The sequence below is a fragment of the Micromonospora humi genome, assembly GCF_900090105.1.
Classification (GTDB): Bacteria; Actinomycetota; Actinomycetes; order Mycobacteriales; family Micromonosporaceae; genus Micromonospora; species Micromonospora humi.
The window spans coordinates 54683-109865 of record NZ_FMDM01000015.1; the positions used below are offsets into that span (position 1 = coordinate 54683).

A 55183-nucleotide genomic window follows, 5' to 3' on the forward strand; every position below is an offset into this window, starting at 1 on the left:
CCGGCACAGCGCCGACCTCGCCGAGCAGCGACGGGTGCTCACCGCGTTCGTGGCCGCGGTGGAGTCCGGCGAGTTGGCGCAGCTCGTCCGGGTGCTCGCGCCGGACGCGGTGTCGATCGGAGACGCCGGCGGCCACTTCCCGGCGGCCCGCCGGCCGGTGGTCGGCGCCGAGGCCGCCGCGCGCCTGCTCCTCGGCCTGTTCGACCAGGCCCGCCGGCGCGGCGGCCTGCGGGCGCGGCCGGTGCTGGTCGACGGCACGCTGGGCTGGTACGCGGAGCTGCCCTGGAGTGAGGGACGGACGATGCGCATGGTCACCTCGTTCGCCGTGCACGAGGGACGGGTGACCGGCGTGTTCAACCAGCTCAACCCGGAGAAGGTGGCCGAGCTGCCGCCACTGGGCCCGGACGCCGCCTGGCCGCCGCGCTGGTGAGCGCGGCTCAGACCACCAGGGCCAACCACTTCCGGTACGAGGTGGCGAACGGCTCGCTGCCGTCGCCGAGCGCGCCGAGCAGCCAGCGGGCCGCCGCCTCGGCCTCGGCGACCAGGTCGTCCGGGTAGCTCCACCGGGCCCGGTGCTCGGCGAACTCGTCCTCGTCGCGCAGCTCGACGAGGCCGGTCTCGCGGCGGCGCACCACGTCCAGGTCGAGGTCGACCAGGTGGACCGTCTCGTCGCCGTCCCACCGGGCCGGGGTGGCGATGTCGCAGTAGACCTCGCTGGTGCGGGGCGGCGGGTTGAACATGCCCGTCCACCAGCCGTGCCGGGGCACCAGCAGGACGAACGGGATCTGCTCGACCGAGGGCCGGCCGTGGTAGACCGACTCGGTGCCGGCCGGCACGCCGAGCCAGACACCGAGGTCGTCCTCGGCGAGGCGGCGGGCCGGGTAGTCGCGGTGGGCGCTGCCGTCGTACTTGCGGTAGATCACGCGGACCACGTCGCTCGGCATGCCTGGCACCCTAACCGATTCCGGCCACGCCACGCGATCGGCAGGTAACCGGACGCGACCTGCCGTTCGCCACGCCGCCGGAGCGGCCGGACCGGCGTCGGTGCCGGCGGGTACGGTCGCACGGTGAGCCCGTCCCGCACCGCCACCGGCACCGCCGTCCCGAAGAAGCGCCGGAGCGGCCGCCCGAGCGGCGGGGAGCTGCTGGCGGCCGCGGTGGGCGCGGTCCCGGGCGGCGCGACCCGGCCCGGCCAGCAGCAGATGGCCGAGGCGATCGAGCGCAGCATCGCCTCCGGCGAGCACCTGCTGGTGCAGGCCGGCACCGGCACCGGCAAGTCCCTCGCCTACCTGGCCCCGGCGCTGACCGTGGACGGCCCGGTGGTGGTCTCCACCGCCACCCTGGCGCTGCAGTCCCAGCTCGTCGACCACGATCTGCCCCGGCTGGCCGACGCGGTCGAGCCGGTGCTGGGCCGCCGTCCCACCTTCGCCGTGCTCAAGGGCCGCCACCACTACCTGTGCCTGGCCCGGCTGGACAGCTCCGTGGAGGACGAGCCGGACGACACGCTCTTCGACACGCCCTCCGCCGGCGGCGGCACGAAGTGGCTCGGCGAGGCGGGCCGGCTGGGCAAGCAGGTGCAGCGGCTGCGTGACTGGGCCGAGGAGACCGCCACCGGTGACCGCGACGAGCTGGACCCGGGCGTCGACGACCAGGTCTGGCGGAGCGTCTCCATGCCGGCCCGGGAGTGCGTCGGCGCGTCCCGCTGCCCGTTCGGGCAGGAGTGCTTCGCGGAGGCGTCCCGCGCCCGGGCCCGGGAGGCCGACCTGGTGGTGACCAACCACAGCCTGCTCGCCGTGGACATGCTCGCCGGCCGGCACATCGTGCCGCCGCACCGGCTCCTGGTCGTGGACGAGGCGCACGAGCTGGCCGACCGGGTCTCCTCGGCGGCCCAGGCCGAGCTGGTGCCGGAGCTGATCGACAGGTCCACCCGGCGGGCCCGGCCGCTGCTCCGACCCGACCTGGCCGACCGGCTCACCGAGGCCGGTGACGCGCTGGCCGTGGGGTTGGCCGAGGCGCCGGCCGGGCGGCTCACCGCCGGCCTGCCGCCGCCGCTGCGCGAGGCGTGCACGCTGCTCGACTCGGCGACCCGGGCCGCGCTGGAGACGATCGGCGACGTCAAGGCCGACGACCCCGACCCGGTCCGCAAGCAGCAGGCCAAGGCCGTGCTGGACGAGCTCTCCACCACCGCCCAGCGCCTGCTGGAGGAGGGTGACCACGACGTGGCCTGGGTGGAGAAACCGGAGAACGGCACCCGCCGGGCGCTGGTGGTGGCGCCGTTGTCGGTGGCGGGCACGCTCGCCACCCACCTCTACGACGAGCGCACCGTGGTCGCCACCTCGGCCACGCTGGCGCTGGGCGGGCGCTTCGACACGGTGGCCCGGGCGCTCGGGTTGGAGGCGCCGCCACCCGCCCCGCCGACGCCGGCCGCCGCGGCGATGGCCGCCGCCGCGGCCTCCGGTCGCGGCACCGGTCCGGCCCCGGTGGCGAGCACCGAGGGCAGCCGGGCGGCGGTCGGCACGGTGCCGGCCACCGAGGGTCCCGGCTGGCGGTCGCTCGACGTCGGCTCGCCGTTCGACTACGCCCGGCAGGGCATCCTCTACGTCGCCGCGCACCTGCCCCGCCCCAGCGTCTCCGGGCTGCCCACGGCGGCCGGCGAGGAGCTGCTGGCCCTGGTCGGCGCGCTCGGTGGGCGTACCCTCGGGCTCTTCTCGTCGCGGCGGGCCGCGCAGCAGGCGGCGGAGCTGCTCCGCGCGCGGACCGACCTGCCCGTGCTGCTCCAGGGTGAGGAGGCGTTGCCGCTGCTGGTGCGCCGGTTCCGGCAGGAGCGGGAGAGCTGCCTGTTCGGGGTGATGTCGCTCTGGCAGGGGGTGGATGTGCCGGGCGACGCCTGCCAGCTCGTGGTGATCGACCGGCTGCCCTTCCCCCGGCCCGACGAGCCGCTCGCCGCGGCCCGGGCGGCGGCGGTGGACGCGGGCGGCGGGTCCGGTTTCGCGGCGGTGAGTGTGCCGATCGCCGCGGTCCGGCTGGCGCAGGGCGTCGGTCGGCTGATCCGGGCCACCGGCGACCGGGGTGTGGTGGCGGTGCTCGACTCACGGTTGGAGACGGCGCGTGGCTACGGCCCGTTCCTGCGCCGCTCGCTGCCCCCGTTCTGGTACACCACCCGCCCCGAGGTGGCCCGGGGCGCGCTGGAACGGCTGGCCAAGAGCTGACGCCCGCGCCTCCCCGGGCGGGGTGACGCGGGCGTCGGCGGGTCGGTCCGGATCAGGGCGCCTGGGAGGCGACCACCACCGCGTCCGGCGGGGTGTCCGGGACGGTACGCGCGGCGAGCCGCCGGACGGCCGTGTTGAGCACGGCGATCAGCGGCACCGCGACGAGCGCGCCGGCGATGCCGGCGAGCACCACGCCGGCGGCGATCCCGATGATCACGGCGAGCGGGTGGATGGCGACCGCGCGGCCCATGATCAGTGGCTGGAGCACGTGCCCCTCGACCTGCTGCACACCGATCACCGCGCCGAGGATGATCAGGGCGGTGACCGGGCCGCTGTCGACCAGCGCCACCAGCACGGCCACCACGCCGGACAGGAACGCTCCGACGATCGGGATGAACGCGCCCAGGAAGACCAGCGCGGCCAGCGGGAACGCGAACGGAATGTCGAAGATGACCAGGAAGATGCCGATGCCCAGGGCGTCGATGAACGCGACGAGCACGGTGGCGCGGACGTACGCGCCGAGCGTCGCCCAGGACGCGCGACCGGCGTCGTCGACCTTCCAGCGCGCGGCGACCGGCAGCAGCCGGACCAGGAACCGCCAGATGTTGTTGCCGTCACGGAGGAAGAAGAACGTCGCGAAGAGCACCAGGACGGTGCCGGTGAGCACCTCGGCGAGCGTGGCGGCGGTGCTGAGCGCGCCGCTGGTGAACCGCTCGGTGTTGCCGTTGATCCAGTTCTGGGCCTCGTCGATGTAGCGGGTGAGCTGGCTGTCGGAGAGGTGCAGCGGGCCGGTCTTGAGCCAGTCCTGGATCTGCCGGACGCCCTGGGAGGACTTCTCGCTCAGCTCGGGCACGCCCTGGATGAACTCGTTGACCACCAGCGTCAGCGTGCCGACCACCGCGGCCAGACCGCCGACCAGCACCACGCCGGTCGCCAGCGAGCGCGGGAAACGGGCCTTGAGCAGCCAGCCGACCGCCGGGGCGAGCAGCGCCGAGAGCAGCAACGCGACGGTCAGCGGGATGATCACGATGCTGATGGTGCCGACGATCTTGAGGAGGGCCCAGGTGACGATCCCGATCACGATCAGCCGCCAGCACCACGCGGCGGCGATGCGCAGCGCGTGCGGCACCTCGGTGTCGTCGCGGCTCACCGTCGAGTTGTGCATCGCGGCCGGCGGCTCGGCGCCCACCACGGTCGCCGCCGGCGACGCCGCCGGACCGGGTGAACCGGGGGAAGCCACACCGCCCGCCTCGCCGGGAGTGGGGTCCGCGTCGGACCGGCCGGCCGCAGCCGCCTCACGACCCGACTCGTACGCGCGGCGGAGCCGTCCGCGCATCCGCTCGAAGCGGCTCAAGCGCACCTCCCGCAAGAATGGTCCACCCACGTCACAGGTGGGACAGGATACGTCCGACCGGCCCACCGTAGGGCGGTCCCGCCACACATTGCCCCGTCGCGGCCACCGGCAACCACGACGGGACCGCCCGTGGGGCGCGCGGTAGCGTCTTCGCGTGACCGCCGACCAGAGTCTCGACGCCGGGCTGCCCATCCGCCTGCTGCACGATCGCGTGCTGGTGCGTACCGAGGGCGGTGAGGGGGAACGCCGCTCCACCGCCGGCATCGTGATCCCGGCGACCGCGGCGGTCGGCAAGCGGCTGGCCTGGGCCACCGCGGTGGGCGTCGGGCCGCACGTGCGCTCGATCGTCGCCGGGGACCGGGTGCTCTTCGACCCGGACGACCGCTCCGAGGTCGAGCTGCACGGCCGGGCGTACGTGCTGCTGCGCGAGCGTGACGTGCACGCGGTGGCGGCGGAGCGGGTGGAGAGCGCCGAGACCGGGTCGACCGGGCTCTACCTCTGACGGCCGCCCCGCACCAGCGCCGTTTGCGGCGCTGCCCGGCGGGAAGCCCAGGCACCTCAGCGCGCCCTGGGGAGGGACCATGCCGATCGTGATCAAAAGGATTCTCGCCTGGGGGTTCCTCGCGTTCCTGATCTACTTCATGGCGTTCCGACCGGACGGGGCGGCGCAGCTGTTCCGGGGCATCGGGGTCGCGCTGATGGCCATCGCCCAGGGGCTGGGCGACTTCCTCACCGGCCTGATGGCCTGAGCGCTCAGCCGCGCGGGTGCCACGGGTGCGGGCCGGGCCCGATCGGCGGCGGCGGGGCCAGCACCACCGGGATCGGCACCACCGGCTCGTCCGGCGCCTCCACCGCACGCTGGGAGCCGTCCGGGAACCGCAGGTGGTAGCGCTGACCGTCCCAGACCCCGACCGGCGCCTGTGGGTCGCGGCCGACGAAGAACGACCGGTACGCGGCGATCGAGTCCAGCAGCTCCCGTTCCTCCCGCGCCGTCCGGTCCCGCTCGGCGGGTTTGCGGTCCAGCCCTCGACGCATGCCGTCGCGCAGCAACGCCAACCGGGTCGCGGCGAACTGGTAGCCGCGCATCGCCTTCACCCCGCCGTCGCCGGCCACCCGCCGGGCCCAGGCGCGGGCGGCGTGCCGCCGGCCGAGGCTGCCCAGCGCCGCCACCTCGGGCGGGGTGAGCCAGCCGGCCCGGACGTAGTCGGGCAGGGTGCGCTCGGTGAGCCGCCCCTCCCAGGCGCGCAGGCCGACGGCCAGCCCCACCATGCCGAAGAAGATCGGCACCATCACGCCGATGTAGCCGTAGAGCACGATCACCGTCTGCCCGGTGGCCTGGGCCAGTGAGGGGATCAGGTTCCAGGTGCCGTGCAGCATCATGGCCAGCAGCAGGCCGGCGAGCGGGGCGAGGATCCGGACCCGCCGGTCGGCGGTACGCGCGGCCACGCCCAGCCCGACGCCGGTCATCGAGGTGAACAGCGGGTGGGCGAAGCCGAACAGCAGGATCCGCACGATGAAGATCGCGATGACCTGCTGGGCGCCGGTGGCCGGGCCGTATTCCTCGACGCCGGTGCGGTAGCCGTACCCGCCCAGGTAGAGGATGTTCTCCACCATGGCGAAGCCGACCGCGGAGAGCCCGCAGTAGACCAGGCCGTCGGTCACCCCGGAGAACTCCCGTCGCCGGAAGATCAGCAGCAGGATCGGGCCGGCCGCCTTGGTCAGCTCCTCGATGAACGGCGCGACCAGCACCGCGGTCAGCGCGGCGGGTAGCCCCCAGTCCTTGAACAGCCGCGCGCCCGTCTCGTTGACCAGCAGCGAGATGGCGGTGGAGACGAACGCGCCCCAGGCGAAGCAGAAGATCAGGTATTTCAGCGGCTCGGGTTCGTAGCGGTCGAGCCAGAGGAAGCAGGACACCAGCACCGGCACCGGCAGGATCGCCGCGATCACGCCGATCAGCAGCGCCTCGGCGCCCAGGCTCTCGCCCAGCGTGAACACCATGAACAGCGCGCCGGCCGCGATCAGCAGCACCACCCCGGCCAGCGCCAGGAAGCGGCGCCAGCCGAGCCGGCGCAGCGGCATCCGCGGCGTCGGCGCCCCGGGCGGCGGGACGGCGGGCGCGGACGGCGGCGGCAGTGCTCCGCCGGGCGGGGTGACGGCCATGCGGTCAGCGTAGTCACCCGCGCCCCACTGTTCCGGCCGCATCACGACGGCTATGCTCCGCAACAGGTCACGAGCGCCAGCGTCAAGCCCCGGCTTGCTGGCCGGCAACCCTCGTCAGTTCGCGGTGGGGTGCCCCGGGTGATGACCGGGCCCAGCGCCGACACGCGTGCTGGGCAAGCGCGGACCCCTTCGGCGACACCCGGGGGTCCCCGGTGGCCCGGGAGGCTCCGCCATGACCGTCACCCTCGTTCCCGCCCTGCCCACGTTGCCCGGGCCGGTCCGGCCGGACCCGCTCGGCGTGCTCGGCGTACCGGGAGAGATCAACCTGGACCACGCCGCCAGCGCGCCGTGCGCGCGGGCCGCGGCCGACGCGGTGGCCGAGCTGCTGCCCTGGTACGCGAGCGTGCACCGCGGCGCGGGCGCGCTGTCCCGGCGCTGCACGCTGGCCTACGAGCGGGCCCGGCAGACCGTGGCGGACTTCCTCGGCGCCCGCCCCACCGACCACGTGATCTTCACCCGGAACACCACCGACGCGGTGAACCTGCTGGCCCGGGCGCTGCCCGCCGGCACCACAGTGGTCACCTTCGGCGGCGAGCACCACGCCAACCTGCTTCCCTGGCCGCGCGGCTCGGTGCGGCTGCCGGTGCCGGACAGCCCGGCCGGCGCGGTCCGGTCCCTCGACGCGGCGCTGGGCGAGCTGGCCCGCGACGCCCGGCCCGGCCTGCCGGTGCTGGTCTCGGTCACCGGCGCGAGCAACGTGACCGGCGAGTGCTGGCCGGTCGCCGAGCTGGCCCGGGTGGCCCACCGGTACGGCGCGCGCATCCTGGTGGACGCCGCGCAGCTCGCCCCGCACGCCCCGGTCGACGTGACCGCGTCGGACCTGGACTACGTGGCGCTCTCCGGCCACAAGCTGTACGCCCCGTTCGGCGCGGGCGTGCTGGTCGGGCGCGCGGACTGGCTGGACGCCGCCCCGCCGTACCTGCCCGGCGGCGGGGCGACCAGCCACGTCGGCGCGGCCACCCACGACGTCCGGTGGACGACCGGCCCGGCGCGGCACGAGGGCGGCACCCCGAACCTGCTCGGCGCGGCGGCGCTGGCGGCGGTCTGCGCGGCGTTCACGGCGGCGGACCGGGCCGCGCTGCACGCCCGGGAGCAGGCCTTGCTGACCCGGCTGCGCGCCGGCCTGGCCGCGCTGCCGGACGTGGTGGAGCTGCGCACGTTCGGCCCGACGGCGCCCCGGGTGGGCATCGTCAGCTTCGTGGTCGCCGGCCGGGACTCCGCCGAGGTGGCCGCGCACCTGGCGGCCCGGCACCGGATCGGCGTCCGGGACGGCCTGTTCTGCGCCCATCCGCTGACCCGCCGCCTGCTGGCCGAGGCCGCCACCCGGTCCGGCCGCACCGACCTTCCCCCCACCGCCCTGCGCGCCAGCCTCGGCCTGGGCACCACGGCCCACGAGATCGACACCCTCCTGGGGGCCCTGGCCACCCTCTCCCGGTGACCGTCGACGGTCAGCCGACCGGCGGGGCGGTGGGAGGCCGGGGCGCCTCGTCGGCCTGCTGGTCGCTGCCGTGGAACGCCTCGCGGACCAGGCGGTTCGCCTCCTCCTGCTCGATGCCGGAGGCCACCATCAGGTCGCTGGCGGCGGTACGTATCTGCGCGATCACCACGCTGCCGGAGAAGCCCACCCCCACGCCGTAGGCCCGGCCGGCCTCGCTGACCGCGCGCAGCGTCCGCTCCCGGGCCTGCTGCGGCTCCTCCCCGACGGCGAACTCGTGCCGCAGCAGGCGTACCGACTCGGCGAGGTGGGCGATGGCGTCCGGCATCGGCTCGGGGATCGCCTCCTCGTCCTCGATCATGGTGACCGAGCGACGGATCAGCGTGCCGCTGTTGCGCATCGCCCGGTCGATCGGCTCGGCCGCCTCCGCGTAGTGGGTCAGCTCGCTGCGCCGGTGCCAGCGGGCCGGCGAGATGGTGATGGTCTCCTTGGCGCCCTCGATCGCCTCGCTGAGCGCGGCCAGCTCCTCCTTGTTCTCCCGGAGCCGGAACAGCGCCCGCTGGGCCGCGCCCCGGTCCCGGTTGCGCAGCGCCTCGGCGCACACGTCGAGCTGCTCGGCGAGCAGGTCCAGCGCCGGGCGCGCGGCCCGGTTGATCACCCGGAGCGGATTGAGCGGGAGTAGGACGGCGGTGACCACGAGCGCGATGGTGCCGCCGATGAACGCGTCGACGAAGCGCGGGAACTCGATGTTCTGGGTGGACGGGCTGAGCGTCACGATCAGCACCGCGGTCGCCGCTGCCTGGATCACGATGGCCACGCTCGCCCCGGCGAAGATGGTCAGCAGGATCGCCGACGTCACCACCAGCGCGAGCTGCCAGGCGCCGGTGCCGAGGAAGTAGATCAGCACGTCGCCGACGAGGACACCGACCGCCACCCCGATGATCAGCTCGACGGTGCGCCGGAACCGCTGGCCGACCGAGGCGGCCAGCGTGCCCACCGCGGAGATCGGCGCGAAGACCGGCTGCGGGTTGTGCAGCAGCCGGTGCGAGACGAGGTACGCCAACCCGGCCGCGAGCCCGGCCTGCAACGCCAGGCCGAACGCGGTGCGCACCCGGTGCAGCCGGTCGTGCAGGGTGGCCTTGCCCTTGTCGCGCAGCTCGTCCATGGCGGCGGAGATCCGCGGCCCGTCCAGGTCGGCCAGCCCCTCGCGCGACGTCATCCGCCGCAGCAGCGGCGGTCGTGGGTCCCGGGCCATGGCGGGTACTACCCGTCCCACCCCGGCTGAATCCTCGCCCCACGGCCCGGTCGGGCAGAACTCCACGGCCCCGATCGGGCAGAACCACACGGCCCCGATCGGGCAGACTGCACCGGATGGACGAGCTGACGGCACGGTGGCGGGAGACGGCGTGGGCGGCCGGGGCCACCGACCGGGCCGCCGTGGATCGGGCCGGGGCGCGGCTGCTGGCCGGCTGGCGGGAGCCGCACCGACACCACCACACGGTGGATCACCTGCGGACGGTGCTCGACGTCGTCGACGCGTACGACGGTCGGGCCCGCCGCCCGGACCTGGTCCGGCTCGCGGCGTGGTGCCACGACGCGGTCTACGACCCGCGCGCGGGCGGCGACGCCAACGAGCGGGCCAGCGCCGACCTGGCCGGGGGTCTGCTCACCGCCGCCGGGCTGCCGGCCGCGGCGGTCGACGAGGTACGCCGGCTGGTGCTGCTCACCACCGGCCACGTGGTCTCGCCGGACGATCCGGACGGCGCGCTGCTCTGCGACGCCGACCTGGCGGTGCTGGCGGCCGAGCCGGCCGACTACGACAGGTACGCCGAGGCGATCCGCCGTGAGTACGCCCACGTCCCGGAGCCGGACTTCCGCGCCGGCCGGGCCGCGGTGCTGCGGCAGCTGCTCGACCTGCCGGCGCTCTACCGGCTACCCGAGCCGCACGCCCGCTGGGCGGACCGGGCCCGCGCCAACCTGACCCGGGAGCTGGACGGCCTCGCCTGAGGCCCGGGCCGCCCGGTGCTTCGGGCGGCGCAGTCCGGCGGCGTGCAGCCGGCGGACGATCTCCCGGGACGGAACCACCGTGGCGCCCAGCCAGACCGCCACCGCGAACCGTTCGGCGGGCAGGTCGTAGTGGTCCCGGTCGAAGCCGCGCCGGGGCACGCCGAGCAGTTCGGCGAAGGCGTGCAGCTCCGCGTACGAGACGTCGCTGATCAGGTGCGACCAGAGCCGGCCGCGCCAGGGCACCGCGGGCGGGTCCAGGAGGAGCATGGCGACCGAGGCTACGCGTAGCCTTCCCGGCATGGCCGCCCATCCCCTCCTCGACGACCTGCGGGCCGAACTCGGCGACACCGCCGTGCTGACCGACCCGGACCTGCTGGCCGGCCACGAGCGGGACGAGGCGGACCTGTGCGCCTCGGGCACCCCGCTGGTGGTGGTCCGCCCCCGCGACACCGCCCAGGTGGTGGCGACCGTGCGCGCGGCCGGCCGGCACGGCGTACCGGTGGTGCCGCAGGGGGCGCGGACCGGGCTGGCCGGCGCGGCGAACGCGGTGGCCGGCGCGCTGGTGCTGAGCACCGTGGCGATGGACCGGATCGTGGAGGTCGACCCGGTCGGCCGGATCGCCGTGGTGCAGCCCGGCGTGGTCAACGCGGCGCTGGCTCAGGCGGTGCGGGCGCGCGGGCTCTGGTATCCGCCGGACCCCGGCTCCTGGGAGTCGTCCACCATCGGCGGCAACGTGGCCACCAACGCCGGCGGCATGTGCTGCGTGAAGTACGGCGTGACCAGCGAGTACGTGCTCGGCCTGGAGGTGGTGCTCGCCTCCGGCGAGGTGCTGCGCACCGGCCGGCGCACCGCCAAGGGCGTCGCCGGGTACGACCTGACCCGGCTCTTCGTCGGCTCGGAGGGCACCCTCGGGGTGATCACCGAGGTGACCGTGGCGCTGCGGCCGGCGCCCGAGGCGTCGCTGACCCTGGTCGCGGTCTTCCCGACCACTGCGGCGGCCGGCGGCGCGGTCGCCGGGATCGCCGAACGGGGGCTCACCCCGAGCCTGCTCGAACTGCTGGACCGGACGCACCTGCGGGCCATCGAGGCGTACCGGCCGATGGGGTTGCGGACCGACGCGGAGGCGCTGCTGCTGGCGGCGGTGGACACCGGCGACCGGGCGGCCGGCGACCTGGCCCGGATCGCCGAGGTGTGCACCGCGGCCGGCGCCGACGAGGTCTGGACCGCCACCGACGCGACCGAGGCCGCCGCGCTGCTCCAGGCCCGGCGGCTGGCCCACCCGGCGATGGAACGGTTCGCCGCGCAGACGTTCCCCGGCGGCAACGGCGGCCTGGTCATCGACGACGTGGCGGTGCCGCGCGGCCGGCTCGCGGAGCTGCTGGACGGGGTGGCCCGGATCGCCGAGTCGTGCGACGTGCCGATCGGCGTGGTCGGGCACGCCGGCGACGGCAACATGCACCCCAACATCGTCGTCGACCGGGCCGACCCGGCGAGTCTGGAGCGGGGCCGGCGGGCCTTCGACGAGATCATGCGGCTCGGTCTGGAACTCGGCGGCACCTGCACCGGCGAGCACGGCGTCGGGCTGCTCAAGCGGGACTGGCTGGCGCGGGAGATCGGCCCGGTGGGCGTCCGGGTGCACCGGGCGGTCAAGGCCGCGCTGGACCCGGCGGGGCTGCTCAACCCCGGCAAGGTGATCTGACTCAGCCCTTGTCCTCGGCCGGGGTGGCCTGGGTGAGCAGCAGCAGCACGTCGTACGCCACCGGGGGCGCCGGCTCGCCCGGGCAGTCCTGGATAGTGATGGTCAGCTCCGGCGGGATGAGCAGCGACGAGGTCAGCGCACCGATGCACAGCTGCCGGTAGCGCCGGGCCTCGTCGGTCTCCTTCGCCAGCGCCGGGTCGGCGAGCATCCGCTGCAACCGCTGGGTCTGCTCGGGGTTGAGCGCGCCTGTCGCGTCGACGCCGTCGCCGGCGCAGTCGCGGCACTGCCACCGCCCGGCCGGGTCGACGTCCAGCGTGCGGACCTTGCCGTCCGAACCGAGCCGTTGCAGCAGGGTGACCCGCTTCCCGACCGGCGTCGGGGTGGCCGAGAGCTGCTCACCGGGGGGTGTGGCGCTCTCGGCGCGGCCGAGGAGCGAGCAGCCGGTCAGGGCGGTTGCCAGCAGGACGGCGACGGACACTGCGGGGACGCGCGTCGAGGATGGACGAACCACGCGGGAAACCTACACTTCCGTAGGTTGCGTGCACTACCCACCGAGCGGCCGGTAAGGGTTCCGGTCTGCTCAGCGGGGCGAGCTCGGCAGCTCGGTGCCCCGGTCGGCGGCGAAGCCGCGCACGTCGGGGGCGCCGAGCCGCGCCGCGTCGGCCGCGATGTCGTCCGGCATGAGCTGTGACTCCCGCTCGGCCTCCACCCGCGCCCGGTAGTGGGCGACCTCGCGGGCCCGGGTCGCCGCGTCCCAGCCGAGCACCGCGCCCATCAGCTCCGCGACGTGCTCCGCCGACTCCAGGCCGCGGTGGCTGGTCTCGATGGAGATCCGGGTACGCCGGGTGAGCACGTCCTCCACGTGCAGCGCGCCCTCGGCCCGCGCCGCGTACGTCACCTCGGCGGCGAGGTATTCCGGCGCGCCGGCCAGCGGCGAGCCGAGCAGCGGGTCGGCGTCGACCAGGGCGAGCACGTCGAGGGTGAGGTTGCCGTAGCGCTCCAGCAGGTGCTCGACCACCCCGACCGGCACCCCGTGCCGGCGGGCCAGGTCGGCCCGGTCCCGCCACATCGCGGCGTACCCGTCGGCGCCCAGCAGCGGCAGGTCGGCGGTGCGCGACGGGCGGGCCCGACCCAGCCGGTGCGCCGCGTGGTCGACGACGTCGGCGGCCATCACCCGGTAGGTGGTGTATTTGCCGCCGGCCACCAGCAGCAGGCCGAGCATCGGCTCGACCACGGCGTGCTCCCGGGAGAGCTTGGAGGTGGAATCCGCCTCGCCGGAGAGCAGCGGGCGCAGCCCGGCGTAGACGCCCTCGATGTCGGCGGTGGTCAACGGCCGGTCCAGCACGGTGTTGACCTGTTCCAGCAGGTATGCGATGTCGCGCGCGGTGGCGGCCGGGTGGGAGCGGTCGAGCTGCCAGTCGGTGTCGGTGGTGCCGATGATCCAGTGCCCGCCCCAGGGGATGACGAAGAGGACGCTCGTCGCGGTGCGCAGGATCAGGCCGGTCTCGCCGACGATCGCCGACCGGGGCACCACGAGGTGCACGCCCTTCGAGGCCCGCACGCGCAGGCCGGGGCGCAGCCCGACGTCGTTGAGCATCCGCGACATGTCGTCGCTCCACACGCCGGTCGCCGCGATCACGGTGCGGGCGCGGACCTCGAACTCGGCGTCCGGCGAGCCGGCCGGCGCCTCCAGGTCACGCACCCGGACGCCGGTCACCTCGCGGGCCTGCCGGACCAGGCCGACCGCCCGGGCGCTGTTGACCACGGTCGCGCCGAGGCTGGCCGCGGTGCGGGCCAGCGTCACCACCAGCCGGGCGTCGTCGACCTGGCCGTCGTAGTAGCGGATCGCGCCGGCCAGCGTGTCGGGCCGCAGGCTCGGGAAGACCCGGCGGGCGCCCTCGCGGGTCAGGTGCCGGTGCAGCGGCATGCCGCGCCCGCCGCCGAACACCCCGGCGAACGCGTCGTAAGCGGCCACGCCGAGGCCGTAGTAGGAGCGGCGGAGGAACCGCCGGGGCAGGTCGCGCACGCCGCCCTCGGCCGGCAGCGGCACCAGGATCGGCACCGGGCGGACCAGGTGCGGGGCGAGTCGGGTGGCGAGCAGCCCGCGTTCGGTCAGCGCCTCGTGGACCAGGTGGAACTCCAACTGCTCCAGGTAGCGGAGGCCACCGTGGATCAGCTTGCTGGACCGGCTGGACGTGCCGGCGGCGTAGTCGCGCGCCTCCACCAGGGCGACCTTCAGCCCCCGGGACGCCGCGTCGAGCGCGGCGCCCGCGCCGGTCACCCCGCCACCGATGATCAGCACGTCGAACCGCTCGGCGCGCAGCCGGCGCAGGTCGTCGGCGCGGCGCTCGGCGGAGAGCTGACCGGCCGCGGATCGGGACACGTTGGGGTCGCGCACCCGTCCACGGTAGCCGTCCCCGCGCCACGGCGACACGCCCCGGCCGTACCGTGATGACCATGCTGACCGGCCCGCCCGCTGCTCCCGTACCCCTGCCGCCGCGCGAGACCGGGCCGTGGCCGGTCGTCGCGGCGGTGGCGACCGGCGTCTGGGCGGTGCTGGTCACCGTGCCCGGCCAGGTCACCGGCTGGCTGGTCGACCAGGTGGTGCTGGTCACCGGGCTGGACCGGGCGGTGGCGGTCTGGCCGGTGGTGGCGGTGGTCACCATGCTGCTGGTCGGCGGACCGGCGCTGGCGCTGGCGCTGCTGCCCCGGTCCCCGGCGGTGCGGGCGGCCGGGCGGGCGTGGACCGGCGGCGCGGTCGCGCTCGGCGCGGCGACGCTGCTCCGGGCGCTGCCGCCGGTGCACCACGAGGCCTACCTGGCCGCGCTGGCGCTGACCGCCGCACTGCTCGCGCTCGCCGTGGCCCGGTTGCCCGGCCGCCCCACCGTGACGGCGTCGTCCGGCCCTGCCGTTCCCCGGCCGCCGGACGCGGTGCCGGGACCGGGTGGGGGCGACGAAGCGCCCGCGGTTCCGGCGGGCGGCGGGCGACGGCCCGGCGCGGTGACGCTGCTGGCGGTCGCCGCCGGGCTGGCGGTCCTGCTGCCCTGGCTCTGGGTGGGCGCGCTGGGCGGGCTGCTGGAGACGGTGCTCGCCGGGCTGGCCGCCGCCGCGTTCGGCGTGCTGGCCGGGATCCTGCTCGGCCCCGCGTTCTGGGCCGGCCTCGCGCCCGGCACCGAGGTCCGGCCGGCCCGGCTGGTGCTGGTCGGCGGCCTGGTCGCCGGCGTCACGCTGACGCTGCTGGCCGCCGGCGCCGGCCAGTCGGGCGCCCAGTTGCCGGGCCTGGTCCTGCTGCCGCCGCTCGGTTTCGTGCTGGGCGCGCTGGAGGTGGCGGCCCGGCACGCCGGCCGGCCGGCCGGGCCGGCGCCGGTGCGCTGGCTGGTCGGCCTGGCGCTGGTCGGGCCGCTGGCCCTCACCGATCCGGAGGAGATCACGCTGCTGCTGGCCAGCACCCGCGACGTGCCGTTCTGGGTCGCGGTCGGCACCGGCGCCGCGTTCGCCGTCGCGGTCCTGCTCGCCGTCGGGTACGGCGTGCTGCTGGCCCGCCCGCGCGCCGGCGCGCCCCGCCGGGGCGTGGCCGGGCTGGTCGCCGGGGCGCTGCTGGCCGCCGTGACGGTGGTGTACGTGGTGCCCGGCCAGCCGGGCCTGTACGGCGAGCGGCTGCTGGTGGTGCTGCGCGAACAGGCCGACCTGAGCGGCCTGCCGGCCGGCGCGCCGGGCCGGGCCGGTCGGGACGCCCGGGCCGCCGAGGTGTATCGGCGACTGGTCGCCACCGCCGACCGCACCCAGGGCGACCTGCGCCGCACGCTGACCCGGCTGCGCCTCGACCCGACGCCCTACTACCTGGTCAACGCGATCTCCACGGACGGCGGCCCGGCGGTACGGGCCTGGCTGTCCGGCCGCCCCGAGGTGGCCCGGGTGCTCGTCGACCAGCGACCGCGCCCGCTGCCCGCCGCGGCGCCGCCGGCCCGGGGTGACACGCCGGCGCCGACCGGCCCGACCTGGAACGTGTCGCTGATCGGCGCGGACCGGGTCTGGTCGGAGCTGGGCGTCACCGGCGCCGGCGTGGTGGTGGGCAGCTCGGACTCCGGCGTGGACGGACAGCACCCGGCGCTGGCCGGCGGCTTCCGGGGCGGCGACGACTCCTGGTACGACCCGTGGGAGCACCGTCGCGCGCCGGCCGACCGGGGCGGCCACGGCACGCACACGCTCGGCAGCGCGGTGGGCCGGGACGGGATCGGCGTGGCGCCGGGCGCGAGCTGGGTCGGCTGCGTGAACCTGGACCGCAACCTGGGCAGCCCGGCCCGCTACCTCGACTGTCTCCAGTTCATGCTGGCGCCGTTCCCGCCGGGCGGGAACCCGCTGACCGACGGCCGGCCGCGACGCGCGCCGGACGTGCTGACCAACTCGTGGGGCTGCCCACCGCTGGAGGGGTGTGACCCGGGGGCGTTGCGCCCGGCGACCGCCGCGCTGGCCGCCGCCGGCATCCTGGTGGTGGCCGCCGCCGGCAACGAGGGCCCCCACTGCGGTTCCATCGCCGACCCGCCGGCGCCGTATCCGGACGTGCTCACGGTCGGCGCGGTCGACCGGTCCCGCCGGCTCACCGAGTTCTCCAGCCGGGGCCCGACCGGGACGGCCGCGAAGCCCGATCTGGTGGCTCCCGGCGCGGCCGTGCCGTCGGCGTTCCCCGGCGGCGGGTACGCCACCCTGGACGGCACCTCGATGGCCACCCCGCAGGTGGCGGGCGTGGTGGCGTTGATGTGGTCGGCGAACCCGGCGCTGGTGGGTGACCTGGACCGGACCCGGCGGATCCTCACCGAGACCGCCACCCCGGCCACCGTCCCGACCGGCTCGACCTGTGGCGGCACCCGGGACCTGGTCGGCGCCGGCCTGGTCGACGCGTACGCGGCGGTGCGGGCCGCCCGGGCCGGTTAACAAACCTGCCCGGATGGCCTAGCGTCGGCGTCCATGGACGTGGAGATCATCGAGCTGGGGCCGGATCGGCTGCCCGACGTCGTCGACCTGTGCCGGCGGGCGCTGGACCTGCCGGAGGACGCGGCCGAGGCGCCGGCCGTGGTGGCCACGCTCGCCGAGCGGGCGGCGGCCGACCGCCCGGTGCTGCGCCTCGGCGCGGTCCGCGACGGCACGCTGGTCGGGGTCCTGCTCGGGTCGTTGTCGGCGACCGCTCCGGAGCGCGGCCACGTCGACCTGGTCGCGGTGGCGCCGACGGAGCGCCGCCGGGGCGTCGGCACGGCGCTGCTGACCGGGGCGGAGGCGCGGCTGGCCGCGCTCGGCGCGTCCGAGCTGCTGCTCGCCGGCAACCCGCCGCACTACGCCTGGCCGGGCATCGACGTCCGGTACACCCCGGCGGTCTGTGCCGCGTCGCGGCTCGGCTTCCGGCAGGACCGGACGGCCTGGAACATGACCGCCGCGCTGACCGAGGGGTCGCCGGCGCTGCGCCCGACCGAGGCCGCCGAGCGACGGCTGGCCGAGCGGGGCGTGACGGTACGCCGGGCCGGGCCGGCGGACCTGCCGGCGCTGAGCGCCTTCGCCCACGCGGTCTTCGGCGGCACCTGGGACGGTGAGCTGGCCGGCTCGGTGGGCCGCCCGGACGCGGGCACGCACCTGGCCGAGCGGGACGGCGAGATCCTCGGCTTCGCCGCGTACGGTTCGGCGCGGCCGAGCTGGTTCGGGCCGATGGGCACCGCCCCGGCGGCCGAGGGCTCCGGGATCGGCGGGGTGCTGCTGCGCCGCTGCCTCCGGGACCAGGCGGCGGCCGGGATCGCCGCGGCGCAGATCGGCTGGGTGGGGCCGGTGCCGTTCTACTCCGGCGCGGCCGGCGCCCGGATCGAGCGCGTCTTCTTCCTCTATCGGAAAGCCATCAAAGGCGCATAACGCCGTTCGCCCTCCGCGATGATCGGCCGCCCCCTACGGTCGAGGCACGGAGGAGGCGGCGCATGCCCACGGATGACGAACGGACCCACGAGCCGGCCGGTGAACTGGCCGCCGATCGGCTCGACCTCGGCGACGCCGAGCAGGACGCCGCCGACCAGCCACCCACGGAGGAGCCACGCCAACCGGTCGACGAGCCGAGGCGGCTGGTCCCGCCGTACGACCGGGCGCACAAGCGGCGCAACCAACGCCCGCTGCCCACCTGAGGCGACACGCGGAAGGGGCGGACCGCTGAACGCGGCCCGCCCCTTGCGGCGTACTGGTGAAGCTGGACTCAGAAGTCCATCTCCCCGCCACCCGGGCCAGCCGGGGCGGCCGGGGTCTTCTCCGGCTTGTCCGCCACGACGGCCTCGGTGGTGAGGAACAGCGCGGCGATCGAGGCGGCGTTCTGCAGCGCGGAACGCGTCACCTTGGCCGGGTCGATGATGCCGGCGGCCAGCAGGTCCACGTACTCGCCGGTCGCGGCGTTGAGGCCGTGACCCGGGTCGAGGTTGCGCACCCGCTCGACGACGACGCCACCCTCGAGGCCGGCGTTGACGGCGATCTGCCGCAGCGGGGCGTCCAGCGCGATCTTGACGATCTGCGCGCCGGTCGCCTCGTCGCCGGCCAGGTCCAGCTTGTCGAAGGCGGTCTTGCCGGCCTGCACCAGCGCGACGCCACCACCCGGGACGATGCCCTCCTCGACGGCGGCCTTCGCGTTGCGGACGGCGTCCTCGATGCGGTGCTTGCGCTCCTTCAGCTCGACCTCGGTGGCCGCGCCGACCTTGATCACCGCAACACCGCCGGCCAGCTTGGCCAGACGCTCCTGCAGCTTCTCCCGGTCGTAGTCGGAGTCGCTCTTGTCGATCTCGGCCCGGATCTGGTTGACCCGGCCCTGGATCTGGTCGGCGTCGCCGGCGCCGTCGACGATGGTGGTCTCGTCCTTGGTCACCACGACCTTGCGGGCGCGGCCCAGCATGTCGAGGTTGACGGCGTCCAGCTTGAGGCCGACCTCCTCGCTGATGACCTGGCCACCCGCGAGGATGGCGATGTCGGTCAGCATGGCCTTGCGGCGGTCACCGAAGCCCGGCGCCTTGACGGCGACCGACTTGAAGGTGCCACGGACCTTGTTGACCACCAGGGTGGCCAGGGCCTCGCCCTCCAGGTCCTCGGCGATGATCAGCAGCGGCTTGCCCGACTGCATGACCTTCTCCAGGATCGGGAGCAGGTCCTTCACCGACGAGATCTTGCTGTTGACGATCAGGATGTAGGGGTCGTCGAAGACGGCCTCCATACGCTCCGGGTCGGTCATGAAGTAGGCGGAGATGTAGCCCTTGTCGAAGCGCATGCCCTCGGTGAGCTCGAGCTCGAGGCCGAAGGTGTTGCTCTCCTCGACGGTGATGACGCCTTCCTTGCCCACCTTGTCCATCGCCTCGGCGATGATCTCACCGACGGTGCTGTCACCGGCGGAGATGGAGGCGGTGGAGGCGATCTGCTCCTTGGTCTCCACGTCCTTGGCGAGCTTGAGCAGCTCCTCCGAGACGTTGGCGACGGCGGCCTCGATGCCCCGCTTCAGGGCCATCGGGTTGGCACCGGCGGCCACGTTGCGCAGGCCCTCGCGAACCAGGGCCTGGGCCAGGACGGTCGCCGTCGTCGTGCCGTCACCGGCGACGTCGTCGGTCTTCTTCGCGACCTCCTTGACCAGCTCGGCGCCGATCTTCTCGTACGGGTCCTCGAGCTCGATCTCCTTGGCGATGCTCACACCATCGTTGGTGATGGTGGGGGCACCCCACTTCTTCTCGAGCACGACGTTGCGGCCCCTCGGGCCGAGCGTCACCTTCACGGCGTCGGCGAGCTGGTTCATGCCCCGCTCGAGGCCGCGGCGCGCCTCTTCGTCGAACGCGATCATCTTGGCCATACGGCGTTGTCCTCCTGGACACTCACGGGCCACCCGGGATGCCCGGATGGGCCGTCTGGTGTACGCACCTTGGGGACGTCGCCACCTGGCGACGACGACGTCCTCCTCGGTCGGGCCGGACAGCCCGCGACGACCGGCCCCGTGCCACGCCGACGCCCTTGAAGGCACCTGCGCGGCCGTGGCCCTACCGCCCCGACCATTGGCACTCACCGTACGCGAGTGCCAATGACTTGTTTAGCACTCTCCCTAGCCGAGTGCAAGCACGACAGCGCCGCTCAGCCGAGTTCCGCGGCCAGTCGGGCCGCGTTCACCGGGCCTTCGTGGGCCCGCTGTTCGGCGTACGCGGCGACCAGCCCGACGAGCTGCGCGAGGTAGGCCGGCACGGCCAGGGCGGCGCCGATCACCGCCAGCGTCACCGCGCCGACAGTGGTGCCCGCCGCCGCCGTCGGGTCGGCGCCGAACAGCGCGCCGCTCACCGCGCTCACCACGACGTCCAGCACGCTCGCCGCGACCAGCGCGCACACCACCAGCGCCACCCGGCCCAGCATCATGCCGAAGCGCTGGTGGAACATCCGCCAGGCCCGCCCGATCGGATCCTGCCGCTCGAACAGGTACACCGGCCCGAACAGCGCGACCGCGAACCCGGCGTAGACGCCGGGCAGCAGGCAGAAGCAGGCGCCGACGGTGACCAGCAGCGAGACCACGATCGTCCAGCCCCACAGGCCGAGCGCCCGGCGCAGCCCGTACCGCAGCGCGGCGCCGACACCCACCGGCTCGCCGGCCGCCTGCCGGGCCACCACCCAGGTGCCCGCGGCCCAGCCCACGGCCTGGAGCGGACCCAGGAGCAGGGCGGCGAGCAGCACCGCGCCGTAGAACACGAAGAACCGTTCCAGGTAGCCGTCCGGCAGCACCGGCGCGCCGTCCGAGCCGGTCACCATCTGATCGGTGGGCACCAGGAAGAGCGAGAGGACGGAGATCACCGCCGCCGGGACGCCCTGGGTGAGCAGCATGATCGGCAGGAGCTGCCGCCACCCCCGCCGCACCGCGCCCACGCACCGGGCGAACCAGCCGCCGACGCCCGCGTGCGGCGGGGTGACAAGCGGATCGTTCGGGTCGAGACCCGGATACCAGCTGTGCGGACCGCCGGGCGCCGGCTGCGCGGGGAAGGCCGCGCCGGGCATCGGATGACCGGGGTACGCCGGGCCGCCGGGCCAGTTCCAGCCGGAGGCCGGTACGGCGTCCGGCGCGCTCCAGCCGGACGGCGCGCCGTGCTGCGCGGGCCAACCGGGCTGCGCCGGCCAGCCCGGCGGGTTGCCCTGCTGGGCCGGCCAGCCCGGCGGAGTGTCGTGCTGGGCCGGCCAGCCCGGCGGGGTGCCGTGCTGCTGCGCAGGCCCACCGGGTGGCGGCGGGCCGTCCGGAGTGGAGCCGCGCGGGGGGCCGTACCCGTGCGGGGTGGAGAGGCCCGGGTCGGAGCCGGACGGCCCGGCGGTGGCCGGGGCGGCCCACGGGTCGGCGGCCGGCGGACCGGAGGTGGGCGTCGGCGGATCGGACGGGCCCGCCTGCGCCGGCACCGGCCCGGCGGCCGGCGATGCGGGCCGGGTCGGGTCGGTCGGCGGCACCGGTTGGTCGGATCCCGACGGGGGCAGCTCGGACATGGGCCCTCCTCAGCGGCAACGGCTGGAACGGCTCATGATCTTCCATGGTGCGGTGGCGTGGCGCTGCACCGGTCGGGGTGGTCCGGCCGCGTGCGGCGGCCGCCGAGGGATCAGGCGATGACGCGGACGTGCTCGGCCTGCGGACCCTTCTGGCCCTGGGCGATCTCGAACTCGACCCGCTGGCCGTCGTCCAGTGCCTTGTATCCGTCCATCTCGATCGCGGAGAAGTGGACGAAGACGTCCTGCCCGCCGTCGACGGCGATGAAGCCGTAGCCCTTCTCGGCGTTGAACCACTTCACGGTGCCCTGTGCCACGGTGCACTTCCTCACTCTGCGCGGCGTTCCAAGACCCGGGAACCGGCGGACCGGCACCGGCGGCGCACCGGTTCGAGCCATCGGCGACGGCCGCTGAATTCGGTGACCGAAATCGCACGCTACACGAGGCGTGACGACCGCGCACGACCACAAATCGGGCATAATTCGGCCGTGCGGGGCCCCGCCGGAGCACGATTCCGGACCGATCCGGTATGCATGCGGCATGACCAGCGCGCCCACCCCGACCACGGTCCGCCGGATCCGGCCGGAGGACGCCGCCCGGATGCGGGCGCTCCGGCTGGAGATGCTGGCCGACGCCCCGCTGGCCTTCCTGGAGACCGTCGCCGAGGCCGCCGCCCGGCCGCACGCCGACTTCGCAGCCCGGGTGGCGGCCGTCTCCCGGGGCGACCACACCGCCCAGTTCGTCGCCGACCCGGGCGGTCGCCTGGTCGGCCACGCCGGGGGCACCGTCGCACCGGACGAGCCGGGCCTGACGCTGGTCTACGCGGTCTACGTGACGCCCGCCCGGCGGGGCAGCGGGTTGCTCGCCGCGCTGGTGGACGAGGTGGCGGCCTGGTCGCGCGCCTGCGGGCGGCCGGAACTGATGATGGAGGTGGTGGTCGGCAACGACCGGGCCTGCCGGGCCTACCGCAAGCTGGGCTTCACCGACACCGGCGTACGCGTCCGGCACCCGCGGATCCCCGCCCTGCGCGAACTCCAGATGCGCCGCCCGGCCTGACCCGGGTTGTTAAAAGGGGCCCCTCCTCTACCGAATGCGTTAAGAAGGGGCCCCGCCTTTCACGCGTGGCGGCGTGACTGGACGATGCGGAAGCGATTCGCGACGTACGCGCCGTCGGTCAGCGCGGAGTTCGCCGCCGGGTTCGCGCCCGAGCCGTGGAAGTCGGAGAACGCCGCCGACTGGTTGACGAACACGCCACCGGTCAGGTTGCAGGACAGGTGCACCCCGGCGTCGACCGCCGCCGCCTCGGCCGCGTCCAGCACCGCCTCGTCGGTGGAGTAGACGGCGGCGGTCAGCGCGCCCTTCTCCCCCACCGTCTCGCGGAGCACGCGCAGGCTGTGCGCGGTCGAGTCGGTCGCGATGGCGAACGAGATCGGCCCGAACCACTCCCGCGCGTAGGTCGCGGTGTCGCCGGCGTCCAGCTTCACCACCGTCGGCGTACGCACCACGGCGCCCGGGAAGGACGGGTGCTCGACGGTGCGGGACTCCAGCACCGGCTCACCGACCTTGGTCACCTCGTCGAGGCGCTCCAGCACGCCGTCGTTGACGATGGCGCCGGTCAGCTCCACGCCCCGGGCCGGGTCGGCGGTCAGCTTGGCGACCGCGCCGGCGATCCCGGCGGCCACCTCGTCGAAGGTCTTGTGCCCCTGGTCGGTCTCGATGCCGTCGCGCGGGATCAGCAGGTTCTGCGAGGTGGTGCACATCTGGCCGCTGTAGAGCGTGAGCGTGAAGCCCAGGTTGCGGCAGAGCCCGGCGAAGTCGTCGGTGGAGTCGATCACCACCGTGTTCAGGCCGGCCTTCTCGGTGTAGACGGCGGCCTGCCGGGCGTTGGACTCCAGCCAGTCGCCGTACTCGGTGGAGCCGGTGAAGTCGACGATCCTCACGGCCGGGTGCAGGGCCAGGGTCGAGGCGAGCTTCTCGCCCGCCGCCTCCGGGGCGAGCTGCACCAGGTTCGGGTCGAAGCCGGCCTCGGCGAGCACCTGGCGGGCGTACCTCACGGTGATCGCCAGCGGCAGCACCGCGCGCGGGTGCGGCTTCACCACCACCGGGTTGCCGGTGACCAGCGAGGCGAACAACCCGGGGTACGAGTTCCAGGTCGGGAACGTGTTGCAGCCGATGACCAGGGCCACCCCGCGCGGCACCACGTGGAACGTCTTGGTCATCCGCAGCGGGTCGCCCTTGCCGGCGGCCTTCTCCCAGCCGGCCGTCCCCGGGTGGCGGCTCATCTCCGCGTACGCGTAGGCGACCGCCTCCAGCGCCCGGTCCAGCGCGTGCGCGCCACCGGCCTGGAACGCCATCACGAACGCCTGGCCGCTGGTGAACTGCACCGCGTTGGCCAGCTCGAAGATGTTCCGGTGGAGGCGGTCGAGGATCTCCAGGCACACTCCGGCGCGGGCCTTCGGGCCGGCGTCACGCCAGGCCGGCAGCGCGGCGGTGGCGGCGTCCACGAGCTGGTCGGCGCCGGCGTGCGGATAGCGCACGTCGAGCGGCACGCCGAACGGGCTGGCCTCGGTGGTCACCGTGGTGCCGTCACCGGCCTGGTCGAGCGGGAAGTCGCCACCCAGGTACGCCTCGAAGGCGGCCTTGCCGTCGGCGGCGGCGGTCTCGCCGTACACCCGGGGGCTGGGCGACTCGGGATAGGCGGACCAGTACCCGCGCTCCGTGATCGCGGTCAGCGCCCGGTCGAGGGTCTCGGCGTGCCTGTCGTACAGGGGGTGCGGGGTCTCCGTCATGCCCGCCATCATGCAACAGGAAGGCACCAGATCAGTAGGGGCGTGTCACAACTCAGATCGCCAACTGCCAGTCGACCGAGCCGGCGGCCGGGCGGAAGCCGAGCTGCTCGTTGATCGCGATCATCGGGGCGTTGGCGGCGGCGTTCCAGGTGTCGACGGTCCGCAGCGCCGGTTCGTGTGCCAGCGCGTACCCCAGGTTGGCGGCCTTGCAGAGCAGGCCGAGCCGGTGGCCGCGGTGGCCGGGGTCGACGATGGTGATCTGCTGCCAGGCGTGGTCGGTGCTGCTCGCGGCGAGGCTGAGCTGGCTCCAGCCGACCAACCGGCCGGACGCCTCGTGCACCGCCCCGGTGTTGTAGCGGCGTACGCCCCGGGCGTCGAGCGCCCGCTCGACGGCCCGCTTCCGCCGCGCGTCCATCTTCTCCTGCTCCCACGCCAGCTCGCCGATGGGCGCGTCGAGCAACAGCCGGCCCTCCAGGTGGGCGACGTCCGAAACGTGGTCGTCGGGCACGCGGTCGCGCCAGCGCACGGTCCGGTAGCCGGTGGCCGCCGCGCGGGCGTCGGCGAGCAGCGCGGCCAGCCTGGTCCGGTCCAGCGCGGCCACGTCGAGCCGGCGGCGCACGTCGGCGTTGGCCGCCGTCGCGCCCATCGCGGCGGCGAACGCGGCGCCCGGGAACTCCCGGCCCTCCTCGCCGGGCAGCGCGACGGCCGTGGAACCGACCAGCCGCTTGCCGCCGTGCTCCCGGAGCAGCCGCAGGCCGTGCTCGTGCAGCGCCCGCCCGATCCCGCGCCGCCGGTGCGCCGGGTCCACCGCCAGCTCGACGGTGGCGTTCTCGGTGTTCTCCAGCGTGTGCAGGTGCAGCCGGAGCCAGCCGACCGGCGCCCCGTCGAGGCGGGCGACGACCATGCGTCCGTCGATGCCGGGCATCGGATGCCGCAGCAGCGCCTCGAACCGCCGCCGGCAGGTCGGGGGCAGGTCCGGTTCGTCCACCGCCTGGGCCGCGCAGGCGATCCGGTACGCCGCGTCGAGCGTCGGCAGGTCGGCGGGATCGAGCGGCGCGACGGTCAGGCCCATGACGGTGATCCTGGGCCGGGAACGGCGACAGGGCCAGCGGTTTTCCGCTGGCCCTGCGCGAGGTTGGTCGGGAGGGACGTCCGCACAACGCCTCCGGCGTTGGGTCGCAAAACTTAGAAAAGTCTCCGGCGGATGCCCTCCCGCACGGAGCATCTTGCGCCGTCCGGTTCCTGCCGTCAAGTCCTCGCCGGTGGTTTTCTGCCACTCCTCGCAGTCCCACCGTCACCCCCCGCGAGTTGATCAAGGAGTTTGCGTCGGGTGTCGGCCCGCCGGCCGACGCAAACTCCTTGATCGACGGGGCGGTCAGGAGAGGAGGCCGGCGTCTCGGGCGGCGCGGAGGTTGGGCTTGATGTGGTGGGTGGGGCCGGACTCGGCGGCCACCGCGTCGAGCGTCTTGAGGCCCTCGCCGGTGTTGAAGACCACCGTCTCCGCGGCGGGATCGAGCCGGCCGGACTCCACCAGCTTGCGCAGCACCGCCACCGTCACGCCGCCCGCGGTCTCGGCGAACACACCTGTGGTGCGGGCGAGCAGCCGGATGGCCGCGCGGATCTCGTCGTCGTCGGCGTACTCCATCCAGCCGCCGGTGCGGCGGACCGCCTCCAGCGCGTAGACGCCGGCCGCCGGGTCGCCGATGTTCAACGACTTGGCGATGCCGGTCGGCTTGACCGGGACGATGGTGTCGCGGTCGTCGTGCAGCGCGGTGGCGATCGGGTTGCAGCCGGCGGACTGCGCGCCGAACACCTTCCAGCCACCGGCCGGCGCCTCCACCAGCCCGATCTCGACCAGCTCGGTGAACGCCTTGTCGATCTTGGTGAGCAGCTCGCCGCTGGCCATCGGGATCACCACCTGGGCCGGGATCCGCCAGCCCAACTGCTCGGCCACCTCGTAGCCGAGCGTCTTGGAGCCCTCGGCGTAGAACGGACGGACGTTGACGTTGACGAACGCGGTGTCCTCGAACTCGTCGGTCTCCACCAGCTCGCCGCAGAGCCGGTTCACGTCGTCGTAGGAGCCGTCGATGGCGACCAGGTCGCCGCCGTAGACCGCGGTGGTGACGACCTTGCCCTGCTCCAGGTCACCGGGGATGAAGACCACCGACGGCACGCCCGCGCGAGCGGCGTGCGCGGCGACGGAGTTGGCCAGGTTGCCGGTGGACGCGCAGGCGTAGCGGGTGAACCCGAGCGCCCGGGCGGCGGTCAGCGCCACCGACACCACCCGGTCCTTGAACGAGTGGGTGGGGTTGGCGCTGTCGTCCTTGACCCAGAGCGGGCCGGTGAGGCCCAGCTCGGCGGCGAGGTTCCCGGCGGCGACCAGCGGGGTCAGCCCGGGGTCGAGGGTGACCCGGGTGGCCGGGTCCTGGCCGGCCGGCAGCAGGGCGGCGTAGCGCCAGATGCTGTTCGGGCCGGCCTCGATCTGTTCCCGGGTGACGGTGGCCAGCGCGGCGGTGTCGTAGTCGACCTCCAGCGGGCCGAAACACTCGTAACAGGCGTGCTGGGCGGCCAGCGGGTAGCGCGCGGAACAGGCACGACAGACCAGGGCGCGGGCCGGGCTGCGGGTGGTGTCGATGCCGGAGACGGCGGGAAGCGTCGACGTCATGTCGAGGGGTTCCTCTCATCTTTCCCCGCATCGCCGGGTGCGGCGGGGACGGAATTGGCACCTGCCCGCAGGGCGCTCGGCGTCGAGCGTGCGGGTGGTTGCCGGGGCGTCGTCGGGCCGTATCCCTCAGCCCCTCTGGATGAGGTATGCAGTTGTGCCGTCGAGTCTAGGCGCCGCTCACGACGTTGCCACCCGGGGTTCCCACGCAGTGGGCCGGCTCAACGGCCGACCACCGCGACCGGCTCCACCACCGCCGGGCGGTCGACGACCGCGTCGGGCGCCGGGGCGGTCACCGTCGCCGACCGGGCCCGGGTACGGGTGACCAGGTTCGCGGCCACCAGGGCGGCGATGGTCAGCGCGGCGCCGACCAGCTCCACCGCGCCGGGCCGGTAGCCGCGCACGGTCTGCACCGCGAACGTGGTCACCGGCACCAGGTTCATGAACAGCGCGGCGTCGGCCGGGCCGAGCCGGCGTACGCCGGTGTTCCAGGCCAGCACCGCCAGGACGGCGGCGACCAGCACCGCGTACGCCAATTGCGGGGCGACCGCGACGAGGTCGGCGGCGGCCGGCGCGTGCTGGAGCCCGGTGAGGTCGGCCACGGCGCTGGCGGCGAGCATGGCGAGCGTGCCGGCGACGGCGGTCAGCGTGGTGTAGCGCAGCGCGGACCACTCGGGGAACCGGCTCGCCCCGTGGGTGTAGAACGCCCAGCCGAGCACCGCGCCGATCATCAACAGCCCACCCACGCCGAACTGGCCGAGCCCGTCGAGCCGGCCGCGGGTGATGACCAGGCCCACGCCGACGAGGGCGACCAGGGAGAGGCCGAACAGCGCCGGGCGGGGGCGTACGCCGTCGCGCGCCCAGCGGACCAGCTGGGTGACCACCGGCACGGTGGACGCGAAGAGGGCGATCTGCTGCGGGGCGGCGTATCCGAGAGCGAGGTTCGTCAGCGTGTTGAAGCCGGCGAAGCCGAGCCCGCCGAGCAGCAGCACCTCGACGCCGCGTCGCCCGGTGCCGAGCGCGGCGACCCCCTCGCGGGCCAGCAGCAGGGCGAGCAGCACGGCGGTGGCGAGCACGTACCGGGCGGTGGTCAGGTTGAGCGCGTCGACCCGGGTGAGCGCGCTGGCCAGCACCGGGAACATGACGCCCCAGCCGAGCACCGCGAAGAGCGGGAAGGCGGTGTTTCGCGTACGCATCGCAGCTCCAATGTTCGAGTATTGTCGAACCAACGGAGCTGACTCTAGGAGCTTGTTCGATGAAAGTCGAACATGGGTTAGGCTGGTCACATGGAGCTGCACGAACCCGAACTGCGCGAGGTGCCGGTCACCGCCGTGCTGGCGGCACTCGCCGACGACGTCCGGCTGCAGATCGTGCGCGCGCTCGCCGAGGGCGGCGAGTACGCCTGCGGCACGTTCGAGTTCGGCGTCTCCAAGGCCACCCGCAGCCACCACCTCAAGGTGCTGCGCGAAGCCGGCCTCACCCGCACCCGGGTCGCCGGCACCAGTCGCTACGTGCGGTTGCGCCGCGACGAACTGGACCGGCTCTACCCGGGGCTGCTCCACGCGGTCCTCGCCGCGCCCGACCGGGTCGCCTGATCACCGCAGGCCCGGACCGGGCGGGCCTGCGGCGTGCCGGGCGGGCCATGGGGGTGACACCGCCGAACGCCCGGCCGCAGGCCCGAGCCGCCCACTGCGCGACGTGGCAGACGGGCGCACCCTCCTCCGAGACACCCACACCGTTCCACTCGCGTGCTGATCGAGGCGCGAGTGGAACCGTGTGGGTGTCTCCTGCTGCGGTAGACACCCATGGCGTTCCACTCGCGCCATCATCGGGCGATGAGTGGAACGGTAGGGGTGCGTCCGCTCGCCCGTCTGCCGGAACCGGCCGAGTGGCACGATCACCGAATGCGAAGCCTCTGAGGGGATCGCTTCCGGCTCGACGACCCACCCATCCCGGCTCGTGTCGCTGAAGACCTTGGTGCGGAACCGCCCTTCGGGGGACGGTTCCGCACCAAGATCGCGGGGTTCAGGCGGGGACGGACGCGCGGGGGGCCGACGGGGTGTCGGCGGGGGCTGCGGAGCGGCGGCGGGACAGCAGCGCGTCGAGCGCCCAGGTGCCGGGGCCGAGCACCGCGACCAGCAGGAACGACCAGCAGAACATCGCCGCCGCCTCGCCGCCGTTGCTGATCGGCAGCAGGCCGTGCGGCTGGTGCACCACGAAGTACGCGTACGCCATCGAGCCGGAGGCGAGCAGCGCGGCCGGCCGGGTGAACAGGCCGACGAGGACCAGCGCGCCGCAGACCAGCTGGATCAGCGCGGCCCACCACCCGGGCCAGGTGCCGACCGGGACCGCCTTGCCGGTGACCGGGTTGCCGCCGAGTATCCCGAAGATCGACGCTGCGCCGTGGAGCAGGAAGAGTAGGCCGACGACGATGCGGAACAGGGAGAGCACGGGGCCCTTCAACTGCGCGGGGACCATGGAAAACCTCCTGGGACGGTGGGGACGACGTCCAGGATGGTGGGCCAAGAGATTGAAGTTAATCAATTCCTTGTTGGCGGGACAATTACGTGGGAACGCTCCCATGATATGGGCGCGAGGTGTTAAGCGGGGCCCCTTCCTCTACCGGAGGCGTTAAGCGGGGCCCCCGCCTTAACTCGTGATGTCCTTGCGGGTGAAGCGCCAGAACGCCAGCGACCAGAAGAGCGTGGCGTAGACGACGGCCGAGATCGCGCCCTTGACCACGTCGTCGGTCTGCATCGGCGACGACAGCAGTCCCAGCCAGGCGCTGCTGTAGTGGGTCGGCAGCAGGTTGCGCAGCCCGCCCAGCGCGGTGATCTGGTCGAGGATGCTGGACAGGATCCAGAGCAGCACCGCCCCGCCGACCGCGCCCAGGGCGGCATCAGTGGTCACCGAGAGCAGGAACGCCAGCCCGGCCACCACCAGCAGCACCACCGCCAGGTAACCGAGCACCCCGAGCAGCCGGAGCAACCCGTCGCCCGGCGCCAGCTCGGCGGAGACCTGGCTGCTCAGCGGCTTCCAGCCGTAGCGCAGCGTGCCGGCGACCAGCGCGGTGCCGGCCAGCAGCAGCAACGCCAACCCGGAGTACGCCAGCGCGACCACCAGCTTCACCGCCAGCAGCCGGGCCCGGGGCACCGGCACGGCCAGCAGGTAGCGCAGGCTGCCCCAGCTCGCCTCGCTGGCCACCGTGTCACCGCAGAACAGCGCCACCACCACGACCAGCAGGAACGACGCCGACACCAGGATCGAGAACAGGGTGAAGTTGAGCCCGCCCGAGGTGGCCAGGTCGGCCAGGCTGGCGAACTCGCCCCGCCCGCCGCCGTCGTCGTCGCCGGAGTCGAACTGGAACGCCACCAGGATGATCAGCGGCAGCAGCACCATGAACCCCAGCGCCAACTGGGTACGCCGGCGCGACGCCTGCCGCCGGAACTCCGCGCCGAACGGCATCGTGGCCGACGGCCGGTAGCCGGCCGCCGCCCCGCCACTGCCCGTCGGCGCCACCTGAGAACCCACCATCACCGGTCACCGCTTCCCCGAGAGTTCTCGCCGACCAGGGCGAGGAACGCGTCCTCCAGACGGCGCCGGGGCACCACCCGGTCCACCCCGATGCCGGCCCGGACCAGTTCGGCCACCACCTCGCTGCGGGCGGTGCCGTTGGTGTCGACCACCAGCGCGCCGTCGTCGTCGGGCAGCACCCGCACACCGCCGAGCCGGTCGAGCACCGACCGCGCGGCGTCCGGGTCGCTCACCTCGAACAGCACGCTCGGCGACTCGCCGACGATCTCCTCGACCGGGCCGGACGCGACGATCCGTCCCTTGTTCACCACCACCGCGTGCGTGCAGGTCTGCTCCACCTCGGCGAGCAGGTGGCTGGAGACCAGCACCGCCCGACCGTCCGTGGCGTAGCGCTGGAGCACCCGGCGCATCTCGGCGATCTGCGGCGGGTCCAACCCGTCCGTCGGCTCGTCGAGCACCAGCAGCTCGGGCAGGCCGAGCATGGCCTGGGCGATGGCGAGCCGCTGCCGCATGCCGTGGCTGTACTTCTTCGTCCGCCGGTGCACCGAGTCACCGAGCCCGGCGATCTCCAGCGCCTCGTCGAAGTGCGCGTCCTCCCACGGCCGGCCGGTGGCCCGCCAGTACGCCTTCAGGTTGTCCAGCCCGGACAGGTGCGGCAGGAAGCCGGGCCCCTCGACCAGCGCGCCGATCCGGGAGAGCACCGGCGAGCCGGGCACCAGCCGGTGCCCGAACACGTAGATCTCGCCCGCGGTCGGCTGGGTCAACCCCATCAGCACGCGCAGCGTGGTGGTCTTGCCCGCGCCGTTCGGCCCGAGCAGGCCCACCACCTGGCCGGGGTGCACCTCGAAGTCGACGTCGGAGACGGCGACGAACCCGTCCGCGTACTCCTTGCGCAGGTTGCGCACGGCGAGCGGGACGCCCGCGTACTCCGGGTGGATCGAGCGGTCCTGGCGGCGGTGCCGGCGGCGGGTGAGCAGCACGACCACGACGAGCCCGACGACGATCGCGGCGAGCAGGCCGGCCAGCACCCAGCGCCAGACCGCGGCCGAGGTGGGGATCGGCGCGGCGTCCACGGTGGGCAGCACCAGCGGGCCGTCGCCGAGCGCCACGGTGTGCACCGCCGGTTCGGCCGGCGAGGCGTACGCCTGGTCCGACGTCGCCACCACGAGCCGCAGCCGGTGCCCGGCCTCGACCCGCCGCACGATCGCCGGCAGCGTCACCGTCACCGGCGTCGCGGCGTCGAGGTCGGCCGGCAGGCCGGTCAGCCGCACCGGCGCGACCAGGCCGTCGGGCAGCGTGGCCGCGCCCTGCGGGTCGACGTCGTAGAGCTTGACGAAGAGCACCGCCTCGCCGGTCGCCGAGGCGGCCCGGATCCGCACGCTCGGCGCACCCACCACGTCGACCGGGTCGTCCAACGGCGCCGACTCGAAGCGGGCGTGCTGGCCGGGAATGTCGCCCGCCACGCCGTCCAGCAGCGAGCCGAGCGCCCCGGCGAACGGGATCGCGGAGATCGCCGCCGGGTTGCCGTTCGGCGGCACCGCGACCGGCTGGGCCGGGCCGGTCAGCGCGACGTCGCGGCGCTCCTGCCCGGTCACGCCCGGGTAGTCGTCGGTGCGGTAGCCGGTGGCCACCAGTCCCCGGTCGAGCGCGTCGAACCCGGCGATCCGGGAGAACGTGAAGGTGTCGCCCGGTGCCGGGCCGTCCCCCCTGACGTAGTGGTCGAGCCACTGCGCGGTCAGGAACTTCACCCGGTCCGAGTCGGAGGTCGGCCCGGCGCCGCCGTCGTGGCCGCCGGTGAACCAGGCGACCCGCACCGGGGTACCGGCGGCGGCGATGCCGCGGGCGTTGGCGTCCGCCTCGGCGAGCGGGAAGAGCGTGTCCGCCTCGCCCTGCACCAGCAGGGTGGGCGCCGTGACCCGATCGAGCACGCCGGCCGGCGACGAACGGCGCAGCAGCTCCACCGCGGCGGCGTCGGCCCGGCCGGTGGTGGCGATGCGCAGGTACGCGGCGCAGACGTCGGCGGCGAACCGGCCGCAGGACGGGTCGGCGGCGCCACCGGGTGCCCGGCCGGAACCGCTGCCCGGGCCGGCGCCCGGCTGCGGGCTCGCCGGCCCGGCCGAGGCGGGCGCGCCCTCCGGCGCGGCGGCGGTGGCGCCGGACAGCCCGGCCGGGCCGGAGCCGGCGTTGCCGCCACCGCCGAAGAAGATCCCGGCCCAGCCCTTCTTGAACACGCCCTCGGTCGGCGCCTTGCCGGTGCTCTCCGGCAGGAACGCGCGGGACAGGTCGTTCCAGGTGATCATCGGGACGATCGCGTCGACGCGGGGGTCCTGCGCGGCCAGCAGCAGGGCCAGGCCGCCGCCGTACGAGCCGCCGACCACGCCGACCCGCGGGTCGCCGGCCGAGTCGAGGCGCACCTCCGGGCGGGCGGCGAGCCGGTCCAGCAGGCGCTGCGCGTCGCGCACCTCGTAGTCCGGGCTGTCCAGGTGGATCTGCCCGCCGCTGCGACCGAAGCCGCGGGCGGTCCAGGTGAGCACCGCGTAGCCGCGGGCGACCAGGTCCTCCGCGTCGGAGCGCACCGACTCCTTGGTGCCGCCGAAGCCGTGCGCCAACAGCACCGCCGGCACCCGGTCGGCCTCCGAGGCGTCGGCCGGCAGGTAGAGCGTGGTGTCCAGGTCGACCGGCTCGTCGCCGCCCGGCCCGGAACGGACGCTCACCAGCGCCGACTCGGTCCGGAAGTCCGGGCCCTGCGGCCGGACCACCCAGACCAGCGCGGCGGCGACCAGGACGACCACCACCACGGCGGCGACGATCCGGCGCGGGTGGCCGGACAGGGCGCGCCGGACCCGCGCGACGGACAGCGGTGATCTCATGCGGCACACGGTACGGCCCGCCGGCTGAGCGTTCCCTGAGATCCGCCGTACGGCCGTCCGGTTGCACCGTTCGGCGTGTACCGCCCGTCGTCCGCAGAAGGTCCAGAGCATCCCAGCGGGATGTATTCGGATCACGTGAATTCACATCTACAGCCGCAAATCAGTGCCGATGCCGCGTCTCGCCGGTTCAATCGGACGCTGAGTGTCCCCTTTATCGACTTTCCGTCACCCCGGACGAACTGACGTGAAGCCGACTCCACGACCACGGCTCCACCCGCGCCCGGTTCGACTAATTTTCCGGTCCGGTGCACGGGACTGCGTACGGCGACCTTCCGCGCACCGACCGCCCCGCCGTCGCCGGAGGAGACAGACCATGACAGTTCCCGCGCCGCGGGTCCGTCGGCGGCCCTCCGTACCCGGCCGCGTCCTGCCCCTGCTGCTGGCGCTGGCGTTGGTCGCCCCGCTCGGCCTGCTCTTCGCGCTGGCCGAGGGAACCACCTCGGACGACCACGACCTGGCCGCCCGGGAACGGCTCGGCGTCCGCTATCTGCGCGCCCTCGGGCCGGTCACCGACGCGCTGGTCGAGGCCCAGTCCACCGCCGTCGCCGGGGCGCCGGTCTCCCGCACCGCGCTCAACGCCGCGATCGAGCAGGTGGCCGGCGTCGACAGCGCGGTCGGCGACGAGTTGCGCACCCACGAACGCTGGGCCGGGCTGCGGGCCAAGCTGGAAGGGCTGCCGGACCGCGGGCTCGCCGACCCGGAGGCCGCCTACGTGGCGTACGGCGAGGCCAACGACCTGCTGCTCGCCCTCTACCGCAAGGTACGGGAGAGTTCCGGACTGATCCGCGACCCCAAGGCCGACTCGTTCTTCCTCCAGGACGGGATCGGCGGGGACCTGCCCACCGCGATAGCGCTGGCCGGCCGGCTCGCCGACCTGGTCCGGCTGGCCCCCGCCCGGCCCGCCGCCGAGCGCGCGAAGACCGGTCTCGAACTCGCCGAGCTGCGGGTGGCCGCGTTCGGCCCGGCCAACGACCTGGTCGCCGACCTGCGGGCGGCGGTGGACAGCTCGGAGAGCACGGACCTGGGCGGGAACGTGCTCACCCCGCTGGACGCCTACCAACGCTCGCTGGAGGCGTTCACCGCCGCGGGCGGCGGTCGTGCCGCGCCGAACCCCGACCAGCTCACCGCCGCCGGCCTCACCGCGCAGGCGGCCGCCAAGCAGCTCCGCACCGTCATCCTCGACCAGCTCGACACGCTGCTGGAGGAGCGGCTGGACACCGTCGACCGGGACCGGCTGCTGGCCCGGGTCGCGGCCGGGGTGGCGATCGCGCTGCTGATCGGGCTGGCCGGGACGCTCTTCCGGCGACCGGCCGGCGAGACCCGACCGGCGCCGCCCGAGATCGCGCTGCCGCCGGCGGCCCGCCCGGACCCGGCGGCCGCCACCCGGGACTCCGACCGTCTGCCCGTCGCGGTCGGCGCCGGTGCCGAGGCCGAGCGGTGGAGGCCGTTCGATGCTGCTCGCTAGGTTGCGGATCCGGGGCAAACTCGCCCTGCTGGTCATCATCCCGCTGCTCAGCATGGTCGGGCTGGCCGTGCCGGTGATCATCGACCGGGTCGCCGCCGCGCAGCGGGCCGCCGACACCGCCGAGACGGTCCGCGTCGCCAGCCGGCTCGGCAGCCTCGTCCAGGACCTCCAGCAGGAACGGCTGCTCTCGATCGGGCTGATGCTCGGCCGGGTGACCCGCACCGAACTCATCCAGAAGTCCGCCACCGTCGACGACCGGGTCGCCGACCTGCGTGCCGACACGCTGCCGACGCCGGTCCGCGAGTCCCTCGACGGGGTACGCCGACTGGCCGACGTCCGCACCGCGACACTCGCCGGCCGGGCCACGCCGGAGCAGATCATCACCACGTTCGCCGCGGTCGACACCGCCCTGATCGACTCGCTGCGGCTGCCGTTCCAGGTGGACACCGAGACCTCGGCCGGACGGCAGGTGCTCGCGCTGGACGCGCTGCTGCGCACCGACGAGGCGCTGAGCTCCTGCGCCACCCAGATCGTGCTGGTCCGGGCGACCGGCGACCCGAGGGTGTCCGCCTCGTACATCGCCTGCATCGCCGCGCTCAACGTGGACAACCGGCGCTTCCGCCGGCTGATCACGCCCGAGCAGCTCAAGCTGGCCCTGCTGGACGACGCGGCGGTGGCCGCCCGGACCAGCCCGACCTTCCTGGTGGACAGCGTCCGGGACCCGGTGGGGGCGATCGCCCCGGTGCCGTTGGACGCGCTCTTCCCCTCGGTCCGCTCGATGATCACGCTGGGCCAGTTCGTGGAGAAGAAGGTCGTCGCGGACGTGATCGCGGAGACCCGGACCGAGGAGCGGAACGCGCTCACCACCGCCTGGCTGGTCGCCGGCGCGGCGGCCGTGATCCTGCTCCTGGTCGTGCTGCTCAGCATGACGGTGGCCCGTACGGTGTCCCGCCCGCTGAGCCGGCTCACCCGCTCCGCCGAGCGCGTCGCCCGGGTGACCGAGGCGGAGCTGACCCGGGTGGCCGACGACGAGACCGAGTCGGTGCCGCCGGTGCGTCTCGACCCGGTGGACGTCGGCGCCCGGGACGAGATCGGTGACCTGGCCCGCGCCTTCGACCGGGTGCAGCACACCGCCGCCCGGCTGGTCGAGCGGCAGGTGGCCGGCCGGCGCAACGTGGCGCAGATGTTCGGCCACGTCGGCCGGCGTACGCAGAACCTGGTCGGCCGCCAGATCGCGCTGATCGACCGGCTGGAGCGGCAGGAGGCCGACCCGGGCCGGCTGGAGCACCTCTACCGGCTGGACCACATCTCCAGCCGGCTGCGCCGCAACGCGGGCAGCCTGGTGGTGCTCTCCGGCGCCACCGGCTCGGACGGCCACGTGGCGCCGATCCCGCTGGCCGACGTGGTCCGGCTCGCGCTCGGCGAGATCGAGGACTACACCCGGGTCGACGTGCAGGTCCCACCCGGCGTCTCGGCGGCGCCCGCGATCGCCGGTGACCTGGTGCTGGCGTTGGCCGAGCTGATGGAGAACGCCACCGCCTTCTCGCCGCCGCACACCCGCGTGGTGGTGGCCGGCGAGCTGACCGAGGGCGGTGCCCGGCTGAGCGTGGTGGACCACGGCATCGGACTCACCGAGGAGCGGCTCGCCGAGGAGAACGCCCGGCTCACCCGCCGGGAGCGGCTCGACCTCGCCCCGACCGAGGTGCTGGGGCTCTTCGTGGTGGGCCGGTTGGCCCGCCGGCACGGCTGGCACGTCCGGCTGTCGGCGACGCTCGGCGGCGGCGTCACTGCCGGCGTGGAGATCCCGGCCGGCTCGCTGGTGATCCGCCGGCCGGAGCCGGTGGGCGCGACCATGGCGCGGGCCACCGTGCCGGCGGTCGAGCGGCTGCGGGAACCGGGGCCCGCGGAGCACGCGATCGCCGCCCCGCCAACGTCCGGCGAACCCGTCGGCTTCGACGCCGAACTGCTGAGCCGGGCGACCCGCAGCATCTCCCACGGTGACTCGTGGAACGCCTTCGGCAGCCAGGCCGACGAGCCGGAGCCGGGCGACACGCAGGACCTGGCGCCGTCCGCTCCGGTGACGCCGGCCGCCGACGAACCACCGGTCGCGGACTTCCGCTTCCCCACCGGCGGCCCGCCGCCCGCCTGGCCGCCCGCGGCCGGCTCGCCCACCACGCTGCCCGTCGGCCCGTCGGCGCGTCCCGCGAGCACCACCCCGCCGACACCGGTCGTCGGCCCGGCACCGGCCGCTCCCCCGGCCGCCGGGCCGACGACCGGCCCCGCACCCCTTCCCACCCGCCCGGTGCCACCCACCGGTCCGGCCCACGCCGCGCCACCCACCGGCCCGGCCCGTTCCGCGCCACCCTCCGGTCCGGCCCACGCCGCGCCACCCACCGGTCCGGCCCGTTCCGCGCCACCCGCCGCGCCGCGCCGCCCGACACCGCCCGCCGGTTACCCGCCGCCCGGGTCACCCCCCGCGCCGGCCGACCGGCCGGCCGCCGCCCCGTCCTCCCCCGGCCCCGTCGGCGCGCCGGCCGGGCCGGCCGGGACCCGGCCGATCCGCAAGCGGGTACCCGGGGCGAACCTGCCGGCCGGCCCCCCGGCCGCGCCGGCCGGGCCGGTGATCGGACCGCTGATCGGCGTCCCCGACGACCCGGCCACGGTCCGCGCCCTGGTGGAGGCGTTCCAGGACGGGGTACGCCGGGCGGAGGACGACGTCACGCCGCCCGAGCCCGAGCCGGAACGACCCCGGCTCAGCCGCCGGGTGCCCGGGGCGAACCTGTCCGTCTCCCCGGTGCCGCCCGCACCCCCCACCAGCTCCGATCCCGGTGACCCCGTCGAGGTCCGCAACCTCGTCACCGAGTTCGAGGCGGGCGTCGCCCGCGCGCTGCGCGAAGTCAGTCCCGACCGCCGCTACGAAGAGGATCCATCACGGTGACCAGCCCGTTCCTGCACGACAACGTCGAACAGAGCACCGGCGACCTCAGCCCCGAGGCGCGCACCTTCAACTGGCTGCTCGACTCGTTCACCTCGAGCACGGCCGGGGTGATGGAGGCGATCGCAGTCTCCTCGGACGGGCTGCTGATGGCCATGTCCGCGATCAAGGACCGGTCCAACGCGGAACGCCTCGCCGCCGTGGTCTCCGGCATGACCAGTCTGGCCGGCGGCGCCGCGAGCTGGTACGCGCTGGGCGGGCTCAACCGGGTGATCGTCGACATGGCCGAGGGCTACCTGCTCATCAGCTCGATCAGCAGTGGCTCGGTCCTCGGCGTGGTCGCCGACCGCACGGCCAACCTGGGCACCGTGGCGTACGAGATGACGCTCTTCGCCGGCCGCGCCGGTGGCGCCCTGAGCCCCCGCCTGATAGCCGAACTGAAGAACGCCGTCCAGCAATGATCCCGGGGGCCGCCGGTGGGGACCCGGAGCCGGAGCCCGGCGTCCGGATCCGCCCCTTCCTGCGCGCGTCCACCCCGGCTCCGGCTCCGGCAGCGGACGACGGCGACGGGGAGCCACCCGGCCCACGCCCGTTCGTGCTGACCGCCGGCCGGGTGGACGGCGACCCGTCGATCGGCCTGGAGACCCAGGTGACCGCCCGCCCGGGCAGCAGTTCGTGGGCGGTGACCGCTCGACTGGCCCCGGAGCTGGCCACGATCGTCGCGATCTGCGCCGAGCCGGTGTCGGTCGCCGAGATCTCCGCCCGGACCCGGTTGCAGTTCGGGGTGACCCGGGTGCTGGTCGGCGACCTGCGCGCCGCCGGGCACCTCGACGTGCACGTCGCGGACGTCGACGACGCCCTCGATCCCGACCTCATCCTGCGAGTGATTGATGGACTTCGTGCGATCTCCTGAATGGCGGGCGGCCGGCCAGGGCGGGCCGGCCGCGAACAGCGCCCCCGCCCGCTACGGCAACCCGGCCCCGCTGATCGGCCGGGCCACGCCGCCCCCACCGGCCGGGCCACCGCTGCCGTACCGGCCACCGAGCGGGCCCGGGGAGCCGACCCCGATCGTCAGCCGGGTGCCCGCGCCCCGACCGCCGATCCCGGTGAAGATCCTGATCGCCGGCGGTTTCGGCGTCGGCAAGACCACCACGGTCGGCGCGATCTCCGAGATCGCGCCGCTGACCACCGAGGCGGAGATGACCACCGCCGGGATCGGCGTCGACGACCCGGGCGGGGTGGCCGGCAAGACCACCACCACGGTGGCCATGGATTTCGGCTGCGTCACCATCGACCGCAGCCTGAAGCTCTACCTCTTCGGCACGCCCGGCCAGGCCCGGTTCGGCTTCATGTGGGACGACCTGGCCCGGGGCGCGCTCGGCGCGCTGGTGGTGGTGGACAGCGCCCGGCTCGACGACTGCTACCCGGCGATCGACTTCTTCGAGCGGGCCGGGCTGCCGTTCGCCGTGGGCGTCAACGCCTTCGACGGGCGGCTGGCCCTGGACCTGCCGTCGATCCGCTGGGCGCTGGCGATCGCCGAGCACGTGCCGCTGGTGCAGTTCGACGCCCGGGACCGGCTCTCCGTACGGGACGCCCTGCTGGTCGTCCTCGATCGGGCGCTGGACCGGGCGACCCGAGCCCGGGAACGCTGAACCGCCCGTCGGTGCGGTCCGTGATCTGCGAAGGGGTGGACGCGATGAGAGGTGATCTGGACGAGACACTGGCCCGGCTGGCGCGGCGGGAGGAGGCGCAGCGCCGCCGCGTGCCGCTGCCGGACGAACCGGCCGGGGGGATCGACCGGGGGACGCCCGTCCCGGAACCGGTGGAGCCGGCGGAGCGCCGGGCCGGGCACGGTGCGTACCGGCTGCGGGGCGGCGTGGCGCTGCGGGGTGGCGAGACGCCGCCGCGCCGGGACCCGGTCGAGGAGGTCGCCGAGGCGGTGCGACGGGTGGTCGCCGAGCACCCCGGGCTCGCCGTGACGCTGCGGGTGGAGGTGGGCGAGCAGGCGTACCCGCTGCGGGTCTCCTGGGCGGGCCCGGCGGTGACGGTGGGTCCGGTGCCCGCACCGACGCCGCCGCCGGCCTGGCCGATGTCGGTGAAGACGGTGGTCGCCCCCGGCAACGACCCGCTGGAGGCCGATCCGGCGGCCCGGCTCGCCGAGATGATCCGGCGCGACCCCTCACTGCTGGAGGACCCGGGCGCACGCTGAGCCGCGCGGTGGTCCCGGGCCGGCAGCTACTGTCGGCGGGTGGCGGAACCCGACCTGACCCTGACCGCGAGCCTGCGGCCGGCCGCGCTGGACGCCCGCCGCGGCGTCGTGCGTCTGCACCCCGAGGTGCTGACCGCGCTGGCGCTGCGTCCGGGCGACCCGGTGCGGCTGACCGGCCGGCGGGTGACCGCCGGCATCGCGGCAGCCGCCGACCCGGGCACGAGCAGTCTCCTGCTCCACGCCGACGACCTGCTGCTCGGCAACCTCGGCCTGCGGGCCGGCGGCCAGGTCACGGTGAGCCCGCTGCCCTGCACCCCGGCGACCCGGGTCACCCTGACCGGCCCGGTGGCGGTGACCGCCGCGGTGCCCCCGGAGATGCTGCGGCTCGCGCTGCTGGGCAAGGTGGTCACCGCCGGTGACGACGTCTCGCTGCTGCCGCAGGACGTGCTCCCGGACGCCGCCGTGCGCGGCCTGGTCGAGGCCGCGCGGCGCAGCCTCGCCAGTTCCGTCGGGTACGCCTGGACCAGCACCCTGCTCGACGTGGTGGCGGCCGAGCCGGCCGGCGGTGCGCTGGTCACCATGGACACGGTGGTGGGCTGGGAGCACGGCGCCGAGACCCACGGCTCCGGCCCTCGGAACGGGGCCACCGCCCGCCCGACCCCCGGCTCGCCGTCGCCGACCGGCACGGCCGCCGCGGGCGGTCGGCTCCCGGCCGGCGGGCTGCTCGGGCCGGAGGACGCGCCCGACGTGGACGAGCTGCCGGGCCTGCGGGCGCAGGCCGAGGAGCTGACCGAACTGCTGGACCTGGGCTTCCACCACCGGGAGGTGCTGGGCCGCCTGGCCACCACGGTCTCGCTCGGTGTGCTGGTCGAGGGTCCGGCCGGCTCGGGCAAGTCGTCGCTGGTCCGGGCCGTCGCCGCCCGGGTGGGCGCGTCGATCCGCCCGCTCTGGGCACCGGAGCTGGCCGCGCTGGCCACCGACGCGGCGGCCCGCCGGCTGCGGGAGGCGGCCGCGGCGGTACGCGCCGACGGACCCGCCGTGCTGCTGGTCACCGACGTGGAGGCGCTCGCTCCGGCCGACGACCCGGGTCCGCTGGCCACCGTGTTCCGGCAGCTGGTCGACGAGGTCCTGCGCGCCGGGGCGGCGGTGGTCTGCACCACCGGGCGGCCGGAGGCGGTGGACGCGGCGTTGCGCGGCCCGGACCTGCTGGCGCTGCGGATCACCGTCGGGCTGCCCGACCCGGCGCTGCGCCGGGAGCAGTTGACCGTGCTCACCCGGCAGGTGCCGCTGGCCGGCGACGTCCGGCTGGACGAGGTGGCGGCGCGTACCCCTGGTTTCGTCGCCGCGGACCTGGCCGCGCTGGTGCGGGAGGCCGGGGTGCGGGCGGCGCTGCGGCAGAAGACGGCGGAGACGCCGACCGTGGCGATGGCCGACTTCACCGCCGCGCGGGAAGTGGTCCGCGCGACCACGATGGCCGCCTCCACCCTGGAGCTGGCCTCGGTGACGCTCGACGACGTCGGTGGCCTGCACGAGGTGAAGCAGACCCTGACCGAGTCGGTGCTCTGGCCGCTGACCTATCCGGACACGTTCGCCCGGCTGGGCGTGACGCCGCCGCGCGGTGTGCTGCTCTACGGTCCGCCCGGCTGCGGCAAGACCTACCTGGTCACCGCGCTGGCGGGCGCCGGCCGGGCGAACGTGCTGTCGGTGAAGGGCGCCGAGCTGCTCTCCAAGTGGGTGGGTGAGAGCGAACGCGCGGTCCGCGAGCTGTTCCGCCGGGCCCGCGAGGCGGCGCCCACGCTGGTCTTCCTGGACGAGGTGGACGCGCTGGCGCCGGTGCGCGGCCAGGCCACTGACGGGGGCACCACCGACCGGGTGGTCGCCGCGCTGCTCACCGAGCTGGACGGGGTGGAGGCGCTGCGCAACGTGGTGGTGGTCGGCGCGACGAACCGGCCGGAGCTGGTCGACCCGGCGCTGCTGCGCCCCGGCCGGCTGGAACGCCCGGTCTACGTGCCGCCGCCGGACGGGCCGGCCCGCGCGGAGATCCTTCGGGCCGCGGCCCGGCACGTCCCGCTCGCGCCGGACGTCGACCTGGACGCGCTCGGCGCCGAGCTGGACGGCTTCTCCGCCGCCGACTGCACGGCGCTGGTCCGGGAGGCGGCCCTGGCCGCGATGCGCGAGTCCCTCACCGCGAGCACGGTCACGGCGACGCACGTCGAGGCGGCCCGCGCCCGGGTCCGCCCGTCCCTGGACCCGGCGCAACTGGCCCGCCTGAGGTCCTACGCGGACCGCCACCGCTGACCCGACCCCCGGACCCCGACCCTCGGTCGATCATGAGGTTGACCGCGATCCGGATCTCCGTCGGTGCCGCCAACTTCATGATCGACGCCGCCTCGGGCGTGCGGCGGGCGGTCAGTCGGTGGGGAGGAGGGGGCCCAGCGGGCCCAGGTCCAGGTTGAGGTCCTCGGCGGCCAGGCCGAAGTAGTCGCGGAGCTGGGACATCTGCTCCTCCAGCGCCATCAGCGTGGCGCCGATCCGCTCGATCTGGTCGTCGGTGAGGTCGCCGAGGTCGACCCGGCGCAGCGCCTGCCGTTCCATGAGCTGGCGGAGCAGCTCGATGACGGTGAGCACCAGGCTGGCCAGTCCACGCTCGACCGAGTTCTCGTCGACCGCCAGCCGACGGTCCAGCGGCCGCACCCGGGGCGCCTGCCACTGCGGCTCGCCGAGCGCCGCCGCCAGCTCGGCCGCCTCGTCCCGGCCGGTCACGGCGTGCCCGCGCGGGGCTTCCGCCGCGTGGCCGGTCACGGCAGCACCGCCGGGGCGGGCGGGCCGCCGACGGAATCGGCCGGGGCGAGCGGTCCGACCGCCGGACCCGGCAGGACGAGCGGGCCGGTCGCCGATCCGGGTGGCACGAGCGCGCCGACGGACGCGACGAGCGCGCGCAGCGAGATCCGGACCAGGTCCACGTCCGCGATCGCCAACGTGATGTCCCCGGTGATCACCACGCCGGTGGCGAGGACCCGGTCGAGCAGGTCGACCAGCGCGACCTGCTGGTAGGCCGCCGGGTCGTCGGCGCTGCTCGGCGCCAGCGCCGTCACTCCCATGCCGGCTCCGCCGCCGGTTCGGCCACGAAGGAGTACGGCGGCCACGGCCCGGTCAGCTCGAACCGGAGTTCCGGATGCCGCTCGGCCAGCTCCCCCGCGAGCGCGGCGAACGCGTCCACCCGGGTGCGCTCCACCAGGTAGGCGCCGTTGAGCACCATGGCGGTGGCCGCGCCGGACAGCCGCCGGTCCTGCGGCGGGTGCCGCCGGGCGGCGACCGCGTGCCCGGCCAGCGCGGCGTGCACGGTGGCCGCCGCGTCGGCGGCGATCCGCTGCCCCTCCTCCCGCGCGGTGAGCTGCGCCCGCCGTCGCCGCAGGTACGCGGCGCCCGCCCCACCCCCGCCGGCGGGTTCCTCGACGCGCGGGGTGGCGCCGGGCACCACGTACCCCTTGACGCCCCACTCCTCGCGGCCGGTGAGCCGGGCCAACGTGTCGGCCAGGGCGTCGTGCCGTTCGGCCAGCGCCCGCACCACCCGGTCGTCGTCGCGGTGGACGGTGGCGAGCCGGGCCGGCACCACGGCGACGGTGCGGGCGAGCGCGTCCACCACCGCGTGGTGCGCCCGGGCGGCCCGCTCCAACCAACCCAGGTCCTCCAGGTTGCGGCGCAACGCCTCCTCGCCGTACTCGGTCAGCGGGACGTCGGCCACCACGGCGACCAGGCCGGCGCCCGCGACTGCACGCACCGGGGTGCCGGCGATCCCGGCGATCCCGACCAGGGACGCCGGGTCCACCTCGGCCACCACCGCGTGCAGCCAGACGCCGGTCCCGAGCGTCGGCGCGACCGGGACGGGCTCAGCGGTCGTACCGTTCATCCCGGTCCCTCCTCGCGGCCCGGGCGGCGACCCGCGGCCGGCGCGACGCCTCGACCTCCTCCGGGTCGCGCGGACCCGGCTCCACCGGCGGGCGGGCCCGGGAGCTGAGCCACGGGTCGTGTTCCCACCAGTCGATGCCGATCTGCCGTGCGGTGTCCACCGAGGCGATGACCAGCCGCAGCTTGAGCGTCAGCAGTTCGATGTCGAGCAGGCTGACCCGGATGTCACCGGCGATGACGATGCCCCGGTCCAGGACCCGTTCCAGGATGTCGCCGAGGTTCGCCGGCTCGTTGCCGGCCGGCAGCACCTGGCCCGAGTTCTGCACCACGGGTGGCGTCGACGCTTGGCTCATGTCAGCCCCCGTCGCCCTTGCCGCGTTGGTAGCGGCGGGTCCGCCGGTAGCCGAGCAGGCTGCCGGTCATGTCCAGCTCGACCTCGTAGAGCCCGAGCAGGTCGGTCGAGGCCGGGATGCGGTGGTCCTCGACCACCTCCACCCCGACCAGCCAGCCGTCGTCGGTGGGTTGGATCGAGGTGATGCCGAGCGCGTCCCGGCCGGTCAGCGCCACCACCTGACGCTGCCCCTCGCGGGCCGCCTGGGCCGCGCTGATCTCGTCCTCGTCATACCGCTCGCGGTCGTCCCGGGTCCGCGCGGATGTCATCGTCGCCCCCCTCGTGGCCGGCGCGGCCCGCCCCGGCGGTCGGTGGTCTCCCGCCGCGCGGCCGCCGGCCGCCGCGCCGCCCCGTTCCGGTCCGACGGGGTACGGCCGGCGGCCGGCCCGGTCAACCGTTCCAGGACCTGCTGCTGCCCGCGGTCCCGCTCCTCCGGCGTGATCTCCCCGGCGGTCGCGGCCCGGTCCAGCTCCTCCAGCTCCCGCCGGATGTTGACCGGGCTGTGCTGCTGCGACTCCGCCTCCCGGGCGACCACCTTGACGATCGCGGTCAGCCCGCGCACCGGCGCGTAGGGCAGGGTCAGCAGCGTCCAGAGGATGTCCATGCTCACTCCACCAGTTGGTGCGCGCTGACGAAGTCGTACGGCGCCAGCGGCCCGATCAGGCGCATCCGGATCAGCTTCCGCCGCTGCTCGGCGAAGTCCTCCACCGCTCCGATGAACTCGTCCTCGTCCTCCTCCGCGATCAGGAACGCGACGTGCACGGCGTCCATCTCGTGGCTCGGGGCGCGGGCCGCGTCCGCCACCGCGTACCGGCCCACCGCGTCGATCAACTCGCGGTTCTCGGACTCCCGGCGCAGTTCCACCGACTGGCTGATCATCTCGCCGAGTCGGATGCGCTGCTCCCGGCTCTGCCCCTCCGGCCGGCCGCGCACCTGCTCGGCGAGCGCGGCGGCGTCCCGGCTGGCGGCGAGCAGCTCGCCGATGAACTCCTGCTCGTCGAAGCGGCCGTGCACGGTGTACTGCACCCGGCCCTCGAACTCGTCCAGGGCGGCGGCGAACCGGTCGTGGTGCGCGTCGAGCAGGTCGGCGACCGCGTCCTCGCCGGTCACCACCGTGCCGAACCGCACCGGCAGGACCGGCGCGACCTCCGCGGTGCCGTCCAGCAGCCGCTCGTACGCGGTCAGGTCGGCCGGCCGGCCCAGCGGCTCCTCCAACACCACCTCACTGACCAGCGCGGCCAGCTCGCCGTGCCGGACCGCGCTCACCTCGCCCGGCGGGGAGCCGACCCCCTCCGCGTCGGGGGTCGGCTCCACGTCGGACGGCACGATGCCGTAGATGAACAGCCCGCTGTCCTGGGCCATCTCAGTCCTCCCCGTCCCGCCGGCGCGACCGTTCGCGCCTGGCGCCACGATCGCGCACCGAGTCCGCCACCGCGCCGCTGATCTCCTGCGCCGCCTTGCCCAGCCCGGCCACCGCCGTGCCCTTCGCGGCCGCGCCCGCGGCGCCGTCGATCAGGTCGGGCAGCGTCTTCTGGTCCTTCGGCACGATGCTCATCCGGTCGACCGCCTCGGCGTACCGCAGGTACGTCTCGATGCTGGAGATCACCACTCGTGCGTTGATCTCCAGGAGCTGGATCCCGACCACGGCGATCGACACCTGGGCGTCGATCACCACGCCCTTGTCCAGCACGGTCTCCACCACGTCGGCGAGCGCGCCGCCCGCACCGCCGCCGCCGGTGCGTTCCAGCGCGCCGCCCGGCTGCCCGGCCGTCGCCACGCTCATTCGCCACGCTCCTCACGGCGCCGCCGGACCACCGGCCGGCGGGGCGCGTCGGGTGCGCGGCGGGCCCGTTCCTCGCGGGGCGCCCGCTCCTCGCGCTGCGGGCGGCGGGCGCGCTCGGGCTGCCGGCGACGCGGCGGCTGCTCCTCCGCCGGCTCCTCGTCGTGGCCCGGCTCCCGCCCGCTGCCCTCCTGCTCCTCACGGAGCGCGGTCTCGTGGTCCTTGACCACCTCGGAGTCCCGGATCTCGCCCCGCCAGCCCTCGACCGAGTCCGGGTCGAGCACGGTCTCGGTCATCACGTGCCGGACGAAGTGCTTCAGCTCCAACCGGACCCGGCGGCCCTGGGCCCGCCAGAGGTTGCCGGTGTGCTCGAAGAGGCCCTGCGGGTGGTACTCCAGCACGACCAGGATGCGGGTCAGTTCGGGGCCGACCTCGTGGAAGCTGACCGTGCCGTCGACCGAACCCTTGTCGCCCTTGGACCGCCAGTGGATGAGCCGGTCCGGGATCTGCCGGACGATCGTCGACTCCCAGGTGCGGTGCGACCAGAGGACCTGGGCCTTCCAGGTCATCTTCTCGTCCTCGTCGTTGTCGGCCTGCTCGACCTTCTTCATGAAGCTCGGGAAGTCGCCGAAGGTGGTCCACTGGTTGTAGGCCACCCGGACCGGCACGCCGACCTCGATGGTCTCGACGATGTTGGTGACCTTGAGCTTCTTGCCGCCGCCCTTGCCACCCTTGCCGCCGCCGAACGCCGACATCAGCTTCTCCTTACCGCCGGCCAGGCCGGCATGGAACATGGCCTTCAGCGGGGAGTGGCCGTCGGCGAGCTTCTGCGCGCCGGTGGCCGCGGCGACCAGGCCGGGGCCGCCACCCTGCTTCGCGTACTCGCTGAGCCGCCCGGTGGCGCCGGTGACCCGCTCGGTCACCACCTGCACGGCGCGTTCGCCGATCGCGGTGGCGAGGTTGCGCAGTTCGCCGCCGATCTGGTCGCGCGCCCGGTCGGTGAGGCTGGTGGTGGGCATGGTCACCGCCCCCGACGTCGGCGCACGGGGGCCGGCTGCTCGCCGCGGTCCTCGTCGTCGGCCGCGTCGTCGTCGTAGTCGGCGTCGGGCTGGTCGTCGAGTTCCTGCTCCTCGTCCGGAGCGGACCGCTGCCCGTCCTCCGCCGGCGCGCCGGAGCGGCGGCGCAACGCGTCCGCGCCGCCGCGCAGCCGACCGCTGACCGCGTCGATACCGCTGCCGGCGGCGGCGGTCGCCGCGGCCCGGCCGGCGGTGACCAGCGGCGCGCCGAGCTTGCTCAGGTTGCCCAGTTGTGGGTTCGCCCCGAGCAGGCCGGTGGCCATCTGCTTCAGGCCGCCGGGGTTCTGGCTGGCCCGGCCGGCGGCCACGGCGGCGGCCAGGGTGAGTGCGGTCCGCAGCTTCCGGCGGCGGCCGAGGACATATCCGAAACCGACCGCGAGTGCGATCCGAGCTCCGCTCTTCATGAGTTCTCCTTCGCTCCCCGGCAAAAGGGACACCCGATGGATGGAGCAGGCCCGGACGACAACTGCCGGGGATCAGCGAAAAGGGCCTGCGAACCGGTGTCCCGCATCAGCGGACCCGGCCGGCAGTACCCGTCAGAGAATGGGCGAAACATTTGCTCGGTGGAACCAGATAGGCGTCGCAGCGGGGTGGAAACCTCACATCAGGACGCCAACGAGCAGGTAGAACGCGCGAAAGTTGCCGAACGACAAGCGATGACTCAGTGGGTCGGGAGGGCCGAATCCAGACACATTCTGGCGAACGTCTTTCCGCCTTCTTCGCGCAATTCCGCGCCACATTTGCGGAGCACCGAAATGGCACCGGCATTGTCCGGCGTGGTGTCGGCCACGACCGTGTGCATCCCGGCCGCCGCAGCGGCGTGCAGCAGTTCGCGCAGTGCGGCGGCGCCCAGGCCACGACCCCGGGCGGACCGGCCGAGCCACATCCCGGTCTCCACCGTCCCCGGCTCGTCGCGACGGGCCATCCGCACCATGCCGACCACCTCGCCGCCGGAGACGATCGCGAACATCAGGGTGCCGGTCGGGCCGTCCAGCCCGCCGAAGCTGGCCCGGTGGAACTCACGGAACGCGTCCCGGCGGGCCAGCGACCAACCGGCCGGAGCGTCCACCGGAGGCATCACGTCCTCCGGCTCCGCCTCCGCCGCCGCTACGGAGAGCAACGGCTCCAGGTTCCGCTCGTCCACCGGCTCCAGCTTCACCGCACCAGTCACGAGCCGGAGTCTGCCGGCCGGTGCAGCGCCCGTCCACCCCTTTGCCGACTCATTGCCGGTACGGCGGAACGGGGCGGCCGGTCGTACCCCCGGGGTGTTCCGCCTCACGCTGCGTTGTCATCCGACCGGTCCGATCCGAGCGTGAGGGTGCTCACGCCGGAGGGCCGAACTCACAGAGCGCCACCGACGCGTCGTCGGTGCGCTTGCGCCGGCGCAGCCGGTCGGAGTGGTCCCGCTCGGCCACCCGGACCCGGTGGATCAGACCCTCCGGACCCTCCACCGCCACCACCTCCAGCAGCCCGGCCCAGTCGAAGAGACCGAACTGCTCGACCGCGCAGGACGCGCCGTCGCTGAGCAGCACCGCCCGACGCAGCGCCCCCGGCCCGCGCAGCGGCACCGACCCGGTCACCGCGTGGTACGCCGCGTCCGGGTCGGCGGCCGCCGCCCAGTAGCCGTGCGTTCGGTTCATCCGGGTCCGCTGCACCGTCACGGCCCGCCGGAACCGGGTCGACGGGTCGGCCTCGCCGTCGGGCAGCGCGGCGGCGGTCCGGCGCAGGTCGGCAAGCGCGGTCTCCAACCGGTCGTCGGAGACCACCTCGATCCCGTCGCCGGTGTCCAGCACCAGCGGGCTGTCGCAGAGCACCAGGTGGTCGACGCGGTCACCGCCCTCGCGCAGCAGGCAGACGGTGGACGACGGGGTGCCCGGGTGGTCGAGGTCGCAGGCGCCGCCGTGGTCCGCCCGCACCGCCAGGATCGCCGCCGCCAGGCTGCTCATCAGCGTCGCCGCCGGGCGCGCGGCGACCGCCAGGGCGATCCGGGCGGCCAGATGCCGCACGTACCAGGCCGGGCCGTGCACGCAGCCGGTGTCGAAGCCCGCCGGCACGGTCGCCCCGTCCAGGATGCCGACGAGCGGACCGAACCGGAACACCAGGTCCTCGTTCTCCGGCCGACCCGGTGCCGGGTCGGAGGCGGTACGGACGCGCATCATCGGTGCCGCACCGACCGGTCGGGTCGTCGCGCTGCCGGTCGCGTACCGGCGGTCCGGTGCCCCCATCGATCCACTCCCTCCGTCGCCGCCCGCCGCCTTACCCGGAGGGTGCGCGGCCATGCCGCACATCCGGTCAACTCGACGTCACGACCCTGACGCAGCCGGTAGCGTCGGTCTCGACCTGCTCGGACCGTGACAGGGGGATCACCATGTTGGAGCGGCTGCACGAGTCGGGAATCCGCGCGGAACACGCCTACCTGGCCGGGTTCGTCAGCATCGGGCTCTCGTTCACCAGTTGGTTTCTCTCCAAGAGCCTGGAACGCGCCGGCGTGGACCGGGCCGACCGCTGGGGCATCTTCATCGGCGAGTGGGCGCCGACGTTCTTCGCCATCGGCAACGGGCTGCGCTCGTACGAGAAGTGAGGCCGGTCAGCGTCGCCGGCTGCGCGCCCGTGACGAGCGGAGCCGGCGCAGCCGGCCGATCAGCAGCGGCTCGGCGGCCAGCGCGGCCGGATGGTCCAGCAGCGCGTTGAGCAACTGGTAGTAGCGCGTCGCGGAGAGGCCGAACGTGTCCCGGATGGCCTGCTCCTTGGCGCCGGCGTGCTTCCACCACTGCGCCTCGAAGTCGAGGATCCGCCGCTCCCGCTCGGTGAGCCCACCGGCCGGTCCGGCAGCAGGTCCGGGCTCGTCGGCATCGCGCCGAGCCTCGTCGGCAGCGGTGGCCGGCTCGGCGAGCGCCGCGGCTTCGGCCGTCGACCGGGGCTCGGCCTCGACCGGAGGCGCGGACTCGACCGGCGGGGCGGGGCGGGGCGGCGGCACGGAGAGGCCGGCGCTCCGGCGCGTACCCCTGGTCGTGGCCGACTCGTCGACGGCGGCCCGGTCGGTGGCGTCGGCGGACATGGCGCTCCTCTCCGACGGCGAATGACCGGCGCGGGAGACGCGCCGGTCGGGGGAACCCCAGCGTAACCAGGGCCGCCACCGGACGCACCGGCCGCGTGGTCCGCGCCGCCGGCGTCGGCCGGCGGCGCGGACCACGGTCAGGCGATGTCCCGCCGGCGCATCGCCCAGAACGCGGCGACCAGGGCCGCCACCGCGCCGATGCCGAACACCACTGCCGACTGCTCCCAGGTGACCACGTACTTGGCCGGCTCGCAGGCGCCCTTGGCGAACTGGCAGGTGTCGTAGTCGAACAGCTCCGCCTGCTTCATGAACCACGACTGGGCGTACGTGGAGAGCACGTAGCGTTCGCCGAAGGACACCCCCAGCACGCCGACCGCGATCCGGATGCCGATCTCGCTGATCGCGAAGAGCGCCACCGCCGCACCGAGCGCCATCGCGGTGTGCCGGCCCAGCGAGGCGAGCGCGTAGGCGACCGCGCCGACGACCAGGATCAGCGCCACCGCGCGCAGCCCGTCCAGCCCGATCGAGCGCCACGCCCCGGCGGTCATCTTCGCGGTGGTGCCCCGGGACGTGCCGATCAGCCAGAACGCCGCCGTCCACAACGCGCCCAGCACCACGCTCAGCCCGAGCACGGTGGTGAGCAGCGCGGCCAGCTTGGTGCCCAGCACGGCCAGCCGCTTCGGTCGCCAGAGCAGCAGGTTCATCATCCCGCCGGTGTTCCACTCGGCGCCCACGAAGGACGCGCCGACGATGAACGCGAAGAGCGCCACCGCGCCGGCGAACACGGCGATGAACATGGGAAACTCGGCCCGGAAGTCGAACTGGTAGGGCAGGTTCCACTTCGGGTCGAACATCTCCGGCTGCGGCTGGTAGTCCTTGCCGCAGTTCTGGCCGTACCGTTCCTCGGTCTGCTCGCCCTTGGCCTGGGCGGCCTCGCACTCGGTGACCGTGCGCTGCCACTCCTGGACCGACCGCTTGTACTGCGCGTCGGACTCGGCCTGCGCGGCGGCCACCACCTCGGGTGAGAGCTTGTGGCTGGAGAAGCTGAACGCGGTGGCCACGGTGGCGAGCCCGAGCACCAGCAGGACCAGCATGAGCCGGGTGAGCCGGCGCTTGGTGAGCCGGCGCAGCTCGGTGACGAACAGGCTCATGCGCCCCAACCTCCTGCGGTGCCGGTCTGGTCGACCTTGGCGGACTGATCGACCTGACGGTTCTGGCCGGGGACCGGCGCGGTGGCGGTCAGTTCGAGGAACACGCTCTCCAGGTCGACCGCGACCGGGGTGAGCTCGCTGACGTAGAGGCCCTGCTCGGCGAGGATCCGGCTGACCTCGGCCGGCTTGTCGACGTCGGCGAGCATCAGGTGGTCGGGCTCGGCGGCGGCGACGCGGATCCCGGAGCGGGTCAGCGTCTCCGCCGCGTGGGGCAGGTCGGTGACCGCCTCCAGTCGGACCCGCACGCTGTTCTGGGAGTGCGCCGCGAGCACCTGGTCGACCGGTCCGAACGCGACCCGCCGGCCGAGCGAGATGATGGTGACCGAGTCGCAGATGAGCTGGATCTCGCCGAGGATGTGGCTGGAGAGCACCACGGTCATCCCGGATTCGGCCAGCTCGCGCATGAGCCGGCGCATCTCCCGGATGCCGCCCGGGTCGAGGCCGTTGGCCGGCTCGTCCAGGATCAGCAGCTTCGGGTCCTTGAGCAGCGCGGACGCGACCGCGAGCCGCTGCTTCATGCCGAGCGAGTAGGTCTTCACCCGCTCCCCCGCCCGGTCGCGCAGCCCGACCTGCTCCAGCACCTCGTCGACCCGCCGGCGCGGCAGCTCGCCGGCTTGGGCGAGCAGGCCGAGGGTGTCCCGCGCGGTGAAGTGCGGGAAGAACTGTGGGCTCTCCACGATGGCGCCGACCTGACCGGCGACCGCCGGCAACGCCCGCGGCAACTCCTGGCCGAGGATGGCCATCCGGCCGCCGTTGGGCCGGATCAGCCCGAGCAGCGTACGCAGCGTGGTGGTCTTGCCGGAACCGTTGGGGCCGAGGAAGCCGTGCACCTGGCCGGCCTCGACCCGCATGTCGAAGCCGTCGAGCGCGTGGCGGACCCCGCGTTTCCGGCTCCGGTACGTCTTGCGGAGACCTTCGATCTCCAGGACAGCCGACACAGCTGACCTCCCCCGATGAGTTAGGTGACAGCGACACCATACGCGGTATGCACGGGAAGGCAATACCGGGTATGCAGTATCGGCGTGTCCCGCTCAGGCGCAGACGACGTGCACGCCGGCGTCCCGGAACGCCTGCACCAGGGCGGGGGCGGCCCCCGAGTCCGTCACCAGCGTCTCGATCCGGTCGACCGGGCAGATCCGGGCGAACGCGTGACCACCCAGCTTGGACGAGTCGGCGATGACCACGACCCGCTTCGCCCGCGCCACCATCAGGCTGTTCATGGCCGCCTCACCCTCGTGGTGCGCAGCGGCGCCCAGCTGCGGGTCTATCGCGTCCACGCCGAGCAGCGCCACGTCGAGCGTCACCTCCCGCAGCAGCGCCCCGCCCAGCGGCCCGACCAGTTCGAACGACTTCGGCCGGACCACGCCGCCGGCCACCACCACCTTCATCCGCGAGCGCACCAGCAGCTCGTTGGCGATGTTCAGCGCGTTGGTGACCACGGTGAGCTGGGCGCCCTCGGCGCTGGTGTTGAGATCCGGGCGGACCGCCAGGGCCCGGGCCACCTCGGTGCTCGTGGTGCCGCCGTTCAGGCCGACCACGGTGCCCGGAGAGACCAGCGCGGCGGCGGCCGCGCCGATCCGCTGCTTCTCCGCCGAGTGCTTGGCGGTCTTGTAGCGCAGCGGCAGGTCGTAGGAGACGCCGTTGGCGACCGCGCCACCCCGGGTCCGCGTGATCATCTGCTGCTGGGCGAGCTGGTCGAAGTCCCGCCGGATGGTGGCCTGGGAGACCTCCAGCCGCTCGGCCGCCTCCTCGACGCTGACCCGGCCGCTGTCGGTCAGCATCTCGAGCAGCGCGTTCCAACGCGCGTAGCGGTCCACCGCGGGGGCCTCCCCTGACTGTGCACGTACGGTGATTGATTGCGTGCACAGTAGTGCGCGAAACTGGGTCTGCGCAAAACCCTGTTCTGCGCGAACCGGGAGATGGTTGCCACGCCCACCCCGCTTCGCGCAGAATGACGCGCGAAAGAAGGCCCTATCGCGCCGTATTGCGCAAGGTCTCCCCTGGCGAGGAGTTGTCATGGCGTACGTGCACGCGGAGATCGCGAGCCAGCCCGACTGCTGGCGTGAGGCGGCCCGGCTCGCGCCGACCGTCGCCGAGCATCTGCCGCGCCCCGGCGAGCGGGTCGCCGTCGTCGGCTGCGGCACGTCGTGGTTCATGGCGGCGGCGTACGCCGGGCTCCGCGAGGGCGCCGGCCAGGGTGAGACCGACGCCTTCCAGGCCAGCGAGTTCCCCACCGGCCGCCGCTACGACCGCCTCATCGCGATCACCCGCTCCGGCACCACCACCGAGGTGCTCGACCTGCTCGCCGCGCTACGCGGGCGGATCCCCACCACGGTCCTGGTGGGCGACCCGGGCTCGCCCGCCGTCGCGCTGGCCGACGCCGCCGTCGCGTTGCCCTTCGCCGACGAGCGCTCGGTCGTGCAGACCCGCTTCGCCACCACCGCGCTCGCGCTGCTCCGCGCCCACCTCGGCGAGGACCTCGGCCGGCTGGCCGCCGACGCGGAGGTGGCCGTCCGGGCCCCGCTGCCGATCGACCCGGCCCGCATCGAGCAGGTCACGTTCCTCGGTCGCGGCTGGACCGTCGGGTTGGCCCAGGAGGCCGCGCTGAAGTGCCGCGAGGCCGCCACGTTCTGGGCCGAGGCGTACCCGGCCATGGACTACCGGCACGGCCCCATCTCGATCGCCGCGCCGGGCCGGCTGGTCTGGGCGTTCGGGGGGATCCCGGACGGGCTGGCGGAGGACGTGGCGGCCACCGGCGCGGCGTTCGCGCACAGCCGCACGCACGGCTGCCGCACGGTGCTGACCAGTTGGGCGGCCGGGCGTACCCCGGTCGACCCGATGGCCGACCTGATCCTGGCCCAGCGGTTCGCCGTCGCGCTGGCCACCAGCCGCGGCCTCGACCCGGACGCGCCCCGGCACCTCACCCGGTCCGTGGTTCTGGCGTGAGCGCAGGCGACGAGGTCGTCGTCGCGCTGGACGTGGGCGGCACCGGGATGAAGTGCGCCCTGGTCCGCCCGGACGGCACGACCGTGCACACCGAACGGCACGCCACCGATGCGCAGCGCGGGCCGGACGCCGTGGTCGACACGATCCTGGAGGTGGCCGACGGGCTGGCCGGCAAGGCGCGCGCCGCCGGCCGCACGCCGGTGGCCTGCGGCATCGCCGTGCCCGGGGTGGTCGACGAGACGCGCGGGGTGGCGGTCTGGTCGGCGAACGTGGGCTTCCGCGACGTACCCCTGCGCGAGCTGGCGACCACGCGCCTGGGCCTGCCCGCGGCGCTCGGCCACGACGTGCGGGTGGGCGGCCTGGCCGAGGCCCGGCTCGGCGCCGGCCGGGACGCCGGCCACGTGCTCTTCGTCGCGATCGGCACCGGCATCGCCGCCGCGCACGTGGTCGGCGGGTCGGCCGCCACCGGCGCGCACGGCGCCGCCGGGGAGATCGGCCACATTCTGGTACGCCCCGGCGGCCCGCGCTGCGGCTGCGGCCGCGACGGATGCCTGGAGGCGGTCGCCTCGGCCTCGGCGATCGGCCGCCGGTTCACGGAGCTGGCCGGCGCGCCGGCCACCGCCGCCGAGGTGGCGGATCGGGCGGCGGCCGGCGAGCAGCTCGCCGGCGACGTCTGGCGGGCGGCGGTCGAGGCGCTCGCCGACGGTCTCGCCACCGGGCAGGCGCTGTTCGACGTGGCGACCGTGGTGCTCGGCGGCGGCCTGGCCCAGGCCGGCCCCCTGCTGTTCGACCCGTTGCGGGAGGCGTTGCGCGAGCGGCTGACCTTCCACCGCGAGCCGCGCCTGGTCGCGGCCGCCCTCGGCGAC

The 55183-nt window shown here is 74.7% G+C and carries 54 protein-coding genes, 2 pseudogenes and 2 riboswitches (2 of these 58 cut by a window edge); of the genes and pseudogenes, 23 read left to right on the forward strand and 33 right to left on the reverse strand.

From position 1 onward, the window contains the following. A protein-coding gene (gene sigJ / locus GA0070213_RS24985; RefSeq protein ID WP_091069784.1) for an RNA polymerase sigma factor SigJ crosses the window boundary here: on the forward strand, window positions 1-430 show its final stretch. 524 nt of this gene lie to the left of the window's left edge; only the last 430 of its 954 coding nucleotides appear in the window; its start codon lies off the left edge, out of view; it ends in the stop codon at window positions 428-430. A 7-nt stretch (window positions 431-437) separates the two neighbouring features. Here sigJ and GA0070213_RS24990 read toward each other — a convergent pair whose 3' ends face one another. After that, the gene (locus GA0070213_RS24990; protein WP_091069787.1) at window positions 438-944 is read right to left on the reverse strand and encodes a DUF402 domain-containing protein; all 507 of its coding nucleotides are present in this window, start codon (window positions 942-944) and stop codon (window positions 438-440) included. Between the two features lie 123 nt (window positions 945-1067). Between GA0070213_RS24990 and GA0070213_RS32825 the strand changes: the two are divergent. Together GA0070213_RS32825 and GA0070213_RS32830 are read left to right on the forward strand one after the other, a co-directional pair. After that, window positions 1068-2411 (forward strand): annotated as a pseudogene (locus GA0070213_RS32825) (ATP-dependent DNA helicase); the annotation flags it as partial. Window positions 2412-2522: 111 nt separating this feature from the next. Further along, window positions 2523-3209: pseudogene (locus GA0070213_RS32830) on the forward strand (ATP-dependent DNA helicase); the annotation flags it as partial. A 52-nt stretch (window positions 3210-3261) separates the two neighbouring features. Here GA0070213_RS32830 and GA0070213_RS25000 read toward each other — a convergent pair. Beyond that, on the reverse strand, window positions 3262-4563 hold the full coding sequence (locus tag GA0070213_RS25000) for an AI-2E family transporter (RefSeq protein ID WP_245716540.1): 1302 nt from the start codon (window positions 4561-4563) through the stop codon (window positions 3262-3264). Between the two features lie 154 nt (window positions 4564-4717). Here GA0070213_RS25000 and GA0070213_RS25005 point away from each other — a divergent pair, with 154 nt between their 5' ends. Beyond that, window positions 4718-5065, forward strand: coding sequence for a GroES family chaperonin (locus GA0070213_RS25005; RefSeq protein WP_091069795.1), 348 nt, complete (start codon window positions 4718-4720; stop codon window positions 5063-5065). A 79-nt stretch (window positions 5066-5144) separates the two neighbouring features. Next, window positions 5145-5312: a hypothetical protein gene (locus GA0070213_RS31685; protein ID WP_175441480.1), complete on the forward strand. Its 168-nt coding sequence runs from the start codon at window positions 5145-5147 to the stop codon at window positions 5310-5312. Window positions 5313-5316: 4 nt separating this feature from the next. On the opposite strand, the gene GA0070213_RS25010 is transcribed toward GA0070213_RS31685, so the two are convergent. Then, on the reverse strand, window positions 5317-6765 hold the full coding sequence (locus GA0070213_RS25010; protein ID WP_091069796.1) for a PrsW family intramembrane metalloprotease: 1449 nt from the start codon (window positions 6763-6765) through the stop codon (window positions 5317-5319). Between the two features lie 23 nt (window positions 6766-6788). Next, window positions 6789-6909, forward strand: a riboswitch (SAM riboswitch). A gap of 46 nt (window positions 6910-6955) precedes the next feature. Between GA0070213_RS25010 and GA0070213_RS25015 the strand changes: the two genes are divergently transcribed. Further along, window positions 6956-8221, forward strand: coding sequence for an aminotransferase class V-fold PLP-dependent enzyme (locus GA0070213_RS25015; protein ID WP_091069797.1), 1266 nt, complete (start codon window positions 6956-6958; stop codon window positions 8219-8221). 10 nt (window positions 8222-8231) lie between these two features. Here GA0070213_RS25015 and GA0070213_RS25020 read toward each other — a convergent pair whose 3' ends face one another. Continuing rightward, a complete protein-coding gene (locus tag GA0070213_RS25020) occupies window positions 8232-9473 on the reverse strand; it encodes an FUSC family protein (protein ID WP_091069799.1) in 1242 nt (413 codons plus the stop codon). Window positions 9474-9589: 116 nt separating this feature from the next. On the opposite strand from GA0070213_RS25020, the gene GA0070213_RS25025 reads away from it, so the two are divergent. Further along, on the forward strand, window positions 9590-10225 hold the full coding sequence (locus GA0070213_RS25025; RefSeq protein ID WP_091069801.1) for an HD domain-containing protein: 636 nt from the start codon (window positions 9590-9592) through the stop codon (window positions 10223-10225). On the opposite strand, the gene GA0070213_RS25030 is transcribed toward GA0070213_RS25025, so the two are convergent. After that, the gene (locus GA0070213_RS25030) at window positions 10151-10492 is read right to left on the reverse strand and encodes a DUF4031 domain-containing protein (RefSeq protein WP_091069804.1); all 342 of its coding nucleotides are present in this window, start codon (window positions 10490-10492) and stop codon (window positions 10151-10153) included. The genes GA0070213_RS25025 and GA0070213_RS25030 overlap by 75 nt on opposite strands. 31 nt (window positions 10493-10523) lie before the next feature. Between GA0070213_RS25030 and GA0070213_RS25035 the strand changes: the two genes are divergently transcribed. Next, window positions 10524-11924 (forward strand): FAD-binding oxidoreductase, encoded by a 1401-nt coding sequence (locus tag GA0070213_RS25035; RefSeq protein ID WP_091069806.1) that lies wholly within the window; start codon window positions 10524-10526, stop codon window positions 11922-11924. Window position 11925: 1 nt separating this feature from the next. Here the strand turns inward: GA0070213_RS25035 and GA0070213_RS25040 are convergent, their stop codons facing one another. Both GA0070213_RS25040 and GA0070213_RS25045 read right to left on the reverse strand, forming a co-directional pair. Continuing rightward, a complete protein-coding gene (locus GA0070213_RS25040; protein WP_245716541.1) occupies window positions 11926-12402 on the reverse strand; it encodes a hypothetical protein in 477 nt (158 codons plus the stop codon). Window positions 12403-12504: 102 nt separating this feature from the next. Then, window positions 12505-14307, reverse strand: a complete 1803-nt coding sequence (locus GA0070213_RS25045; protein WP_175441490.1) for a glycerol-3-phosphate dehydrogenase/oxidase — start codon at window positions 14305-14307, stop codon at window positions 12505-12507. 68 nt (window positions 14308-14375) lie between these two features. Between GA0070213_RS25045 and GA0070213_RS25050 the strand changes: the two genes are divergently transcribed. From GA0070213_RS25050 to GA0070213_RS25060, 3 genes are all read left to right on the forward strand, one after another. Continuing rightward, on the forward strand, window positions 14376-16856 hold the full coding sequence (locus GA0070213_RS25050; protein WP_091069814.1) for a S8 family serine peptidase: 2481 nt from the start codon (window positions 14376-14378) through the stop codon (window positions 16854-16856). A 33-nt stretch (window positions 16857-16889) separates the two neighbouring features. After that, window positions 16890-17816 carry a GNAT family N-acetyltransferase gene (locus GA0070213_RS25055; protein WP_091069815.1) on the forward strand — a complete coding sequence of 309 codons (927 nt, stop codon included), beginning with the start codon at window positions 16890-16892 and terminating at the stop codon, window positions 17814-17816. 62 nt (window positions 17817-17878) lie between these two features. Next, a complete protein-coding gene (locus GA0070213_RS25060) occupies window positions 17879-18079 on the forward strand; it encodes a hypothetical protein (RefSeq protein WP_091069817.1) in 201 nt (66 codons plus the stop codon). A 68-nt stretch (window positions 18080-18147) separates the two neighbouring features. On the opposite strand, the gene groL is transcribed toward GA0070213_RS25060, so the two are convergent. The 3 genes from groL to GA0070213_RS25075 form a co-directional block, all read right to left on the reverse strand. Further along, window positions 18148-19770 carry a chaperonin GroEL gene (gene groL, locus GA0070213_RS25065; protein WP_091069820.1) on the reverse strand — a complete coding sequence of 541 codons (1623 nt, stop codon included), beginning with the start codon at window positions 19768-19770 and terminating at the stop codon, window positions 18148-18150. A 275-nt stretch (window positions 19771-20045) separates the two neighbouring features. Then, entirely contained in the window at window positions 20046-21425 is a 1380-nt protein-coding gene (locus tag GA0070213_RS25070; protein ID WP_091069823.1) for a hypothetical protein, read from the reverse strand. A gap of 110 nt (window positions 21426-21535) precedes the next feature. Further along, window positions 21536-21739, reverse strand: a complete 204-nt coding sequence (locus GA0070213_RS25075; protein ID WP_039909088.1) for a cold-shock protein — start codon at window positions 21737-21739, stop codon at window positions 21536-21538. Between the two features lie 223 nt (window positions 21740-21962). Here GA0070213_RS25075 and GA0070213_RS25080 point away from each other — a divergent pair, with 223 nt between their 5' ends. Then, window positions 21963-22478, forward strand: a complete 516-nt coding sequence (locus GA0070213_RS25080; RefSeq protein WP_091069825.1) for a GNAT family N-acetyltransferase — start codon at window positions 21963-21965, stop codon at window positions 22476-22478. Window positions 22479-22537: 59 nt separating this feature from the next. On the opposite strand, the gene paaN is transcribed toward GA0070213_RS25080, so the two are convergent. From paaN to GA0070213_RS25100, 4 genes are all read right to left on the reverse strand, one after another. Next, window positions 22538-24211 carry a phenylacetic acid degradation protein PaaN gene (gene paaN / locus GA0070213_RS25085; RefSeq protein ID WP_175441481.1) on the reverse strand — a complete coding sequence of 558 codons (1674 nt, stop codon included), beginning with the start codon at window positions 24209-24211 and terminating at the stop codon, window positions 22538-22540. Between the two features lie 52 nt (window positions 24212-24263). Beyond that, complete coding sequence (locus tag GA0070213_RS25090; protein WP_091069830.1) at window positions 24264-25436, reverse strand: GNAT family N-acetyltransferase; 1173 nt, start codon at window positions 25434-25436, stop codon at window positions 24264-24266. 150 nt (window positions 25437-25586) lie between these two features. Then, window positions 25587-26876 (reverse strand): threonine synthase, encoded by a 1290-nt coding sequence (gene thrC, locus GA0070213_RS25095; protein WP_091069832.1) that lies wholly within the window; start codon window positions 26874-26876, stop codon window positions 25587-25589. A 12-nt stretch (window positions 26877-26888) separates the two neighbouring features. Then, window positions 26889-27022, reverse strand: a riboswitch (SAM riboswitch). Between the two features lie 72 nt (window positions 27023-27094). Then, window positions 27095-28069: a DMT family transporter gene (locus GA0070213_RS25100; RefSeq protein ID WP_091069835.1), complete on the reverse strand. Its 975-nt coding sequence runs from the start codon at window positions 28067-28069 to the stop codon at window positions 27095-27097. 90 nt (window positions 28070-28159) lie between these two features. On the opposite strand from GA0070213_RS25100, the gene GA0070213_RS25105 reads away from it, so the two are divergent. Then, window positions 28160-28468, forward strand: a complete 309-nt coding sequence (locus GA0070213_RS25105) for an ArsR/SmtB family transcription factor (protein ID WP_091069837.1) — start codon at window positions 28160-28162, stop codon at window positions 28466-28468. 430 nt (window positions 28469-28898) lie between these two features. Here the strand turns inward: GA0070213_RS25105 and GA0070213_RS25110 are convergent, their stop codons facing one another. The 3 genes from GA0070213_RS25110 to GA0070213_RS25120 form a co-directional block, all read right to left on the reverse strand. Next, entirely contained in the window at window positions 28899-29351 is a 453-nt protein-coding gene (locus tag GA0070213_RS25110) for a DoxX family protein (protein ID WP_091069839.1), read from the reverse strand. Window positions 29352-29522: 171 nt separating this feature from the next. Further along, on the reverse strand, window positions 29523-30407 hold the full coding sequence (locus GA0070213_RS25115; RefSeq protein ID WP_091069841.1) for an ABC transporter permease: 885 nt from the start codon (window positions 30405-30407) through the stop codon (window positions 29523-29525). Next, on the reverse strand, window positions 30407-33277 hold the full coding sequence (locus GA0070213_RS25120) for an alpha/beta fold hydrolase (protein ID WP_091069843.1): 2871 nt from the start codon (window positions 33275-33277) through the stop codon (window positions 30407-30409). The genes GA0070213_RS25115 and GA0070213_RS25120 overlap by 1 nt, the downstream gene beginning before the upstream one ends. Before the next feature lie 373 nt (window positions 33278-33650). Between GA0070213_RS25120 and GA0070213_RS25125 the strand changes: the two genes are divergently transcribed. Genes GA0070213_RS25125 through GA0070213_RS25155 form a run of 7 tightly spaced genes read left to right on the forward strand, consistent with a single transcriptional unit; the run spans window position 33651 to window position 42244 of the window. Then, the gene (locus tag GA0070213_RS25125) at window positions 33651-34802 is read left to right on the forward strand and encodes a hypothetical protein (protein ID WP_091069846.1); all 1152 of its coding nucleotides are present in this window, start codon (window positions 33651-33653) and stop codon (window positions 34800-34802) included. Continuing rightward, window positions 34789-37740: a HAMP domain-containing histidine kinase gene (locus tag GA0070213_RS25130; RefSeq protein ID WP_091069849.1), complete on the forward strand. Its 2952-nt coding sequence runs from the start codon at window positions 34789-34791 to the stop codon at window positions 37738-37740. The genes GA0070213_RS25125 and GA0070213_RS25130 overlap by 14 nt, the downstream gene beginning before the upstream one ends. Then, the gene (locus GA0070213_RS25135; RefSeq protein WP_091069851.1) at window positions 37737-38198 is read left to right on the forward strand and encodes a roadblock/LC7 domain-containing protein; all 462 of its coding nucleotides are present in this window, start codon (window positions 37737-37739) and stop codon (window positions 38196-38198) included. The genes GA0070213_RS25130 and GA0070213_RS25135 overlap by 4 nt, the downstream gene beginning before the upstream one ends. Then, on the forward strand, window positions 38195-38650 hold the full coding sequence (locus GA0070213_RS25140) for a DUF742 domain-containing protein (RefSeq protein WP_091069853.1): 456 nt from the start codon (window positions 38195-38197) through the stop codon (window positions 38648-38650). The genes GA0070213_RS25135 and GA0070213_RS25140 overlap by 4 nt, the downstream gene beginning before the upstream one ends. Beyond that, window positions 38628-39389: an ATP/GTP-binding protein gene (locus GA0070213_RS25145; RefSeq protein ID WP_175441482.1), complete on the forward strand. Its 762-nt coding sequence runs from the start codon at window positions 38628-38630 to the stop codon at window positions 39387-39389. The genes GA0070213_RS25140 and GA0070213_RS25145 overlap by 23 nt, the downstream gene beginning before the upstream one ends. A gap of 44 nt (window positions 39390-39433) precedes the next feature. After that, window positions 39434-39946, forward strand: a complete 513-nt coding sequence (locus GA0070213_RS25150) for a hypothetical protein (protein WP_091070075.1) — start codon at window positions 39434-39436, stop codon at window positions 39944-39946. A 39-nt stretch (window positions 39947-39985) separates the two neighbouring features. Continuing rightward, window positions 39986-42244: an AAA family ATPase gene (locus tag GA0070213_RS25155; RefSeq protein WP_091069855.1), complete on the forward strand. Its 2259-nt coding sequence runs from the start codon at window positions 39986-39988 to the stop codon at window positions 42242-42244. Window positions 42245-42355: 111 nt separating this feature from the next. Here GA0070213_RS25155 and GA0070213_RS25160 read toward each other — a convergent pair whose 3' ends face one another. The 12 genes from GA0070213_RS25160 to GA0070213_RS25215 form a co-directional block, all read right to left on the reverse strand. Further along, entirely contained in the window at window positions 42356-42748 is a 393-nt protein-coding gene (locus GA0070213_RS25160; RefSeq protein ID WP_217628657.1) for a gas vesicle protein K, read from the reverse strand. Next, entirely contained in the window at window positions 42745-43047 is a 303-nt protein-coding gene (locus tag GA0070213_RS25165; RefSeq protein WP_091069857.1) for a gas vesicle protein, read from the reverse strand. Before GA0070213_RS25165 ends, GA0070213_RS25160 begins: the two co-directional genes overlap by 4 nt. Continuing rightward, window positions 43038-43856, reverse strand: a complete 819-nt coding sequence (locus tag GA0070213_RS25170) for a GvpL/GvpF family gas vesicle protein (protein WP_091069859.1) — start codon at window positions 43854-43856, stop codon at window positions 43038-43040. Before GA0070213_RS25170 ends, GA0070213_RS25165 begins: the two co-directional genes overlap by 10 nt. Then, window positions 43837-44208, reverse strand: coding sequence for a gas vesicle protein GvpJ (gvpJ, locus tag GA0070213_RS25175; protein WP_091069862.1), 372 nt, complete (start codon window positions 44206-44208; stop codon window positions 43837-43839). Before gvpJ (GA0070213_RS25175) ends, GA0070213_RS25170 begins: the two co-directional genes overlap by 20 nt. A gap of 1 nt (window position 44209) precedes the next feature. Next, complete coding sequence (locus tag GA0070213_RS25180; protein ID WP_091069864.1) at window positions 44210-44515, reverse strand: gas vesicle protein GvpO; 306 nt, start codon at window positions 44513-44515, stop codon at window positions 44210-44212. Next, on the reverse strand, window positions 44512-44850 hold the full coding sequence (locus GA0070213_RS25185; RefSeq protein WP_091069867.1) for a gas vesicle protein GvpG: 339 nt from the start codon (window positions 44848-44850) through the stop codon (window positions 44512-44514). The genes GA0070213_RS25180 and GA0070213_RS25185 overlap by 4 nt, the downstream gene beginning before the upstream one ends. Before the next feature lie 2 nt (window positions 44851-44852). After that, window positions 44853-45608: a GvpL/GvpF family gas vesicle protein gene (locus GA0070213_RS25190; RefSeq protein WP_091069869.1), complete on the reverse strand. Its 756-nt coding sequence runs from the start codon at window positions 45606-45608 to the stop codon at window positions 44853-44855. Between the two features lies 1 nt (window position 45609). After that, window positions 45610-46029 carry a gas vesicle protein GvpJ gene (gvpJ, locus tag GA0070213_RS32835; protein WP_091069871.1) on the reverse strand — a complete coding sequence of 140 codons (420 nt, stop codon included), beginning with the start codon at window positions 46027-46029 and terminating at the stop codon, window positions 45610-45612. Continuing rightward, window positions 46026-47045, reverse strand: a complete 1020-nt coding sequence (locus GA0070213_RS25200) for an SRPBCC family protein (RefSeq protein ID WP_091069873.1) — start codon at window positions 47043-47045, stop codon at window positions 46026-46028. The genes gvpJ (GA0070213_RS32835) and GA0070213_RS25200 overlap by 4 nt, the downstream gene beginning before the upstream one ends. Before the next feature lie 2 nt (window positions 47046-47047). Further along, window positions 47048-47506 carry a hypothetical protein gene (locus tag GA0070213_RS25205; protein ID WP_245716543.1) on the reverse strand — a complete coding sequence of 153 codons (459 nt, stop codon included), beginning with the start codon at window positions 47504-47506 and terminating at the stop codon, window positions 47048-47050. Window positions 47507-47763: 257 nt separating this feature from the next. Then, window positions 47764-48273: a GNAT family N-acetyltransferase gene (locus tag GA0070213_RS25210; protein WP_091069876.1), complete on the reverse strand. Its 510-nt coding sequence runs from the start codon at window positions 48271-48273 to the stop codon at window positions 47764-47766. Window positions 48274-48424: 151 nt separating this feature from the next. Beyond that, the gene (locus GA0070213_RS25215; protein ID WP_091069879.1) at window positions 48425-49327 is read right to left on the reverse strand and encodes a hypothetical protein; all 903 of its coding nucleotides are present in this window, start codon (window positions 49325-49327) and stop codon (window positions 48425-48427) included. 143 nt (window positions 49328-49470) lie between these two features. On the opposite strand from GA0070213_RS25215, the gene GA0070213_RS25220 reads away from it, so the two are divergent. Beyond that, window positions 49471-49683, forward strand: coding sequence for a hypothetical protein (locus GA0070213_RS25220; RefSeq protein WP_091069881.1), 213 nt, complete (start codon window positions 49471-49473; stop codon window positions 49681-49683). 6 nt (window positions 49684-49689) lie between these two features. Here the strand turns inward: GA0070213_RS25220 and GA0070213_RS25225 are convergent, their stop codons facing one another. The 4 genes from GA0070213_RS25225 to GA0070213_RS25240 form a co-directional block, all read right to left on the reverse strand. Beyond that, on the reverse strand, window positions 49690-50160 hold the full coding sequence (locus GA0070213_RS25225; protein ID WP_091069883.1) for a DUF3263 domain-containing protein: 471 nt from the start codon (window positions 50158-50160) through the stop codon (window positions 49690-49692). Window positions 50161-50297: 137 nt separating this feature from the next. Next, on the reverse strand, window positions 50298-51311 hold the full coding sequence (locus tag GA0070213_RS25230; protein WP_091069886.1) for an ABC transporter permease subunit: 1014 nt from the start codon (window positions 51309-51311) through the stop codon (window positions 50298-50300). After that, window positions 51308-52309, reverse strand: a complete 1002-nt coding sequence (locus tag GA0070213_RS25235) for an ATP-binding cassette domain-containing protein (RefSeq protein WP_091069889.1) — start codon at window positions 52307-52309, stop codon at window positions 51308-51310. Before GA0070213_RS25235 ends, GA0070213_RS25230 begins: the two co-directional genes overlap by 4 nt. A gap of 93 nt (window positions 52310-52402) precedes the next feature. Continuing rightward, on the reverse strand, window positions 52403-53188 hold the full coding sequence (locus GA0070213_RS25240; RefSeq protein ID WP_091069891.1) for a DeoR/GlpR family DNA-binding transcription regulator: 786 nt from the start codon (window positions 53186-53188) through the stop codon (window positions 52403-52405). A 199-nt stretch (window positions 53189-53387) separates the two neighbouring features. On the opposite strand from GA0070213_RS25240, the gene GA0070213_RS25245 reads away from it, so the two are divergent. After that, window positions 53388-54317 carry an SIS domain-containing protein gene (locus GA0070213_RS25245; protein ID WP_091069894.1) on the forward strand — a complete coding sequence of 310 codons (930 nt, stop codon included), beginning with the start codon at window positions 53388-53390 and terminating at the stop codon, window positions 54315-54317. Further along, on the forward strand, window positions 54314-55183 hold the 5' portion of the coding sequence (locus GA0070213_RS25250) for an ROK family protein (protein WP_091069897.1). Its footprint extends 63 nt past the window's final position; the window shows 870 of its 933 coding nt (coding positions 1-870); the start codon lies at window positions 54314-54316; its stop codon lies beyond the right edge, outside the window. Before GA0070213_RS25245 ends, GA0070213_RS25250 begins: the two co-directional genes overlap by 4 nt.

Coding starts and splice junctions, on each gene's coding strand:
- GA0070213_RS25105 (WP_091069837.1), top strand. CDS start 28,160: ATGGAGCTGCACGAACCCGAACTGCGCGAGGTGCCGGTCACCGCCGTG.
- thrC (WP_091069832.1), bottom strand. CDS start 26,876: ATGACGTCGACGCTTCCCGCCGTCTCCGGCATCGACACCACCCGCAGC.
- GA0070213_RS25170 (WP_091069859.1), bottom strand. CDS start 43,856: ATGAACGGTACGACCGCTGAGCCCGTCCCGGTCGCGCCGACGCTCGGG.
- GA0070213_RS25015 (WP_091069797.1), top strand. CDS start 6,956: ATGACCGTCACCCTCGTTCCCGCCCTGCCCACGTTGCCCGGGCCGGTC.
- GA0070213_RS25035 (WP_091069806.1), top strand. CDS start 10,524: ATGGCCGCCCATCCCCTCCTCGACGACCTGCGGGCCGAACTCGGCGAC.
- GA0070213_RS25055 (WP_091069815.1), top strand. CDS start 16,890: ATGGACGTGGAGATCATCGAGCTGGGGCCGGATCGGCTGCCCGACGTC.
- GA0070213_RS25225 (WP_091069883.1), bottom strand. CDS start 50,160: ATGTCCGCCGACGCCACCGACCGGGCCGCCGTCGACGAGTCGGCCACG.
- GA0070213_RS25010 (WP_091069796.1), bottom strand. CDS start 6,765: ATGCGGCCGGAACAGTGGGGCGCGGGTGACTACGCTGACCGCATGGCC.
- GA0070213_RS25140 (WP_091069853.1), top strand. CDS start 38,195: ATGATCCCGGGGGCCGCCGGTGGGGACCCGGAGCCGGAGCCCGGCGTC.
- GA0070213_RS31685 (WP_175441480.1), top strand. CDS start 5,145: ATGCCGATCGTGATCAAAAGGATTCTCGCCTGGGGGTTCCTCGCGTTC.
- GA0070213_RS25110 (WP_091069839.1), bottom strand. CDS start 29,351: ATGGTCCCCGCGCAGTTGAAGGGCCCCGTGCTCTCCCTGTTCCGCATC.
- GA0070213_RS25070 (WP_091069823.1), bottom strand. CDS start 21,425: ATGTCCGAGCTGCCCCCGTCGGGATCCGACCAACCGGTGCCGCCGACC.
- GA0070213_RS25020 (WP_091069799.1), bottom strand. CDS start 9,473: ATGGCCCGGGACCCACGACCGCCGCTGCTGCGGCGGATGACGTCGCGC.
- GA0070213_RS25025 (WP_091069801.1), top strand. CDS start 9,590: ATGGACGAGCTGACGGCACGGTGGCGGGAGACGGCGTGGGCGGCCGGG.
- GA0070213_RS25180 (WP_091069864.1), bottom strand. CDS start 44,515: ATGACATCCGCGCGGACCCGGGACGACCGCGAGCGGTATGACGAGGAC.
- GA0070213_RS25115 (WP_091069841.1), bottom strand. CDS start 30,407: ATGGTGGGTTCTCAGGTGGCGCCGACGGGCAGTGGCGGGGCGGCGGCC.
- GA0070213_RS25220 (WP_091069881.1), top strand. CDS start 49,471: ATGTTGGAGCGGCTGCACGAGTCGGGAATCCGCGCGGAACACGCCTAC.
- GA0070213_RS25185 (WP_091069867.1), bottom strand. CDS start 44,850: ATGGACATCCTCTGGACGCTGCTGACCCTGCCCTACGCGCCGGTGCGC.
- GA0070213_RS25090 (WP_091069830.1), bottom strand. CDS start 25,436: ATGCTCCGTGCGGGAGGGCATCCGCCGGAGACTTTTCTAAGTTTTGCG.
- GA0070213_RS24990 (WP_091069787.1), bottom strand. CDS start 944: ATGCCGAGCGACGTGGTCCGCGTGATCTACCGCAAGTACGACGGCAGC.
- GA0070213_RS25215 (WP_091069879.1), bottom strand. CDS start 49,327: ATGGGGGCACCGGACCGCCGGTACGCGACCGGCAGCGCGACGACCCGA.
- GA0070213_RS25230 (WP_091069886.1), bottom strand. CDS start 51,311: ATGAGCCTGTTCGTCACCGAGCTGCGCCGGCTCACCAAGCGCCGGCTC.
- GA0070213_RS25125 (WP_091069846.1), top strand. CDS start 33,651: ATGACAGTTCCCGCGCCGCGGGTCCGTCGGCGGCCCTCCGTACCCGGC.
- GA0070213_RS25245 (WP_091069894.1), top strand. CDS start 53,388: ATGGCGTACGTGCACGCGGAGATCGCGAGCCAGCCCGACTGCTGGCGT.
- GA0070213_RS25100 (WP_091069835.1), bottom strand. CDS start 28,069: ATGCGTACGCGAAACACCGCCTTCCCGCTCTTCGCGGTGCTCGGCTGG.
- GA0070213_RS25145 (WP_175441482.1), top strand. CDS start 38,628: ATGGACTTCGTGCGATCTCCTGAATGGCGGGCGGCCGGCCAGGGCGGG.
- gvpJ (WP_091069871.1), bottom strand. CDS start 46,029: ATGAGCGTGGCGACGGCCGGGCAGCCGGGCGGCGCGCTGGAACGCACC.
- GA0070213_RS25050 (WP_091069814.1), top strand. CDS start 14,376: ATGACCATGCTGACCGGCCCGCCCGCTGCTCCCGTACCCCTGCCGCCG.
- GA0070213_RS25165 (WP_091069857.1), bottom strand. CDS start 43,047: ATGGGAGTGACGGCGCTGGCGCCGAGCAGCGCCGACGACCCGGCGGCC.
- groL (WP_091069820.1), bottom strand. CDS start 19,770: ATGGCCAAGATGATCGCGTTCGACGAAGAGGCGCGCCGCGGCCTCGAG.
- GA0070213_RS25080 (WP_091069825.1), top strand. CDS start 21,963: ATGACCAGCGCGCCCACCCCGACCACGGTCCGCCGGATCCGGCCGGAG.
- GA0070213_RS25060 (WP_091069817.1), top strand. CDS start 17,879: ATGCCCACGGATGACGAACGGACCCACGAGCCGGCCGGTGAACTGGCC.
- GA0070213_RS25200 (WP_091069873.1), bottom strand. CDS start 47,045: ATGCCCACCACCAGCCTCACCGACCGGGCGCGCGACCAGATCGGCGGC.
- paaN (WP_175441481.1), bottom strand. CDS start 24,211: ATGACGGAGACCCCGCACCCCCTGTACGACAGGCACGCCGAGACCCTC.
- GA0070213_RS25130 (WP_091069849.1), top strand. CDS start 34,789: ATGCTGCTCGCTAGGTTGCGGATCCGGGGCAAACTCGCCCTGCTGGTC.
- GA0070213_RS25030 (WP_091069804.1), bottom strand. CDS start 10,492: ATGCTCCTCCTGGACCCGCCCGCGGTGCCCTGGCGCGGCCGGCTCTGG.
- GA0070213_RS25205 (WP_245716543.1), bottom strand. CDS start 47,506: ATGAAGAGCGGAGCTCGGATCGCACTCGCGGTCGGTTTCGGATATGTC.
- GA0070213_RS25120 (WP_091069843.1), bottom strand. CDS start 33,277: ATGAGATCACCGCTGTCCGTCGCGCGGGTCCGGCGCGCCCTGTCCGGC.
- gvpJ (WP_091069862.1), bottom strand. CDS start 44,208: ATGAGCCAAGCGTCGACGCCACCCGTGGTGCAGAACTCGGGCCAGGTG.
- GA0070213_RS25190 (WP_091069869.1), bottom strand. CDS start 45,608: ATGGCCCAGGACAGCGGGCTGTTCATCTACGGCATCGTGCCGTCCGAC.
- GA0070213_RS25150 (WP_091070075.1), top strand. CDS start 39,434: ATGAGAGGTGATCTGGACGAGACACTGGCCCGGCTGGCGCGGCGGGAG.